The following is a 56,228-nucleotide window of genomic DNA, read 5'->3' on the forward strand; positions in this document are numbered from 1 at the left end:
TAGCTCAGTTGGTAGAGCACCTGATTTGTAATCAGGGGGCCGCGAGTTCGAATCTTGCAGCTCAGCACCACTTCCCGCTTCTATTTTTGCACCTTACGCGATCCTGCGCCCGATTGCATAGGCATTGTCAGGCCTGCGGGGAAGCATCCACCCTTGTGGCCCGTTTTCCAGTACCAATCTTCACTCGCCTCAAAACTCTCCTGCGATGCCCGCACGAACACTGGTGGAGTTACCGCCTGCGTAGGTTACCCCTGCGGTGATGGCGAAGTCACCTTCGAACCGGTGCATCAGTCCAGCGGAGAAACCAACTTCGCCGCGGTACGTCGCGACATTGCTGGCATAGCTGGTTTTACCCGCTGCACTTGGGAAGTGCGGAGAGGCTTGCGCAGCGATGGAAGCAATGCCCCGCTGTGCATCGCGGTCAATTGTGCTGGTGAGGTCGAACAAAGTGTTCACCCTTCCTGACAGCGCATCGAACTGAGCGGTTCCCACTTGTGAAACGGTGTTGAGGGCGCGGCGGACATTGTCGACTGAGGCGGCGGTTGCAACGCTCTGGCGGCCAAGCGTGCCATTCGCGTCGACGGTCACCGCATCCACGGGGCCAACCTGCGCAGCCGTGGAGGCGTCAATGTCGCCAATCCGCACCGAGGATCCATCTCCGCCCAGCGCAACCTGATTGTTCGCAGTGGACGCTGCCTGAAAGCCAACTGCGGTCGAATTGTTGTGCGTCACGCTCGCCTCGCGGCCAACAGCGGTACCAAATTGCGCGGTCACCTCGCTTGAGCTGCCCACCGCTGTACCCGCGCTGCCGCTGACATTGGCTTGAAAACCAACCGCAGCCGCTGAGTTGGCTGTCGCAGCGATGTTCACACCTGCGCCAATACCGGTTGAGAAAGCGCCTTCTACCAGAGCGGAGTTGCCAATAGCGGTCGCGTTCAAGGCCCGTGCCCGTGAACCCGTCCCAAAGGCCGACGTCCCGTTCGAAGTCGCGACCGAGCGCGCACCCACAGCCGTTGCCAAAGCGCCATTGGTCCGCGCCCTTGCGCCAAACACAGACGCCTCCTGACCAATCGCATTCGTACCAGACCCCACAGCACTCGCATCCTGACTGCTCGCAACAGAATCCACACCAAGCGCAATCGACGCAATACCCGTCGCCTGTGCGCCATTTTCATCAGCATCCCCACCATCACCGCCGATCGCAATCGCGCCGGTCATTGTGGCGCTTGAGAATGCGCCTAAGGCTGTGCTGCTAAATCCACTTGCACTAGCATCAACGCCCAAAGCCATGCTGCCATTGCTGCTTGCCCTTGCATCAGCGCCAATAGCTATTGCCAAAACACCTGTTGCCTGCGCACCCATGGTGCCGAAATCATTGCCATCACCGCCGATGGCAATTGTTCCCGTCTGCGTAGCGTTGCTGCTCCCACCAATCGCAATAGCGGATGAACCACCTGCAGCCGTATCCGCACCAATTGCGATCGAGGAATCCCCGCTCGAGTTAGCCCCCAAACTATCAGCATCGCCTGCGTCCGTACCAATCGCGATAGAGTTCGCTCCGCCAGCAGAGGAGCTGCGCCCGAGCGCGGTGGTGCCTATTCCCAGCGCCTGAGCGGATCGACCAATTGCCGTTGTATCGCCATTCCCAGCCAGGGACTGATACCCCAAAGCGGTCGCGCTGATATCGGTCGCGCCAGCATCGACGCCAATTGCGGTGCTGTTGTCACCCTCTGAGTTTGCATCGAATCCGGCAGCTAAAGTGTTCGCGCCGGTAGCAGCCGAGTTCCCGCCAATGGCCGTACTGCTGGCGCCAGAGGCATCTGATCCCACTCCGCAAGCCAGCTCATTATTGCCGTCATCAGAAATGGCGCCGCCCGTTGTATCAACGTTGGAGTCGGCATTGCCGTCTTCATTTGTGTCCAGCAGACACGCCTCTGCACGGACCTCCTGCGGAGCCAGGACCAATGCGACCGCGCAGCCAAGCGACAAAGCCGTCGATACCAAAAGCGTATTTTTCATGCGTATTTCCCTTCCAACACAGTGAAAGGGGCGGCTAAATGCGATCCGAGAATTAACGGCGGCCATTACAGGCAAGCTGAGCCCATTGAGCCAAGCCGTTGAAATTGGCAAACTTCACCCGCCCCAAAGTCTTCACCCGCCCCAAAGTATTCCCTGAATGAGTTTAGCTGGTTCCTAAAGACAATTATTGTACAAAGTCGACATGTCACGCGATGCGACAGATCGACTTTGCCTACCCGCGGCCACGATAGGGCTGAACACCTTGATCGGGTACCCATAGGCCCTCTGGCGCGGCGCCTGTCTGCCAAAACACATCAATCGGAATGCCGCCGCGCGGATACCAATAGCCGCCAATACGCAGCCATTTGGGCTTCATTTCCTCGGCCAGCCGCTGGCCAATGCCGACGGTCACATCCTCGTGAAAGCCGTTGTGATTGCGAAAACTGCCCAGAAACAGCTTGAGGCTTTTGGATTCCACAATCGTATCACCCGGCGCATAGTCGATCACCAAATGCGCAAAATCCGGTTGGTTGGTGACCGGGCATAGTGATGTGAATTCTGGCGCGGCAAAACGCACCAAAAACAGCGATCCCTTGCGCGGATTTGGTACGTAATCGAGCACAGCCTCTTCGGGCGAAGTCGGCAGCGGTGTGTCTTTGCCCAAGAATGCTGGGGCAGCGGCATCGTTAGGTGTGGTTTCCATGCCGCGCTGTTGCCGCGAAACGGCGCTCCATGCAAGCGACAAGCTGGACGGGGCGGCGTTAATATCTATGTCAGACATGCGGTGGCAGTGCTGCGCCGTTATGTTGTAATCGCGCTGCCCGGCCGCACCCGCAAAGTGCTATGACCGCTGAGTCCGTGCACACCGCTATTTTTGAAAAGACCCGCTACGCCAAAGATCATGCTTGCTGTTTCTTCTTTTCGGATATTGTCCGCGCCCAAAGCGGCGGTGATGTGCGTTCTCATTGCGCTGAGCATCGGTGCGACCGCGCCAACGGTGGCGCAGTCTTCACCGGGCGGTTTTACACTGCCGACCAGCACACCCACACCCCGGCCAGAGGTCGAAGGCCCTGCGGATGACACAGGGCCAGCGGCCTTGCCGCCGCGCGTTATTCCAACCGATAGGCCAGCGCCTGCGCCCACACAGGCAGACCCGAGCACGGTCCCCAGTTCTGATCCCACAGCCCCTGCAATTGACCTACCCAGACCTGCACCGACGATCACGCCGGTCCTGAGTCCGAGCGATACGGTATCTCCCGAGGCGACGGGAGCGGCAGGTTCCGCTTCAGGCTCGGTCACACCGGCCAATCGCCTTCCAACAGTGCAGCCAAGCACACCGAGCAATGCGGGCGGCGGCGCTTCCGGTGCATCATCTCCTGCAGTGACGGAAACTCCTACGGGAGCAGGAACACCCGGATTTGACACCAACGCTCCGTTGCCGAACCTCGCAGGCCCCGACACAGCGGTTCCAGACGCCGCAACAAGTGATGCTGCCAGTGCGATACCGCCATGGGCATGGATCGCTGGAGGATTGACCTTGCTCGCCCTGTTGATTGGCGGGGCCTTGTTCCTGCGGCGCGGAACAGCGACCGTCACCGTGCCTGAAATTGAACGTCCAAAGGTTGCTTCGCGCTCGCCGTCCGAACTTGAACCAGCCCCGAGCGGGCCCGCACCCGCAACGACAACCGCGACCAATACGATCAACACGCCAACCACACCCGCCATGGCCGAACCCAGCAAGCCAGCCGAGGATAACGCGCCAATTCCCAGTGCACCCGCGCGGATCGACATTGATATTGAGATCGTGCGCGCAACCCGCAGCGTGATGAACTTCACGCTCGATTACCGCCTGAACCTGGCCAATCGAACCGCCAATGCGGTGCGCGACGTGTCCGTTTCCGCAATCCTAACCAGCGCCCAGAGCGGAGCAATTCCGGGTAGCTCTGTCCTGGGCTTTGATCGTCCCGAACCGGTGATTATCCCACGCATCGGACCCAATAAAAGCCATGCCGAAAGCGGTCAGGTGCAATTGCCGACCAGCAAATTACAGGTGATGCGCCAGGGCAATGTCCCGCTGTTTGTGCCGCTGCTGCAGATCACCATAACGCAGGGCAATGGCGAGCCAGTGACGCGCCATTATGTCGTCGGCCAGCCAAGCACGGCAAGCGCCGCACGGCTTCAGCCGATCGCGCTCAACACGCCGCCCGGCGGCATTCCCGGACTGCGCGTGCGAGAGCTGGATATTCAACCAGCATAAGCGGGCACTTGGCGGCGGCGGCCCAGCGCGCTACCGCTTTGCCTCATGAACCAGATGACCGATAATCTCGTCAGCAGTGATTGGCTGGCCGAGGCATTGAATGATGAGGATTTGGTGGTGCTGGACGCCTCGCTCCACCTGCCTGCGGCAAACCGCGATGCGCGCGCTGAATTCGCGGCGGAACATATACCCGGTGCGCGTTTCCTAGACCTCGCTAGCCTCGTCGATGAAACCAGCGATGTGCCCTCTGCCCTGCCCCGGCCCGAACAATTGGGCGCGCGCATTGCAGAGCTTGGCATAGAGCTGGGCGAGCGTATCGTGATCTATGATGATAGCGCGCTAAACAGCGCCGCTCGCGCCTGGTACTTGCTTACATCCTCGTGGATCGCACCGGTCGCGGTGCTCGATGGCGGCCTTGCCAAATGGCGCGCAGAAGGGCGCTCGGTCGACAAAGGGGAGCCGGAATTCACAGCCAGCAGCATGCCTGAGCTAAGCCCGCCTGAGCTAAGCCCGCCTGAGCGATTGCGGATGAAGGCCGATGTGCTGGCCAATCTGGAAACGCGCGAGGAACAGGTTCTGGACGCACGCAGCGCCGACAGGTTTGAGGGCGCAGGCGCAGACCCCGTGCACGGCGTGGAAGGGGGCCGCATTCCCGGCTCCTACAACCTGCCCCACACTGAGCTTTATGCAGAAGACGGCACCTTCAAACCGGTGGACGAATTGCGCAGCGCGTTTGAGCGGGCCGGAATTGATCTGGACAAGCCCATCACCACAACCTGCGGCAGCGGCGTCACCGGCAGCGTCCTGTTGCTCGCGCTGGCGCAGCTCGGCAAGACCGACTGGGCACTGTACGATGGCAGCTGGTCTGATTGGGGCCGTGATCCTGCCACGCCCAAGTCCACAGGACCTAAGGACTAGGGGCATGGCGGACGACATATCAGGCAAGAAGCCCGGCACGAAATTGGTTGGCGCGGGGCGGCGCAAGGAATGGACCGGTCAGGTCGTCAACCCGCCGATCTGGCGCGCCAGCACACATCTTTACGCCAGCGAGGCGGACCGCAAGGCTGGCGGATCTCAGCCCAAGGATGGTAAGTTTTACTACGGCTTAGCAGGGCGCACCAACACAGTGGGCTCTGGCCGAGGCGCTGACCCAACTGGAGCCGGGCGCGGCGGGCACAATGCTCTATCCCAGCGGCGTTGCCGCCATTAACAGCGCGCTGCTGAGCGTGCTGAAACCCGGCGACGAGCTGCTGATCAGCGACAATTCCTATGAGCCTTCGCGGGTCATGGCGATGGGTTTTCTAAAACGCTGGGGCGTGGAGGCGCGGTTTTTCGACCCGCTCGATATCGCCGCCTATGAGTCGCTATTCTGCGAGCGAACCAAGGCCGTGTGGCTCGAAAGCCCCGGCAGCCTGACGATGGAAGTGTGCGATGTGCCCGAGCTGACCCGGATTGCGCGGGGGCGCGGCGCGGTGAGCCTGATCGACAACACTTGGGCCAGCGCGATTGGCTTTCCAGCGCTTGAACGCGGATGTGACATATCAGTGATGAGCCTGACCAAGCATGTCAGCGGGCATTCTGACCTGATGATGGGGGCGGCGAGCGCGGGTGAGCACTTCTATCGCCGCCTGCGCCAGACGAGCCAGCAAATGGGCAATGTCGTCTCACCCGATGATGCAGCGCTGGCTTTGCGCGGCCTGCGAACAATGGAAATCAGGCTGGAGCGCGGCGTGCAAAGTGCGCGCGCGATTGCCGCGTGGCTGCGCGATCGGCCAGAGGTTGCCAACGTGCATTGCCCGGTGCTGGAAGGCGATGCGGGTTACGAGCTGTGGCGCCGCGATTTCACTGGCGGATGCGGCCTGTTCAGCTTCACTTTGGCCGATGCGACAGCGGAAAGCCGCGCGGCCCTGGTCGACAATCTCAAGCTGTTCGGGATCGGCTATTCCTGGGGCGGGTATGAAAGCCTCGCTCTGCCTTATGACGCCGCGCCCATTCGCGATGCGATGCCTGTACCTGGAGCAGAGACAGGCGGCAACGATGGTGCTGGCCCAGATACTAGCGCTGCCATGAGCATTCGCCTATCAATCGGCCTAGAAGACCCAGATGATTTGATTGCAGATCTGCAAACCGGCTTTGCCGCGATGAAAGATTTATGACCGCCACAGCGCCCCCTACCCCGTCCGACGAAACCTCCGCTGCCACCAATGGCGCAGATGCGGGCACTCTGCCCGCGCCGGACGCGCCCGCAACCGGTCAGGCCTGGACCATGGCGGAAACCGCGCCGGATCAAGAAACCGAGATCATCGCCAGCGAGGGCATTCGCGACGGGATCGCCTCGCAAAGCAAGGCCGCCGGTTCCGTGGTCGACACGCTGGATGCCTGGGCGCTGAGCATTGGCGACATGCGTGTGTCGCTGTTCGATATCTTGCTAGTAATTGGCGTGATTGCGCTGGTCATCACCGGCGCGATGCTGGCAATCCGCCTGTGTAAGAACCTGCTGGGCCGAGTGACACGGTTCGATTCCACTCAGCGCTTGCTGGCGGAAAAGCTCAGCACCATGGCGGTGTGGGGATTGGCGTTCTTTATCGGGATTGACCTGCTCGGCATTGATCTCACCGCGCTGGCCTTCTTTGGCGGCGCATTTGGCCTGGCGATTGGTTTTGGCCTTCAGAAAACCTTTGGTAACTTGATCTCAGGCATCCTGCTGCTGATGGATAAGTCGATCAAGCCGGGCGATGTGATCTCCGTCACCGATCAGGCAGGCAATGAAAGCTTTGGCCAGATCCGCAAGATCGGCATTCGCGCCATATCCGTCATCACCCGCGATCAGACCGAATATCTGATCCCGAACGAAAACCTGATGATCAATCAGGTGGTCAATTGGTCTTATTCCTCGCGCGATGTGCGGGTAAAAGCACCCGTTGGCGTGTCTTATGGCAGCGACATGAAACTAGTTGAAAAGCTGCTTTATCAGGCGGTTGATGAGACCGATCGGATTTTGAGCGCACCCAGGCCGCGCGTGAACATCATGGGCTTTGGCGACAATTCAGTCGACTTTGAAATCCGCTTCTGGATCCAGGACCCGGAAGAAGGCCTCGCGAACATCCGCTCTGACGTTTACAAGCGAGTGTGGGAATTGTTCGATGAAAATGACGTCGAAATTCCATTCCCTCAACGCGATCTGCACCTTCGCTCCAGCAAGCAAATGGACCGCTTGATCGAAGTCATGTCGGCGAAGAACTCCATCTAAACCCCCGGCGATCTGCGGTTACGGCAGGCCTGCAATAGCTTTGCTAAAGGTGCGCAAATCCATTCTCACTGGCGCGATCGCGGCGGGCGGCCCATCTCGCCCTCATGGAAAAGACAGGCACAATCTATCTGGTTGGCGCAGGCCCGGGTGATCCCGATCTGCTGACCCTGCGCGCGGCGCGGCTGCTCGAGGCGGCTGAGCTGGTGGTGCATGACGGGCTGGTAAGCAGGGAAATACTCGCGATGGCCCCGGCCACAGCAGAGTTTATCTCGGTAGCGAAGCAGCGCGCACGGCACACTCTGCCTCAGGATGACATCAACGCTTTGCTGATCCGCGAGGCCATGAAAGGCCGCGATGTGATCCGCCTGAAGGGCGGCGACCCGCTGGTGTTCGGACGCGGCGGTGAAGAGGCCGAAGACGCCCGCGCTGCTGGCGTGCCAGTTATGATCGTACCCGGCATCAGCGCCGCCAATGGCGCGGCCGCTGCGGCGCAAATCGCCCTAACTCACCGCGACGCCTCCAGCATTGTCAGTTTTGTCGCTGGGCAATGCAAAGGCCTATCGGATCAGGATTGGTCCGGCCTCGCTGGCAAGGGCCGCACTTTGGTGATCTACATGGGCGTCAAAACTGCACCTCAGATCGCCGAGAAATTGATGGCAGACGGCCTTGCGCCTGATGTCCCCGTCGCCGTGATCGAAAACGCCGCGCGCCCGGAAATGCGGGTTGTGCGCGGATTGCTGGCGGGTCTGCCGCAGCTCGTCACGGCCAACAAGATCAAAAGCCCCGCGCTCATCGTGATTGGCAATGTGACCGCGCGGGATGACCATTCAATCACAAACACCGCCGCCAAGGCGCAGGAAACACAGGCCGTCACATGAATATCCTCACAGGAAATGACCTCAAGACCGGCGAAGTCGTCTGGTGGGACGGCCAGAACTGGTCGCTATCCGTGCATGACGCCGTCGATGTTGGCGACATGGGCAAGCAAATCCTCGCCGCTGAAGAAGCCGCGCGGCGGGTAAACGTGCCCTACGCGCTGGTCGCCAGCCGCACCGAAGAAGGCGTGCGGCCTGCTCATATTAAGGACCGGGTGCGCGCACTCGGCCCAACGGTCCGCCGCGATCTCGCGGTGCCGACTGCCTCCAAAACCGGCTGGGACTGGGTGATTTAAGATGTATCAGTATGACCAATACGACCAAGCGATGGTCGACGCCCGCGTTGAGGAATTCCGCGATCAGGCTCAGCGCCGCCTCGATGGCAAGCTGACCGAAGACCAGTTCAAGCCGCTGCGGCTGATGAACGGCCTGTACCTGCAACTCCACGCCTACATGCTGCGCGTCGCAATCCCCTATGGCACGCTCAACTCGCGGCAGATGATCGCGCTGGGCGATATCGCGGATAAATATGATCGCGGTTATGGCCACTTCACCACGCGGCAAAATCTGCAATACAATTGGATCAAGCTGGAAGATGCGGCGGACATTCTCGCCGACCTGTCCAAGGTTGAGATGCACGCGATCCAGACCAGCGGCAATTGCATTCGCAACATCAGCTCCGATCACTTTGCTGGCGCTGCCCATGACGAGCTGATCGATCCGCGTCCCTATGCCGAGCTGCTGCGCCAATGGTCGAGTTTCCACCCGGAGTTCACCTATCTGCCGCGCAAGTTCAAAATCGCCGTCATCGCGGCAGAGACTGACCGCGCGGCCATGCGGCTGCACGACATCGGTATTCAGATCGTGAAGAACGACGCGGGCGAGGTTGGCGCGAGCTTCTATGTCGGTGGCGGCATGGGACGGACCCCGATGATCGCCCCGCAGATCCGCGAATTTGTACCTCTGGATCAGCTGGTTACCTACGCGGAGGCGTGCCTGCGGGTCTACAATCGCTATGGCCGCCGCGACAATAAATACAAGGCGCGGATCAAGATCCTGGTCCATGAAATGGGCGCGGAGGAATACACACGTCAGGTCGAGGAAGAGTTCGCGCATCTGCTCGATCAGGGCGTCGAACCGCCTCTGGCTGAGCTGGAGCGGATCAAGCCGTTCTTTGCCGATCCTGCGTTCGAAGACGGCCCGAAGAGCATTGACCGCTCTGACCCCGACTTTGCGCTGTGGGTCGACCGCAACACCGTGCGTCACAAGCACGATAGCTATGTTAGCGCGGTCATCAGCCTGAAGCCGGTTGGCGGCATCCCAGGCGATGCAACGGGCGACCAGATGCGTCTGATGGCCAAGCTGGCCAAGCAATACAGCTTTGACGAGCTGCGCGTTATGCACACGCAGAACATCGTCCTGCCGCATGTACGGATTGCGGATTTGCACGCGCTCTGGACAGAGCTGGAAGCCGCAGACCTCGGCGCGCCGAACCTCGACACGATCGAGGATATCATCGCCTGCCCCGGCCTTGATTATTGCGCGCTCGCGAACGCCCGCTCGATCCCCTTGGCTCAGCGGATTTCAGAGAATTTTGCTAAGAAAGGCCGGACCGAAGAGCTCGGCCAGCTGAAGCTCAAGATCTCTGGCTGTATCAACGCCTGCGGGCATCACCATGCGGGCCACATCGGTATTCTCGGCGTCGATAAGAAGGGCACTGAAAACTACCAGCTCTCGCTCGGCGGCAGTGAAGCGGAAGACGTGAGCCTCGCCAAAATCACCGGCCCCGGCTTTGACGAGGACGGTGTGATCAAGGCGGTTGAAACCGTCACCGACGTCTATCTTGAGACCCGCGAGGATGGCGAACGCTTCCTCGACACCTACCGCCGCATCGGCATGACCCCGTTTAAGGAGGCGTTGTATGACAAATGAGAACCTGCATAGCCAAGATTTGGGAACCAGCCCGGACGACGTGCAATTCCGTTTCCGCGATGATGAAGTCGCAGACCATGGCACGGTGACCGTCGATGCCTGCTGCGATCAAACCAACGCCACCGCCGTTCGGATTGAACCGGGCGATGATGCGCGCGTGCTCTTGCCGTTCCTAGACCGGCTCGCGCTGGTCGAGGTGAACTTCCCCAGCTTCGGCGACGGGCGCGGCTATTCCGCTGCCCGGATCCTGCGCGAAGCCGGATATGACGGCGAACTCCGCGCGGTTGGTGATGTGCTGATCGATCAGCTTTCGCATATGCGCCGCTGCGGGTTTGACGCCTTTGCGCCGGACAAACCGCTCGACGAAGACGATGCCCGCCGCGCCTTTGAAGGTTTCGGCAATGTCTATCAAAGCGCCGCCGATGCCAGAGAGAGTGGACGCCGCACAATCGCAGAACTGCGCCATGAGTGAGACCCGCCAGATAGACCGGTTAGAGACCGGACCGCGCTTTACCGAGCACGACGCCGTGCGCCTCAACCGCATGTTTCGCGGCTCCAGCACGCTGGAAATGCTTGAAGGCGTGCTCAAGGGCAGCCTGGCTGGCGATGTTGCCACCGTCTCCAGCTTTGGCGCGGAAAGCGCGGTGCTGCTGCACTTAATCGCTCAGGTTGATCCCAATGTGCCAGTGCTGTTTCTAGACACCGGCAAGCATTTTGAAGAGACGATTGCCTATCGCGACGAGGTGGCGGCAAAGATCGGCCTCACCAATCTGATCGTGCTGACCCCGGATGAGGCGGAGCTCGCTAAGAAGGACGAGACTGGCCTGCGTTGGTCGTACGATCCCGATGGCTGCTGCGAAATCCGCAAGGTGATCCCGCTGGCCAAGGCTTCGGCAAATTACGATGCCAGCTTCACCGGGCGCAAGGCGTTCCAATCGAGCACGCGGGCCAATTTGCCGCGCTTTGAAGTCGATACGTCTGATGCGCAAGGCCGGCTGAAAATCAACCCGCTGATCGATTGGTCAGCGGACGATATCAAAGCCTATTTTGAAGAGCATGATCTGCCGCCCCACCCACTAGTGGCGGAGGGTTATCCCTCGATCGGCTGCGCACCCTGCACGCACAAAGTTGCCGAAGGCGAAGACGCGCGCTCTGGACGTTGGAAAGGCTGGGACAAGACCGAATGCGGCATCCACAAGCCGGGCGAGGAACCGTTCCTCTAAGGCACTTAGGCCGGCGTTAAAGCCAGCCTTTATCGCGGTACCATTTGGCCGTCTGAGCGAGGCCTTCCTCGCCAGTGATCTTGGGCTTCCAAATCCGGGCAGGCACCGCTTTCAGCGTGCGCGCAACCCAATTGGGATGGCACATATAGCCGACCCGGTCGGCGGTCAGCTTGGCTTTGTCACCGCGCAGCATCTTATCCGCGCGCGCCGCGGCGCTCAACACGCCAGCGGGCAGGTTTGGCGCAAGCACCTTGCGCCCCATCGCCGCGCCTATTGCATGGGCGAGCTCTTTATGGCTCCAACCACCCTCGCGGCCATCGTCCGGCTCAAACAGCACGCGGCTGGGCGCGACCGGCCCCGTCAACACAAGCAGCAATTCGGCCAAATCCTGCACATGGATAATCGAGGTTGCCCCGCGCGGCGGCAGAGGCACGAAGCCCCATTTCGCGCTGCGGAACAGCTCAAACATATCCGTATCGCGCGGGCCATAAACCGCAGGCGGCCGCACCGTCGTCCAATCAAGGCCGCTGGCCTCAACCAATGTCTCCGCCCGCGCCTTTGACGCACCATAGGCGGACAAATCTGGCTCTCGCGCGGACAGCGAGGAGACAAACACGAAGCGCTTCACGCCCACAGCCTTCGCGGCGGCGATCATATTCTGAGTGCCAAGCACGTTGGCAACTTCAAACTCTGTCGGATCGGGCGTGTTGGTGAGCCCGGCGATATGAACCACCGCATCCACGCCGCTGATCAACTTTGCCAGGGCCTCAACGTCGCTCAAAGTGCCCTGAACCCAGGTGACGCCTTTACGCGGCGGCTGTTCACGCCGGGTCAGCGCGCGGACCTCATGCTCGCTATCTGTTGTGGCAACGTCCAAGAACGCTTGACCCACAAATCCGGTGGACCCTGTGACGGCCAGCTTCACAGCAGCACCAAATGATCGCGGTGCACCACCGCCGCGCGCGGGGCGTAGCCGAGCACTTTGGCCTGATGATCGTGGCGCAGGCCCGCAATCCGGCGGCAACTGACCGCATCATATTCAGATAGGCCCTGAGCCAGAACGGTACCGTTCGCCGCACACACGGTGATCAAATCGCCGCGTTGAAATGACCCTTCGACCGCAGTGATCCCTACCGCGAGCACGCTCGCCCCGTCCTTGGTTAGAGCCTTTTTGCAGCCCGCATCGACCGTGACACTGCCCTCTGGCGCCAAGCGCCCGCCGAGCCATGTTTTGCGCGCATCTCCAACATCCTGGGCCGCAAACAAAGTGCCAATACCATGATCTTGCAGTCGCGCGATCGGCGCATCATGCGTGCCATTGACAATAGCGAGCGCAATTCCAGCGCGCTCAGCAATCTGTGCAGCCTGCAGTTTCGCTGTCATCCCGCCCGATCCCAGCCCAGATGAGGAGGCATCGCTGGCCATGGCGATCACATCCGGTGTCACGCGGTCGACCCTCTCAATCAGGCGCGCGCCATCTTCTCCGGGAGGTTTGTTGTACAGCCCGTCAACATCGGACAGCAGCAGTACCGCATCAGCATTCGCCGCCTGCGCCACGCGCGCGGCCAGCCGGTCATTATCGCCAAAGCGGATTTCTTCGGTCGCCACGCTGTCATTCTCGTTGACGACCGGTACCGCACCCGCTTCCAGCAATCGTTCAAGCGTCGCCGAGGCATTGAGATAGCGCCGCCGATCCTCCAGATCGCCAATCGTCACCAGCATTTGCGCCGCTGTAATGTCATGCGCGCCCAGAGCCTCTGCCCACAGCTGCGCCAGCGCCACTTGACCAACACTCGCCGCCGCCTGCGCATCGGCCAGGCTCGCCCGGCCGCCCTTCTGCAGGCCAAGCCGAGCCGCACCAAGCGCAATCGCGCCGGAGCTGACTAGGATCACTTGTTGACCGCCCGCGCGCAGCCGCGCGACATCGGCGATCAATGTTGCAAGCCATTCGCGGCGCGGCGCACCGTCCCGGACCAACAAGGCCGAGCCAATCTTGACCACTAGGCGCGGGCAAGAGGTGGGATCAACGAAAGCGCTTAAATCGGCGACCATTCGCCCGCATCCCCATCCTCGCTTTCGGGAAGCTCTTCGACCTCTGCGGCCTTCGTCTCGGTCGAGGTGCGATCCGGTAGAAAACCGAGCACCGCGTCGAGCAATGGCTCAATCCCTGCCCCGCTCGCGCCAGAGATCACAAACACCTCGTCCGCGCCAGCGGCTTTCAGCTCCTCGGTAAAGCCCTCCGCCAGCTCATCATCGGCCAGATCAACCTTGTTGAGCACGATCAGCTGCGGCTTGTCTTCTAGCGCGGCGCCGTAGGCTTCGAGTTCTTCGGCCACCACGCGCATCGCCTCGGCCGGGTCATCGCCGGAGATGTCGATCAAATGGATGAGTACGCGGCACCGCTCGATATGCCCCAGGAACCGGTCGCCAATCCCTGCGCCTTCTGCGGCACCCGCGATCAGGCCAGGAATATCCGCGATCACAAATTCACGCGCCTTGTGGCGCACCACGCCCAACTTAGGCACCAGTGTGGTGAAGGCGTAATGCCCGACCTTCGCCTGGGCATTGGACACGGCGTTGATGAAGGTCGATTTGCCCGCATTGGGCAGGCCAACCAAACCCACGTCGGCAAGCAGTTTCAACCGCAGCCACACCCATGCCTCTTCGCCCGGTTCACCCGGTTGATGCTGGCGCGGGGCGCGATTGGTAGAGCTTTTGTACGAAGCATTGCCGCGCCCGCCCTGCCCGCCTTCCATAAAGACGATGCGCTGGCCCACCTCGGTAAAATCGGCAAGCACGTCTTCCTTGTCCTCGGAGAGCACCTGAGTTCCGACCGGGACTTTAACGACCAAGTCCTTCGCGCCAGCGCCGGTGCGGTCGCGGCCCATGCCGTGCCCGCCGCGCGGCGCCTTGAAATGCTGCGAATAGCGAAAATCGATCAGCGTGTTGAGGCCGCCAACAGCCTCAAAGATAATATCGCCGCCCTTGCCACCTTTACCGCCGTCTGGACCGCCATATTGGATGTACTTTTCACGCCGAAAGCTAACCGCTCCCGGCCCGCCGCCGCCCGACTTTAGGTATATCTTGGCTTGATCAAGGAAATGCATGGAGTGCTCCTATGCATTTCCTTGACAGAAAGCGAGAGTTTAGAACCTTGCCTCGATACCAACGGTCACAGTGCGGCCCGGACTGACGAAACTGAACACCTGCTCATATTCCTCATCCAGCAAGTTTTCCGCACGCGCGAACAGACTGACGCCGTCTGTCAGATCGTAGCGCGCATTGACGTTCACAAGCGTAAAATCATCAAGGGTGGTGACAGGTGCGGGAAAAGTGCCAGTGCTAAAATCACTGTCGAGAGCTTCACCATTATGGCGAACGACCAAAGTGGCAGAAGCTTTGTCGTCAGCAGAAGCCCATGTCAGCGCGGCACTTGCTATGCTTTCGGGACGTCGCACTTCAACCGCTCCATTCTCCTCAGCATCAAGATAAGTGTAGGCAGCGTTGACGCTCCAATTCCGTCCAATTTGCGCCGATACAGCAAATTCGACCCCTTGTTGTTCGCTTTCCGTATCGCGATTGCCCGGTGTGGCAATGAAAGTCGGCGGAGGGAAAACCGTGAAGATTTCACCATCGAGCTCAGCGTTGAAATAGGTGACAGAAAGCATCCCGTTGCCATCAAGAAAGCGCTGATCCACGCCCACTTCCCAGCTGGTCGATTCCTCTGGTTCCAGGTCAGGATTGCCAACAAACACACCGTCGAAAAAGCCGAATAGTTCGAAAAAGGTCGGATTCTTGACCCCTGAACCAAAAGCCGCGCGAAGGCGCGTTGTGTCAGTGACGTTTAGGCCCGCTGCCACACGGAAAGTGGTCGTATCCTGAAACCGGTCGTTGAAGTCTTGCCGCAAGGCTGCCGAAAAATCGAAACGGTCTCCGTCGTAACGGTACTCACCGACTAAACCGACATTCTCCACCTCACGGCGTTCGTTGAAGGTGGACACATTGTTGAAGCCTTCCTGCTCATAATCAGCAGCAAAGGTGATATTGTGTTCGCTTTGTCCGAAATCAAAACTGCTGACATACGACGCCTTGAACCGGTCGCTTTCCATGTCACTCGTAATGGCTGAGCCGTCAAAAGTACTGCGGTTAATATTGGCAAATTGAACCGAAAGATCGTGTATCCAAGACTGATCAAGCGTCTCAAGCCGCGCGCCGACCAAGCCATATAGAGCGGTGCTTTCAAAACCGACGCCCGGGCTATCAATCACAAGGCCGAGCGTAGGGCTGCCAAAGGTGAAGTCCTGATTGTTTGTTTCGCCTGATGTGTCAACGAACCGGCCAATTGCACGTATATTCAGCGCGTTGGAAACTTCGCCAGAGATACGGCCAGACAAAGTATAGCTGTCTCGCCCGATATCCCGCTCACCACCCCGTGCATTTGGCTCCCCATCGGTGCTGACTACGGTAGCAGATAGCGATGTTTCTGCATCGCCGATGCGCGTTCCCCACCGGGCTGCCGCGTTGATTGTCTCGTTGGAACCGGCCTCCACCCGGCCTGTAAAACCATCAATGTGCGCCAGACGATAGGCTACCACGCCACCGATCGCGTCATTACCATAAAGCGCCGATTGCGGGCCGCGCAGCACTTCGACATAACTGCCGATCTCAGCCTGAAGCGTGCCTATGTCGAATTCGCCGCTGCCAGGATCGGAAACCTCGATGCCATCGACCAGCACTAGAACATGATTGGCCTCGCTTCCGCGCAGACGAATTTGGGTCTGACCTGCAATGCTGGAAACCGCGACGCCGGGCACATCGCGCAGCACATCGGCAATGTCGCGGACCTGACGTTGTTCGATCTGCCTTCGGGTTACGATCGTCGTAGAAGCTGTAGATTCTGACAATCGCGTCGTCAGCAGTCGACTGCTGGTAACGAGAATACCGTCTTCTGGAAGAATGCCAGTTGGCAAAATGACGTTCGGATCGATTTCTTCACTAGTATAGACGCCCTCATCCTGCGCAGCCGCATGGCTGCCACAACTGAGCGCAAACACAGCAGCAGCGCTGCTCAACATTAGATTTCTCAAGATAATTCCCTTCATCCAAAGCAACGGACTGCGCGGCGTTACCCCCTACGCAGTCCCATTAATCGTCGCTCGAGACGAAAATTCTTTCGCGCCGGATCAATCCCTGAACCAGGCCACAAGCGACACGCTCTGGTCGGTCTCCTGGCTCACGGATCATCGCTCTTGCCCCTCACCTTCCCAGGCGGCCATTCACGGCCTTCCCAGTGGCTGCGCGCTCGTATCCAAGCCCGCGCGAGGTCAATCACTCACCGCTTACAGTTGCAGGGACAGCCGCGGCTTTGGGGCCAATGGCCCCGCACCGCATTCCCGTTACCAATGCGTGTCGCTCGGTTAGTCAGCTTTTGTAGAGGGCGCAAGCCCGCGCTACTAAGACCCCGGATCCGCCGCGGCGGGATCGGCATCAGGGATCGGCTGCGTCACCGGCTGAGAGACCGTGCTCTCGTCCACCGGCACAATCGGCACCTGTGCATTCCCGCTGGTTCCCGGATCAGCCACAAAGCCAGAGGGCGGCGGGGTTGAGCCGAAATTGCCCGATTGGCGCGCGGCCTGAACCGCGACCCAGCCCGGCTGAGACGCGCCGTAACGCTCGCCATAGCGGGCATCCCAAGCGGCCGAATCTCGCTGGTACTGCTCATAATCGGCGAAGAAGTTGTGAAACGGTGCTTCCTTCAGCTCAAAATTGCTCATCGCAAAGGCGATTGGATCATCATCTGGTGCGGCGAGATAGCGGTTCGAGATATCAAGCGCATTGTTGCAGAAGCTTGCCCGAGCAGGTGGCAGCGCAAAAAAGTTATAGACGCTGGTCATCTTGCTTTCACGCGCCATAATCGCACTACGGCGAGAGCTCAGCTGGCTGCGATAGACCCGATCAATCCGATCGTTCACTTGTTTCAGCGCCCGCGAATGCTTCGAGATGTACGAACTGTATGCGGTAAGCACCGGCGCATGTTGCAGAGCGGTGCAATTGAGCGCGGCGACATTCCAGGCGGAACGGAAATGCCAGACCTTTTCATCATCGCTGATCCCACGATTGATCGTGATGCGCTGACCATCGGCACCGGTGGCCGGAATGTTCATCACATAGGATGCGCCGCCTGGCGGCAATGGCCGGGACGGGATCGCCTCAACAACGGGAGGCGGCGGCGGAGGCGGCGGAGGCGGTGGCGGAGTGGTGGTACAGGCGCCCAGCGCGGCTGCACCAGCAGCGACAGTTAGAATACGCAGCCCCAAGTTGGAGCCAGCGGACGTGCCATCGGAATTGGATGCGACCTCACGGGTCAATTGCGTTACCGGCGTCTGGGCCAGTTGTGCTGCGCTCATTAGGAAGTGCCTCTCTCAAAATCGTAACCCACCCCAGGCATTATGCCATGTGCATGCGCTAGACTGCATTGCCCCAAGCTGAAGCGCAATGGGTTACTGCGCTTGGGCATCAAAACAAATGCCCGGAGCGCTCTAAACGCCCCGGGCATCAAAAGTTTGCAATCATTTATCGGTTGGCGCGGCAAGGTTTGCGTCAAACCGCGCTGGCTGTGCGTTCAAATCAGTCGCGGTTGCCGAGGAACTGCAACAGGAACATGAACATGTTCACGAAGTCGAGATACAGATTGGTCGCGCCCATGATCACGGCTTTGCCGATGAAGGACGTTCCGCGGATCTGCTGATACTGGTTTTTCAGCATCTGCGTATCGTAAGCGGTCAGACCAGCAAAGATCAGCACGCCGAGCCCGCTGATGACAAATGCCATGGTTTCCGATCCCAGGAACATGTTGATCACCATGGCGATGATCAGGCCGATCACGCCCATGATCAGGAAACTGCCCCAGCCAGAAATGTCTTTCTTCGTGGTGTAGCCCCACAGCGACAGACCAGCGAAGGCCGCAGCCGTGGCAAAGAATGTCACAGCGATGGATTCACCGGTGTAGACAAGGAAAATCGTCGACATCGAAATGCCCATGACGGTCGCGAACGACCAGAACACGATTTGCAGGGTCGACTGGCTCATCTTGTGCAGGCCAAAGCTCATCGCGAGCACGAAGGCCAGCGGCGCAAGCTTCACCGCCCAGAACAACAGGCCGCCATTTACGGCGAGCCAATAGGCTGGCGATTCAACACCGCCCCAGGAAAACAGAATTGCGACAATACCTGTCAGCAATACGCCCGAGCTCATGTAATTGTAGATTGAGAGCATGTGCTTGCGCAGGCCCTCATCATACGTCTCACCGGCAAGGTTCCCGCTTAAGCACGGGGTACAGAAGAGCCAAAGGCTTGCTGTGATTGCTGAGTGTCTTTCCAATCAGACATGATCATCCCTACATTTAGAAGCGGGCGCGGACATACGCGCCTTCACCAAGTAATATCGTGATTTTTGCCGTGTATTTCAAGCAAAACCGTTTGGCGGTGCTTACGTTACGTTAAGGTTGCTATCACGCTGATTTATCGTCACTTTATGCCAATTCATCGCCTTTTTGCGCGGTTGCGGCCAAGGTCGCCCGCAAAAGCGCGCGCAACGCAGCCCCATCATCCAGCACATTTAGGCCTTCGCGCGTCATCCCGCCGGGGCTGGCCACTTGATCGGCCAGTTGCCCTGGAGAGCTTGTCGCATTGCCCGCCAGAGAGGCTGCGCCCTCCACCATGGTCAGTGCCAATCGATCGGCCGAAGCCCGATCAAGCCCGAGGTCCGTCGCCGCACCAGCAAGCGCATCAATAAAGCGGTAGACAAAGCCTGGGCCGGAGCCCGCCAGCGCAGTCATCAGGTTAAACTGCGCCTCATCTTCCAGCCAGACTGCACTGCCCAAACGATCGTACAGCGCAAAAACACTGTCACGCTCCGCTGCATCAAGGCCGCTTTGCGCCAGAATGACCGGCGATTTGCCGATACGAGCGGCGAGATTGGGCATCACGCGAACATGCGCGCGGGCATCAGGAAATGCCTCTGCAAGGCCCGCCAGAGTGATCCCCGCTAGCAAGGAATGCACCGCCACTTTCGGTCCCGCAGCGGGCTGAAGCAGCGGGCGCAAGTCCGATAATTGCTGAGGCTTTACGCCAAGCAGGATCGCATCATGATCGGAATCATGCAAAATCTCGCGGTACAGATCCACACCGCCGGGCGCGCGCTCCATGGAGCGGTCAACCACCACAAAGCGGCTCGGGTTCGCCCCATCCGCCAGCCACCCAGCCAGCATCGCACCCGCCATATTGCCGCAGCCAAAAATGAGAACCTTGGACATAATCGCCCCTACCAATCGCGTCTAACCAGCGAGAGAGTTACGCCTCGCCAGCGGCATCGACAAGCGCGCTGTCGAGCGCGGCACGCGGGGCCTTGTCACCCCACAGCACGAATTGGAATGCCGGATAGAACCGATCGCATTCATCAATCGCCGTTTCGACCAGCGATTGCGCTTGGGTCAGGCTGAGCATGCCATCATCGCCCAGCATCGCGCCGTGACGATAGAGCAACACATCGCCGTTTGACCAAATGTCGAAATGGCCGAGCCACATCTGCTCATTGACCAGGCAAAGCAATTCATAGGCCGCCGGGCGCTTCTCTGCACTCACGCGAATGTCGGGCAGCGCGATAAATTGCAGCACATTATCCTCTGCCCGCCAGATCGCGCGCAGTTGATACTTCGTCCAGCTGCCCTGCACTTCACCGGTCAGCTCGTCATTGGATACGATCTCGCACGGCCAGCCGCGCGCCTCGAACAAGGCCGCCAGCATATCGACCGGCGCGGCATCTTCCGAAGCGCTGAATTCGTTCTCGCGCGGTCTCATGGTTTGGCTATCTTTGTCATCGGCAATGACAGATGCATCGGCAAAGGGTCGCTTGGCAATGTGAATGCGGTGGGCGGCTGGGGAGAACCCCATTGCGCTGTTCAAAGCCTGTGTACAGAAACCTGTTCGTAACCTAAAATTCTATTTAAGTTCCTGAATTTCCTGACCTTCTGGACTGGTATAAGTAAAACTATCCAGACCTTGGGCGCGCAGGGCCGTGACCAGTTGACGGGCCTCTTGCGCAGTGCCGAGCGGCCCGGCGAGCAAGCGATTGGCCTCTCCCCAACGCACGACATGCGGATTGAGGCCGCTCAATTCATCCGGTGCAGTCCGGTTGAAACGCCGCCAATCGAACCGCAAAGCCGAGCGATCTTTGCCCGTTGCAACCTGCACCCATTGTCGGCGCGGATGCTCTGGTTCTTCCGGTTCCGCTTCGACCTCGCTCTCACGCGGGATTTCAATCGCAGCCAGGTCGACCGCTCCCTCACCGGCTCTTGTAACGCGCGGCACATCGGAGCCAAACTCGGCAAAGGCATCGGCAACACTTGCGCGTGGGGCGGGTTCGGTTTCGCGGGTATTGATCCGCGCGAGGTCAAACCCTGGGCGCGGCGATTCTCCTCCAGCCAGAGCAGTCGCGGCAGTTTCACCTGCGCGGGCCACACGAACAGTCTTTGCCGAAGCAGGTGTAGCAGGCTGCGTTTCGGGCGCCGCAGCAATCGCAGCGGGAGGCGTGGAAGCAGAAGGCTCGATCTGCTCAACGCCGGGGGTAAAGCTCTGCTCGGCGGTATCACCCGCATCGGCAACCCGGCCCAGCGGTTCTCCCGCAGGGGCAAGACGGGTGTCCGCTGCGCTCGCAATGGCTCTGCCCTGTGCTGCATATTCCGCAATGCGCGGATCATCGCGGCCCACTTGCGCGGCGGCGGGGAAGATACCGAGATTGGCGGCGGCCGCCTGCTGAGCCTTGGTCAGGCGCGGCATAAAGGCGAGATAGGGCGTCATACGCGCGGCCAAATCGCGCGGCATCACCGCATCGACAATCGCCGCTGCTTCGTCTTGCTCGCCCAATATCGCCAAGCCAAAGGCCTGCGTGCGGAAAGCGGCAAAATCGCGCGCCTCCAATTGCGGCCTCAGGCTCGCCTCAAATGCTTGCTTATTCCCGGCAATTGCGTGGCTCAGCGCGAGGCGCCGGACCACTTCACTGTCTTCGGTGAGCGCCAATGCATCGCGGTAGCTCGCCTGGGCGGCTTGATTGTTGCCAACCAGATCGAAGGCCAGACCGCGATCCCCCATAACGTCGCGGGAGGAAGCGCCAGCGGCCTCTGCCTCATTGAACAGCCTCAGCGCCTCGATGGGTCGGTCCGAGCGAAGGAAAACCGCTGCCATGCCCATCTTGACCCGAGAGTCCGTCGGTGAAATATCCTGGGCGCGGCCAAAGAAGCCAATCGCTGCATCCATATCGCCCAGCAGCATCGCCGCATTGCCCGCCTCTATCAGAGTGCTGAGATCGCGCGGACTGCGCGCCAAGCGCCGCAGCGCGCGGTTAAGACGCTGAACCTGAGCCGATGGCAACGGCTGCACCACTTCGCGCGATGTCGCCCCGCTGTCTTGCGCGTGGGCAGGCGCGGCGGCCATGCTCAAGCCAAGTCCGGCGCTGGCGGCAAGCATCGCAAGCGGCATACGCCGGGCAATACCGGACAGAAAAAGCGAACGGGGGGACCGCAGAATCATAGTTCCTCTAACTAGACCACTTTCGCTAGCGAAAGCGAACTGAAAGCGAGGTGAACACCGCGCATTGGAGAATTTCGCCCCGTTCATCATTGGAAGCGCTTGGCATTGAGCCGCAGAGCATCGAGGCGGCGGGTTAGAGCGGTGCGACCAAGCCTAACGCAAATCGGGCGAGCGCATCGCTGCACCCGCCCGATTAATGAAACGCATTTTGCGCGCGGTTACTGGTTGTTCTGGCGTCCGAGGAAGCGCGGAATGCTGAGTGCTGGTGCATCTTCGCCGCTTTTATCCTCTTCCTCTTCGTCCTCCGCATCGTCCGATCCGGAGCTGCGCGAGAGGTTGGCCATACGTTCAAACAGAGTGCTGCCACCGCCAGAGGCTGCGCCTGCCGCACCGCCGCCACCTGCGCTGGCGCCATCACCATGGCCGGAGCCAAGAATGCCGGACCGGCGCGAAGGCACGCCGGATTCAACCGTATTGTCTTCTTCAGCCAGACGGTCTGCGCTGGCGAGCAAATCATCGCCGTTATCCGCATCGTCTTCGGGTACTTCTGCGGTCAGATCGAGAGCGGCTTCGCCTTCGTCACTCTCATCCTCCGCGTCCGCGCCAAAGCCCGGCTCTGCGGCCGAACCAAACGCGTCATCATCTGCTGGTTCTGGCATGCCGCCATCGCCCAAACCGGCTTCTGCATCGCGCAAACCGGCCAGTGGGTCGACAATGCCATCAACATCATCATCGTCCGGCTCGCCCAGATCATCGCCTGCCTGCATGCCGGAAAGATCAAACGGCTCCACCGAAATCGGCTCTTCTTCTGCTTCTTCTTCGATCTCGTCCACTTCCGGTTCGGACAGGATCATTGGCTCGGGCTCTGACAGGGTCAACGGTTCAGCTTCAGCAGCCTCCGCGACCTCTTCTTCACCGGGCAACGGCAGAACTGGACGCTTCGGCGCGCGCGCGCTCGACAAAGCGACAGGCGCGCTGTCCCGTGTCGTGCCAACCGCGCCTTGCTCTATACCGGTTGCGACCACGCTGACGCGGATCTTGCCATCTAGATCGGGATTAAACGCGCTGCCCCAGATGATGTTCGCATCATCGTCCACCAGTTCACGAATGTGATTTGCCGCCTCGTCGACTTCGAGCAGCTTCATGTCTTCGCCGCCGATGATCGAGATGATCACGCCCTTGGCGCCCTGCATGCTGACACCATCGAGCAGCGGGTTGGCAATCGCCTGTTCCGCCGCATCGAGTGCGCGGTTTTCGCCCTCGCCCTCGCCTGTGCCCATCATGGCTTTGCCCATTTCGCTCATCACGGAGCGTACATCGGCAAAGTCGAGATTGATCAGGCCCGGCATCACCATCAGATCGGTGATCGAGCGAACGCCCTGCTGCAGCACTTCATCGGCCAGCTGGAACGCTTCTTTGAAGGTGGTTTCTGCCTGCGCGACCAGGAACAGGTTCTGGTTCGGGATAACGATCAGAGTGTCGACATGCTCTTGCAGCTCGTCAATGCCAGCCTCTGCCGCGCGCATCCGCCGCGTGCCTTCGAACAAGAATGGCTTGGTCACCACACCGACCGTCAACACGCCTTTGCGGCGAGCGGCCTCTGCGATCACTGGGGCTGCGCCAGTGCCGGTGCCGCCGCCCATGCCAGCGGCGATGAAGACCATGTTCACGCCTTCCAGCGCGGTTTCGATTTCAGAGACGGTTTCTTCCGCCGCCGCTTTGCCCACTTCTGGCCGAGCGCCTGCGCCCAAGCCACCAGTGATATCCGGCCCCAGCTGAATGCGAGTCGCCGCCGGGCTGCTGCTCAGCGCCTGAGCATCCGTGTTGGCAACAATGAATTCGACACCTTCGATGTCGGATTCAATCATATTCGCAATCGCATTGCCGCCAGCGCCGCCAATACCCACCACGGTAATGCGGGGCCGCATGTCATCGCTCGCTGCTGGTCCTATATTAATGCTCATCAATTATCCCTTTCAGGCGAGAGACGACCCATCCTTGTCCCGCCATACGTAATATTTTTCAATACTTGTGCCACATTCGCGTCTTCGCGGTTATAGCGCACCAACCCTTATCCACAGAGCCTCAATTGTCCTTCGGCCTCTTACCAAGGCTCTTTAGAAGTATTCCTTAAGCGCGCGGAATAATCGCGCAGCCATTTGTGTCCCTACAACGCCGCCGCCGTATTTGGCGGTCTGCTGGTATTGCGAGCCAATCGCGCGAATATCGACCGGATCATCTGCGGCATAGAGGCACAGTCCCGCCAATGTCGCAAAGCCCGGCGTAGAATGCGCCTCGGGTAGCCCGGTTAAAGTCGGCCCGCGGCCAATACGCACTGGCATCCCTAGCGCACCTTGCGCAAATTCGGCGAGACCAGCAAGCTCAGCTCCGCCGCCTGTCAGAACCACTTGGCCTGCACGCGAGCCGGAAAAGCCCATCGCCTTCAGCGCCCGGCCCACTTCATCGGTGAGCTGGGAGAGATTTTGCGTCACCACAGAGACCAATTCTGCCCGTGCAATGCGGTTCTTATCGTCCGCACCGCGTGCCAATGGCCCGGTTACTTCATCGCCCGGCCCGTTAACCGGGATCATCTCGCGGTGATCGCTTGGCGAGGCAATAGCAGATCCCGAGACACATTTCAGCCGTTCTGCCTGAAACCGCCGAATGCCAAAGGCGCTGGCGATCGCATCGGTGATATCGCCAGAACCATAGGGCAGTGCGCGCAGGCCAAGCAGCATGCCGCCAGCGTGGACGGAGACATTGGTCACATCATTGCCGATTTCGACCAAGGCAACGCCCAGCTCGCGTTCTTCCTGCGACAGCACTGCATAGCTGGTGGCGAGCGGAGCAGCGACTACGCCCTCCACCTCTAAATGCGCGCTTTGTACGACTTCGGTTAGGTTGCGCACAGGCGCGCCATCAGCCAGCATCACATGCACATCTACACCCAGGCGCTCTGCATGGAGACCACGCGGATTGGCGACGCCATGCGCGCCATCGAGCGTGTAATGCGCAGGCTGAGCGTGCAGGACCATCCGTCCGTCGGGCTGGATCGTGTCGCGCGCCGCAATCAGCAGGTGTTCAACATCTTCCTCTTCGATCCGGCGCCCGCCGATCTCAATCTCAACCTTGGAGACATTGCTAGCCAGGCCTGCGCCCGCGCAGGCCACCCACACGCTTTGCACGCTGGCACCGGCGTTTTTCTCCGCCCGCTCCACCGCGTCGCGAATTGCATAGGTTGCCGCTCTCATATCGATCACATAGCCGCGCTTGATCCCTTGACTTGCGCGGTGGCCAGAGCCCAGCACGATGAGATCGCCGTTCTCTGTCTCACCCATAATCATGGCCGAGATGCGGAACGAGCCGATATTAACCGCGCCAAAAATCTTCGAAAGGCGCGCTTTACCGGCGGAGCTGTGACCCTTGGAGCTTGCCATTACGGTGTTCCTCCGGTGCCAGACGCATTGGCGAGCAATTGGTCAGAACGTCCCGGCACGCGCATGTAGATGCGCGGCGGCGCACGCATGTCGAAGGTCGCGACTTGTCCGCCGATCAAGCGGTTTTGCCCGTCCATCCGCGCGAATTTGACCAGCGCCGTGGCCGCTTCGTCATCGCCCTCTGGCAGAGCTAGGATTTGCTCGGTCTTGAATGACAGGTTCCAGCGGCGATTGCCAACCCATTCTGCCGCTTCAATCTGCGGTTTCAGCGCAGGTGCAGTGGCCAGCAAGCGGTCTAGATCGGCCACTTGACGGCTGGCGCCCGGACCGGAAATCATCAACATTTCCTTGGCTTTGTCGCGCGCAACCGGCTCCAACTCAGTGCCCTCCGCATCGATCAAGACCAAACGATCGGGCTTCTCCAGAACCGCATGCGGCGTGCGCTCAACAATGTCGATCGCCAAAGTGTCCGGCAGTTGAGCGGAAACTCGCGCGTCCTTGACCCACGGCAATTCCAGCAATTCTTCGCGCAATGCCTCCAGCTCAACCTGAGGCATGGGCCGATCACGCTGAGCCAGCGCACGGCTGTAGACGTGCTGCTCGTCCATCCGGCTGGTGCCGGTCACGCGTACGCGGCGGACCTCAAACCCAGCGTCCGAGGCGAGATGCGCGACCTGCGCCTGGGCCATAGCCGGAACGCCTGCGAGGCTGGCGATGAACCATGCCAGCGCCACTGCACCGCCAATGATGATCGAAAGAAAAATGCGCTGCAATTGCTCGTCAGTGAACGGTAGCAGTCCGATCACACTGTCGAGCACGCCACTAGTGCGCGCCCGCGCTTGCCGTGCGGTTTTCGCCCGGCTCGATGCCTTCACTGCGCGCCTTACACCTTTTCCGCCGCGTTTAATCTGCGCCATCAGTGCCTCCTGTTTGCTTGGCAGGCGCCGCAGAACCGGCTTTCGCCGCCCCATGTATCCTGAGCGCCTCGTGCACGATCATTTCTGCAAGATCGGCATAATCAATTCCGGCATGTTTAGCCTGCTCTGGCACGAGGCTTAGCGGCGTCATGCCCGGCTGGGTGTTGGTCTCCAGCACAAACAAACCGGCCTCTCCTGCCTCGTCATCCCAGCGGTAGTCCGTGCGGCTCGCCCCGTGACAGCCGAGCAATTGGTGCGCGCGGATCGCATAGCTTTCGCACAGCGCCGCAATGTCTGCCGGGATATTCGCCGGGCAGACATGCTGCGTGCAGCCATCGGTGTATTTGTGCTCGTAATCGTAAAAGCCGCTTTCGATGATCAGCTCCGTCACGCCCAGCGCGCGCGGCCCATCTGGCCCGTCAATCACCGCAGTAGTGAGCTCTCGGCCCTTGATAAAAGGTTCGGCCAACAGCTCTTTAAATTCCTGCCAGGGCCCCTCTGCAGCGCGGGCAATCGGATTGCCGACATTGCTATCCTCAGTGATGATCGCGACGCCCACGGATGAGCCTTCGTTTACAGGCTTCAGCACATAAGGACGCGGCAGCGGGTCGCGCCTATGCAGCTCTTCAGAGGCGACGATATGCCCGCCCGGCATCGGGATACCATGCGGGACAAGCGCCTGCTTGGTCAGCTGTTTATCAATTGCGATCACAGAGGTCGCAACGCCGGAATGAGTGTAAGGTACACCCATCAGATCGAGCATGCCTTGCACCGTGCCGTCTTCACCGGGCACGCCGTGCAGCGCGTTGAACACCACATCTGGCGCCGCCTCAGCGATCCGCGCAGCAACATCGCGGCCCATATCAATCCGGGTGACGCGGTGGCCTTTGCTCTCGAGCGCATCGGCAATGCCATTGCCGGTCATCAAAGAGACCTCGCGCTCTGCGGCCCAGCCGCCCATCAGGACAGCGATATGAAGGGCTGCGGAATTGCTCATGCGGCCTCCTCATACAGAGCGGGCTGAGCATCGATTACTTCTTGGACAACATCTTTATCCCACGGATACAAAGCGGTGCTCGAGCTCGGCCAAACAATCTGGAATGCCGTCTGCATTGGTCCAAGACCAGCATGTTTAGAATACCAGATAGCGGAATTGAAATGGTCAGGGATGATGTGCTCTGGACGGACACTCCGCAATACACACTCAAATCCATTCAAGAGGCCAGAAACCGACAATCCGTCAGCCATAACTAATCCACCACGGCATTTGTCCATCAAATCGTTGATCATGGAATGCATTAGGCCGTTACCCAGACCAAATACGATCACTTCAGGTTGGCCTACAGTTTTTGGGTATCCAATCGAATAGCTCTTCGCTTGTTCAACACCATCAGGATCAAACACATGGTTCACCTGACAACCATGCTCTTTGATGTTGTCGAGTATTTTCAACTCAAAGGCACTGAGATCTTTGCTCACGGCCTGCCCACCCGCTTGATTTCCCACTCCAGTTGAATGCCGGAATGGGCATAGACTTTCTCGCGCACCATTTCGCCCAAACCTTCGATTTCGGTGCTGGTTGCATTGCCGGTGTTGATCAGGAAATTGCAGTGCTTTTCGCTCACCTGCGCAGCCCCGTTCCTCAGGCCGCGGCAGCCCGCCTCATCGATCAGTTTCCAGCTGCTGTGGCCAGGCGGGTTTTTGAACGTGGACCCGCCGGTCATGCTGCCGATTGGCTGCGAGTCTTTGCGCTCGCTGGAGATGCGGTTCATCTCAGCCTTGATCGTGTCCGGATCGCCCGGAAAGCCTTCAAACCGCGCGGCGACGACAATCGCACCATCGGGCAATGCGGAATGGCGATAGCTGTATTGCAGGTCTTTGTTGGTCAGAGTCACGAATTGCCCATCGGGCAAAATGACGTCGCAATCGACCAGCACATCACAGGTTTCGCGGCCATAACATCCGCCGTTCATGCGAGTAACGCCGCCAACCGATCCGGGAATGCCGGTGAAGAATGACAACCCGTCGATCCCAGCTTTCGCTGCACGCCGCGACACAATGCTGACCGGCGTAGCGGACCCCGCGGTGAGCGTTGTTTCGCCGGTGATCTCGACCTCAGAGAATTCCTTGCCCAGCTTGATCACCACGCCAGGCACGCCGCCATCGCGGATGATCATGTTGGAGCCGACGCCCAGCGCCATGACAGGAATCTCCCCGTCCAACTGCTCACAAAAGTTCTTCAGATCATCCAGATCTTCAGGCTCAAACAGCCAATCGGCATTGCCGCCGCTTTTGAACCAGACGAATTTTGCCAAAGACGCGTTTTGCGTCAGACGACCGCGAATGTTCTCGATCGGCACAGGCGCGTTCGCGCCGCCCTCAATCGCGCAGGTGGGGGCCATGCCGCTATCCTGATCGTTCCAGTCATCGGGTTGTACCATGTCGTTCATGCGTTCCGCTTCGATTCAATTGCACCAGCGAGGCCCGCCGCCCACTTGGTGATGTCACCCGCACCCAGGCACACGACGATGTCGCCCTTGCGAATGTCGCTTGCCAGCGCGCTCGCCAAAGACGCCTGATCCTCAATCGTTTGCGCAGAGCGATGCCCGCGTGATTTGAGGCCCGCGACGAGTGCGGCGGAACTGACGCCTTCAATCGGGTCTTCGCCCGCTTCGTAAACCGGGGTGACATAGACCTCGTCCGCCTCGTTGAAGCAGGTTTGGAAGTCCTCCATCAGATCATTGAGGCGAGAATAACGGTGCGGCTGGGCAACCGCGATCACGCGGCCTTCGCTCTCGCCAGCAGAAGCCGCCTCACGCGCAGCCTCCAGCACGGCACGGATTTCAACCGGGTGGTGAGCGTAGTCGTCGATAATGCTGACAGCGCCGCCATCGACCGGGACGGACCCAACCTTGGTGAAGCGGCGGCGAACCCCGCCAAACTGGCCAAAGCCCTCGCGGATAACATCGTCGGCGCAGCCCATCTCAATCGCGACCGCAATTGCGGCGAGAGCATTCTGCACATTGTGGCGGCCCGGCATGGGCAGATCGACGCCTTCGATCCGGCGATCTTCTTCGCCGCGCTGGCGGATGATCACATCGAAGCAATTGCCGCCTTCATGCGGGCGGATGTTCACGCCGCAAATGTCGGCCTGCAAAGAGAAACCATAGGTCACAACCTTGCGGTCGCGCACTTGGCCTATCACCGCCTGTACTTCGGGATGATCAACGCACAGGATCGCTGCCCCGTAAAACGGGACATTGTGAATGAACTCAACAAAGGCGCGTTTGACGCCGTCGAAATCGCCGTAATGGTCGAGATGCTCCGGATCGATATTTGTAACGACCGCGATCGTCCCATCCAGCCTTAAAAAACTGCCGTCGCTCTCATCTGCCTCGACCACCATCCAATCGCTATCGCCGAGGCGCGCGTTGGAACCGTATTGCTCAATGATCCCGCCATTGATTACCGTCGGGTCAACATCGCCCTTATCAAGCAGCGCGGCAATCATGCTGGTGGTGGTCGTTTTGCCATGCGTTCCAGCCACCGCGACGGTGGATTTGAGCCGCATCAGCTCGGCCAGCATTTCGGCGCGGCGCACCACTGGGATGCGGTTTTCCAGCGCGGCGGCAACCTCTGGATTGGTGCGGCGAACAGCGGTGGAGGTGACGACGACACTAACGCCGTCCACATTCTCGCGTTCGTGGCCGATATGCACGGTGATGCCGCGCGCGCGCAGGCGCTCCACACTCGGCCCTTCGGCCAGGTCACTGCCCTGCACGCCATAGCCAAGATTGTGCATCACCTCGGCAATGCCCGACATGCCGATCCCGCCGATCCCGACGAAATGGATCGTGCCAATGTCGGTTGCAACACCCTTCATCGGAGGTCTCCGATGAAGGGCGTCCGTTCATCCTGAGCTTGTCGAAGGACCTTCATTCGGCAGAATCCCGAACAGCGTCCTTGGTCGCGCCTTCAGCGGCGGTGTTGGTCGCGGGGGCTCGCTTTTCGCCCTCGCCGACACGGATCACATCCATCATGTCGGCCCCGCCAAAGCTTTCCATTAAGTCCGCGAGGTCCTTCGTCGCATCCGGGCGACCGCAATTCCATGCGCCATGCGCGGCGTTGGCGAGGCTCGCGCGGCTTTTGCGCCATAGCCTGAATCTGCTTGGCCAGTTCCTTGGGCACAAAGTTCGCTTGGCGCACCATGCGCGCGCCGCCAGCGGCCACAATCTCTCGGGTGTTGACGGCCTGATGATCGTCGGTCGCAATCGGCAGCGGAATCAGAATTCCGGGACGGCCAACCGCGGTCAGCTCGGCAATGGTCGATGCGCCTGCCCGGCCAATGAAGACGTGGCAATCGGCCAGGCGCTCTTCCATATCCTCAAAATAGGTGCCGAGCTCGGCCGGGATATCGTGGCTCAAATAACGTTCACGCACGGCATCGATATCTTCCTGGCGGCATTGCTGCGTCACTTGCAAGCGGCCGCGCAGAGCAGGCGGCAACATCGCTAGGCCATCGGGCACCACTTCCGAAAGGATGCTTGCGCCCTGACTGCCTCCAGTCACCAGCACCCGCAGCAGGCCTTCATCCGTGAACTCGGGAAAATCCTGCTTGCGCAGCTCGAGCACCTGTGCCCGAACCGGATTGCCGACCAGATAAACCTTAGTCTCGTATTTCTCTTTGAGGCGCTCAACCTCTGGATAGCTGGTGGCGATCGCGTCGACGCGGCCCGCGAGCAGTCGGTTGACCCGCCCAAGCACAGCGTTCTGTTCATGCACGACGCTGGGGATGCCAGCCTTGGTCGAGGCCAGCAGCGCAGGGAAAGCCGGATAGCCGCCAAAGCCGATCACCGCGCTCGGTTCAAACGCGTCAAACAGGCGCAGCGCCATATTGCGGCCATCGCGCACGGCGCGCGCACCGCCCAGCCAGCGCAGCGGGTTTTTGCCAAACCGGCCAGCGGGTAGGACATGCGCCGTCAAATAATCAGGCTTGCCCGGGATATTCGCGCCGCGCTCATCCGTGATCAGGGCCACGTGATGCCCGCGTGCATCCAGCTCCGCCGCCAGCGCAAAGGCCGGGATCAAATGGCCGCCGGTCCCGCCAGCGGCGAGAACGAAATGACGATTGGACTTGGGAGCATCGGTATTCATTCGCGCTCCTCCTTATTTTCTAGAAAGTCTCTCAGTCCCGGCGTCTCACGCTTTAGGAATGGATTGCGCCGCGTGATTGCGAGCAACAGACCGAATGTAAAGCACACCGCCAAGGTTGACGAGCCGCCATAGCTGATCAGCGGCAAGGTCATGCCTTTCGATGGGAACAGCTGAAGATTGACGAGGATATTGATGAAGGCCTGACCGCCGATTTGCGTGACCAATCCGGCACCCGCGAGCAAAACAAACAGGTTCTCTTCATCCACTAGTCGCACCAGAACACGCGCGACAATCGCCAGATAGAGCAGCACGATCAGCGCGCAGATCATCAGGCCATATTCCTCGCCAATGACGGAGAAGATATAGTCTGTATGCGCCTCTGGCAGGTTCATCTTGCGAATGCCGAGCCACAGCCCGCTGCCGGTCCAACCACCAGCCAGCAGAGTACGCTGAGCCAGATCAACCTGGTCAAACGCTGTGCCGCCGCCAAGAAACGCATCGATCCGGTGGCGCGCATTGTCATAAAGGAAATAGGTCGCAGTCAGGCCAACCACGCCCGCGCCGACCAGCGCGCTGATCCGCTGCACCGATACGCCCGACAGCAGCACCAGCACGAACCACACGCCTGCAAACAGGATGGTCGCGCCCAGGTTTGGCTGAAGCATCAGCAGACCCGCGACGAGGCCCATGATCATCGTCACGAAGGTGAGCACTGGCAAATTCGGATCGCGAAGCCGCCAGCTTAATATCCACGCGAGCGCAATGGCAAAGCCGGGCTTCAAGAACTCAGAGGGCTGGAGCGACATGCCCACCTCCAGCCAGCGGCGCGCACCGTTCTTCTCGACCCCGATAATCGGCACGAGGAACAGCAGCGCCAGCATTCCGGCGAACAGCAAGATGCCCATGCGGCGCGCATTATCGCGGCTGGCAAAGCTGGTGGCGATCATCACGCCAACGCCCATGATTTGCCATACGACGTGCGATTTCAGGAATAGGAATTCGTCGAGGCGCACTTCGGCGGTTGACAGCTGCTCTGCACTGGCGGGCGAGGCAGCGGCCACGGCAGCGGTGCCGATCAGCATCATGACGAGGACCAGGCCAAGCAGCCATTTATCAACCTCGCGCCACCAAATGCGCAGGTCACCCATCCACCCGCGCCGCACAGGGACAGGCGCGTGGAACGATCCGCCGCTGCGGCCGGGCGCGTAGGGGCCGTAAGCCGGTGAACCGACGGAATTCATGCGGCCTCTCCCAAGGCATGGACGAGATCGCGGAATTGCTGACCGCGGTCTTCAAAATCTCGGAATTGATCAAAGCTGGCAGCAGCAGGTGAGAACAGCACCACATCGCCCGCACGCGCATCACCATGCGCCTTGGCAAAGGCCTGTCCCAGCGTTTCACAATATTGCGCCGGTGCGACAGGCTGAATGGCCTGCGCGAACATCTCGCCATCGCGGCCAATCGTGTAGGCGCCCGCGACGTGATCCATCAGGCCAGCCAGCGAGCCGAGGCCGTCTTCCTTAGCCAAGCCGCCAACGATCCAGCGCACGCGGGGATCGGGGTCAGGCGGAAACGCGGCAATGGCCGGTGCGGTGGAATCCGCATTGGTCGCCTTGCTGTCATTGACGAAGGTTATGTCAGCGATCTCAGCAATGCGCTCCATACGATGCGGGAGGCCAGGGAAGGATCGGAGGCCATCGCGAATTTGATTTGCTGCCAACTCAAGGACAAAACCCGTAGCCATTGCAGCTTCGACGTTTTCAAGATTGTGTGGGCCTTGTAGAGCAGGCCAGCGACTTTGCTCATCGGGAGTTACCGCGTTGGGCACGTCTCTGCTCTGGAAGAAGATATCGTCGGAAACCTCGAGATACTTTCCGTTTGCGCGTAAGCCAGCTTTTTGCCCGAAGAACCAATCTTCAGCTCTCGCCACCGCACAGCTATCACCAGACTGCATCTCAAACAGACGGGCCTTGCTCGCAGCATATTTCTCAAAACTGCCATCGTACCGGTCCAGGTGATCCGGCGTGATGTTCAGCAGCACCGCGACATCGCAGTCCAAGCTAAACGTCAGATCAATCTGATAGCTCGACAGCTCCAGCACATAGACCCCGCCTTCTGGCAATGGATCCTGGCCCAAAATCGGCTCACCGATATTGCCGCCCATCACGCTGGGCACGCCAGCGGTCTGCAAAATGTGATGGACCAGCGCAGTTGTGGTCGACTTGCCATTGGTGCCGGTAATGCCAACCACTTCGTGCGGCGGCAGATCAGCGCGGGCCTGGGCGAAGAGTTCAATATCGCCGATCACAGGCACATCGAATTTCGCGGCATAGGGCGCGATTGGATGGGTGTTGAGCGGGACGCCGGGCGACACCACAACGCCTGCAAATCCGGTGAGGTCGATTTGCAAGGGATCAGCCAGATCACACCGGCCAACAAACGCCTCGCGCGCTTCCTCGCGTTCGTCCCACGCGGTTACTTCCGCGCCGCTCGCCAGCAAGGCCTCCACCGTGGCCGCGCCAGACCGCGCCAGGCCGAGCACGGCATAGCGTTTTCCAGCAAAGGCAGCGGAAGTGATCACTTTGGTGCAGCTCTCCTTAGCGCAGTTTCAGTGTGGCCAGCCCAGCGAGCGCCAGCACGATCGAAATGATCCAGAACCGGATCACGACCTTGCTCTCGCTCCAACCGAGCTGTTCAAAATGGTGATGGATCGGGGCCATGCGGAACACCCGCTTGCCCGTGCGTTTGAACCAGAAGACCTGAACGATGACCGAAACCGCCTCGAGCACGAACAGGCCGCCGACAATCGCCAGCACAATCTCGTGGTGCGCGGCGACCGCGATGGCGCCCAAGGCTCCGCCCAACGCTAGCGATCCCGTGTCGCCCATAAATACCGCCGCTGGCGGCGCGTTGAACCATAGAAACGCGAGACCCGCGCCGATTATCGCGGCGCAGAATATTGCTAGCTCGCCCGCGCCCTCAACATAAGGGATGCCGAGATATTCGCTAAAGTCGGTGCGTCCGACGAGATAGGCGATGATCGCGAAGGTGCCCGCGGCAATGATCACCGGCATGATCGCCAGCCCATCAAGGCCGTCGGTCAGGTTCACCGCGTTGCCCGCACCGACGATCACGAAGGCGGCAAAGAAGTAATAGAACGGCCCCAGCGGGATCGAGACGTCAGAGAAGAACGGGACGTAAAGATCGGTGCTGATCTGGCTGACGATGATGTAAGACGCGATGCCAGCGACCACGAACTCCATCGCAAGCCGCACCCGGCCGGGTACGCCCGCATGGCTGTTCTTGGAGACTTTGTCGTAATCATCGAGGAAGCCGATGATCCCGAAACCCGCCGTCACTGCGAGGCAGGCCCAGACCAGCGGACTGCGCAGATCCATCCACAGCATCAGCGACAGCGCCAATGATATAAGGATCATCAATCCGCCCATGGTCGGCGTGCCGCGCTTCGCAAAGTGGCTTTCCGGCCCGTCTTCACGGATCGGCTGCCCCTTACCTTGGCGCACGCGCAAAATGTTGATGAAGCGCGGACCGATCACCATGCCGATCAGCAACGCCGTCAGCAGCGTCGCTCCGGCACGGAACGTCTGGTAACGCACAAGGTTGAAGATCCCTTCAAACCCGAGCCATTCGGCGAGCAGATACAGCATTTAGTCGTCCTGTTGCCCCTCAACCGGGTGCGTTTGCGTAAAATGGGTAACCAGAGCGCCAAGGCCGACCGAGTTTGACCCTTTGACAAGGATTGCGTCCCCGCCATTGATGCCAAATTCGCTGAGCATGGAAATCGCCTGAGCCGGACCGTCGCAATGCGTAAAGCTGCCCGGGTTGCCAAGCGGAACGCCGCCTGATTTCCCCAATTCATAGGCGAGTTCACGCATCTCTTCGCCAACCAGAATAACGTGATCAACCCTCGCATCATTAAGCGGCTCGGCCAGTTGCCGGTGGAAGCGCGGGCTAAAATCGCCCAGCTCCATCATGCTGCCCAAAATCGCGACCCGCCGCAGCGCTGGCGTCTGGCCCAATTGCCGCAAGGTTGCCCGCATAGACGCTGGGTTCGCATTGTAGCTTTCGTCGACCAGCAAGGCCTTGCCATCGCCGGGCAGATCAATCTGGAAACGCGCACCGCGCCCTTTAAGGCCGCCCATTTCAGCCAGTGCCAAGCCTGCTGCGGCGAGATCGCCGCCCGCTGCGCGCACTGCCGCCATGACGCCGAGTGAATTGGCAATCCAATGTTCGCCCGGCTCCGCAATCGAATAGCACAGCCGCGCGTCGCCGAGGTCTGCTGTGATCAGCGAACCTCCGGTGCTGATCGGAATGGCATCGAGCAGTCGCACATCGGCGTCCGCATGGCGGCCGAAGGTCACAACCGTCGCACCCGCCGCACGGGCATGGCCGATAAGCCGTTCGGTATAGTCGGTATCAGCCGGAATGATCGCAGTGCCGCCCGGCGTCAGACCAGTGAAGATCGCTGCCTTCTCATCGGCGATTGCCTCCATCGAGCCAAGATTTTCGATATGTGCAGGCGCGAGCGTCGTGATAAGTGCCACGTCAGGGCGCACGTGATCGGCCAGCGGCGCGATCTCACCCGCATGGTTCATGCCCATTTCGAACACGCCAAACAGGCTGCGCGCGGGCATCCGAGCAAGACTGAGTGGTACGCCTACGTGATTGTTATAGCTACGAACGCTGCGATGCGCCGCGCCTCTGCTGGCCCGGTCTAGTGCGGCGAAGATCGCCTCTTTCACGCCGGTTTTACCGACCGATCCGGTGACGCCAATCCGCACCGCGGGGCTGCGATCGCGCGCAGCATGGGCCAGCGCGTGTAATGCGGCGCTGGTGTCTTTGACCAGCACATGCGGATAGTCCACAGCCCGGTCGGTGATGGCTGCAACCGCACCTGCGGCAAAGGCCTTGTCGAGGAAACGGTGGCCGTCCATCGCCTCTCCTTTGAGCGCGACAAACAAATCGCCGGGACGCACATCGCGGGAATCCATTTCAACGCCGGAGGCCTGGAAATGGTGGCTGGCCGTGCCGCCCGTTGCCGCCTCGACGTCGCGCGAACTCCACAGCGCTCCGCTGAGTTCATCGCGCGCCGTTACCGGCCAACCGCGCAGCGCGGCGTGGACTAGCGGCGCGTTCATGAGCCAGACCCCGAACCGCCAGCAGCGGCGCATTCGCGCGCAACCGTTACGTCATCGAACGGCAAAACCCGCATATTCTCTCCTGCACCGATGATCTGCCCTTGCTCGTGGCCTTTGCCCGCTACCAGCACAATGTCGTGTTCTCCGGCGAGCGAAATGGCCTCACCAATCGCCTCGCGCCGGTCACCAATCTCACGCGCGCTGGCCGCTGCCCCGCGCATGATATCCGCCCGAATGGCCGCCGGGCTTTCGCCGCGCGGATTGTCGTCTGTAACGATTACGATATCCGATTTGTCAGAGGCGGCGGCGCCCATCGCTTCGCGTTTACCGGGGTCGCGGTCTCCGCCAGCGCCAAACACGGTGATCAAACGCCCGCCCTGCCCGCGCGCCACATGAGGGCGCAGCGCAGCAATCGCCGCCGCCAAAGCATCGGGAGTATGAGCATAATCGACATAGACAGGCGCGCCCGCCGGGCTGATCACGGCCCGCTCAATTCGCCCTCGTACCGGCTGAAGCCGGGAAATCGCGTCCAGCGCCTGGGCGGCATCGCTGCCGGTTGCAATCGCCAGGGCCACCGCGACCATCGCGTTGGCGGCTTGATATTCACCGATCAGCGGGAGCTTGATCGAAAAAACGCGCCCCTCATGCTCGACGTCAATCGTCTGACCTAGCTGCGTTGCCTTGCGATCGACAAGGCGGAGGAACGCGTTGGAACCGCTCCCCACCTTGCCGACAATGAGCACGCGCAAATTTGAGGACATCGCGTGCTCGGCGGCACGGCGGGTCCACTCGCTGTTATCCCCGCCGTCCCAAATGATTGCCGCTGCGCCCGGCTTCAGAACTTCGCTGAACAAGCGCATTTTCGCCGAAAAATAGTCATCCATATCAGCGTGATAATCGAGGTGATCACGGCTGAAATTGGTGAAAGCTGCGGCGGATACGGAGATACCTTCGTTGCGATATTGCGAGAGGCCATGGCTAGAGGCCTCATAGGCCACATGGCTCACGCCTTCGCGCGCCAAACCGCTCATATTTGATAGGAAAGTGACAATGTCCGGCGTGGTGAGCCCGGTGGAAACGCTCTCATCCGGCGTGGTTACGCCCAATGTGCCAATGCTGGCTGCGCGTTCACCGCACATGCGCCAGATTTGCCGGGTCATCTCTACGGTTGAGGTTTTGCCATTGGTGCCGGTAACCGCCACGATATGCGGCGGGACAGGCGTGAAAAAACCGGCGGCAAGTCGGGCAAAGTCACGGCGCGGATTGTCGCTGGCGATATGAAATGCGCCCTCCACCGTAACGCCAGGACGCGTCACGATGGCGACAGCTCCACCGGCAATCGCCTCAGGAATGACGTCTTCTGCATTGAAGGTCAGGCCCTGAAACGCCCCAAAAACCGTACCGGGGGCAACCTTGCGATGATCGATGGCAAAGCCTGTCACGCTAAGGTCTGCGCCTTCTTCACAAGGCAACCCTGCCCTTTGCGCTAAATTTCCAAGTTTCATTTGCGCCCCTCCACCAAGAAGCGAAGATCACTAATATCGACGTCGCGCGTCGTATCTGGCCGCACACCCAGCATGGGGCCAATTCGCGGCACGAGCCGCCCGACGACCGGAGCTGCGTTAAACGCCGCTGTCCGCTGGAAAGAGCTTGCCACAGTGCCGCGTGGTTCATCAATCACTGCGACCACAACATAACGCGGGCGGTCCATCGGAAACGCCGCAGCGAAGGACGAAATCAGCTTAGTCTTGCTATATCCGCCTTTGACTGGCTTTTCAGCAGAGCCGGTCTTTCCGCCCACACGGTATCCCGGCGCATCGGCGCTGCGCCCGGTGCCGTAAATCGAAATCATCCGCAGCAGCTGGCGCATCCGCGAGGATGTGGAGGTCTTGAACACACGGCGGCCGCGTGGTGCCTGTCCTGCCTCCAGCTTATGCAAAGTTGCAGGCCGCCAGATCCCGCCATTGACCATCGCGGCATAGGCCGTCGCCAAGTGCAACGGTGTGACCGAAATACCGTGGCCATAGCCGACCGTCATATTCGTAAGCCGCGACCAATCGCCGCGCGGCCAGATCGGATGGCCTTTCGCGGGCAGCTCAATATAGGGCCGCTCGTTCATGCCAAGGTCGATCATAGTCTGGCGTAGCCGCTCTGGACCCAGTTGATCCGCGACCCGCATGGTGACGGTGTTGGAAGAATAGGCAAGCGCCTGAGGAATGTTGAGCGTTGCGCCTTTGTCAGAATAATCTGCACGCTCAATCGAGCCGATCTTGACCGGGCGCGCGTTCCAATTGGCGCTGAGATCCGTGATCACACCGGCATCAATCGCGGCGGCGACGGTTAGCGGCTTAAACGTAGAGCCGAGCTCGTACACCTGGTTCGTGGCGCGGTTCATCATGTTGGCCTGACCAGCGGCATCGATCCGGTTGGGATTGAACTCTGGCAGGGAAGCCAGCGCCATCACCTCGCCCGTGTCGACGTCGAGCACCAACCCTGCCGCGCCCAGCGCATTGGTGGCGAGCATCGTCTTGCTCAGCTCGTCTTCGAGCGCGCCTTGAACACGCATATCGATCGACAACGGCACCGACTGAGAACGCAAAGCCGGATCGCGCAATTGCTCGTCCAGGACCGCTTCCATACCGACGCGGCCGCGATCATCAGCAGCAACGTAGCCAAGAATGTGCGCACCCAAGGAACCTTGCGGATAGTGGCGATCGGTCTCACGCGGGATTTGCAGCGCGACCTCGCCCAGGCGCATGATCTTGTTCGCCTCTTCTGGCAGGATGCGGCGGCGCAAATAACCCGCCCGGCCAGAAGCCAGGCGCGAGGCGGTGTCATTCACATCCATCGCCGGGAAGATATTGGCCAGTTTCAAGGCAACATCTTGAGGCGAGGCTACCAGTGGCTCACCGCCATCGCCCATGGCGGTTGGCGCATACCACAGGGCATAGGCGGGAAAAGCACGCGCCAGCGGAACGCCGTTGCGATCGGTAATCTCACCGCGCGGCGGCAGCAATTGCTCCGCCAGGCTGGTGCGTGATGGAGCGTGGCCAGCAAAACCCAGATAGGCAATGCGCAAGATGGCAGCCGCAGCGACCAGCGCAAATACCAGCACAATCCAGAGCACACGCCAACGCGCCGTCAATAGCGAGCGATAGCGCAAATTGACGAGTTGGATGCGGCCTGCGGGGATGGCCGGGCGAGCCGCAAAGGCACTCATTCAGCCGTCTCTGCCGCTGCTTGGGTGACCGAAGAGCTGCTGCCCGCGCGCGCTTGCGCCGCCCGGATGGGCGAGGCCTCTACTAGGAAGTCACCGAAGGCCTCAGCGAACATTGTCGTTGCGCTCTCTTCAACCTGTGTCGCAGCCAAAGTCACAGGCGCACCCGTAATCGGCGAGACCATTTCACGTGACCGCAGCGGCGACGGCATTCCCTCTGCGGCTCCGCTCGGGCGACACGGATCGGGCTAGGCGCACCGGGAACTTGCGGTGAACCCAGGCTCGCCAATTGACGCTCACCCTCAAGATATTGGTCGGCGCGCGGCGCGAGATAACCGAATTCAACGATGTTCCAATTGGCCAATTGCCGCTGATTGGCGCGCGCCTGAAACTCGGTTTCCAGCACAAGCGTTTCGCGCTCCAACTCAACGATTTGCCGTTCAGCCAACAGAACTTCGCTTTTTACGGCATGCACGCGGAAGCTAAGCAGGAGAAACATCCCGACGCACAGCGCAAGCACCGCAACCCAGCCGATTTGACGCATACGAGAACCTGAAACGATCATGCCGCAAGCCTCCTTGCATCGGCGGTTGTTCGGATGGCGCTGCGCAGGGTGGAAGAGCGCGCGCGCGGATTGCGTTCGATCTCAGCCTCGGAAGGACGGATCGCTTTGGAAAGTTTCTCAAACACGGGCGGGTCGCCGGGAATTTCACCGGGCAGATGGCGCGACACGGCGCGGCCTGCGCCGGATGCTTCGCGCAGGAAGCGCTTGACCATGCGGTCTTCGAGGCTGTGAAAGCTGACCACGGCGAGCCTGCCGCCAGCGCGTAGCAAGCGCTCTGCCGCTGACAGGCCACTGCGCAATTCGCCCAGCTCGTCATTCACATGGATGCGCACGGCCTGAAACGACCGCGTTGCCGGGTCTTTCTTGTCATGCGGCTTATAGCCCAGCGCCTTGCGAACAATCCGCGCCAGATCACCGGTCGTCTCCAGCGGGCGCGCCGCGACAATAGCGCGGGCAACCCGGCGCGACTGGCGCTCCTCGCCGTATTCATAGAGCACATCGGCAATCGTATCGGCATCGGCAGAATTGAGAAAATCAGCTGCGCTTTCGCCCGCCTGACTCATCCGCATGTCCAACGGTCCATCGACCGAAAACGCAAAACCGCGCCCCGCCTGATCAAGCTGCATGGAGGAAACGCCAATATCCATTGCCACGCCGTCAACCTGGGCAACACCCACCTCTTCCATCGCGCTCACCATCTCGGAAAAACGCCGCGGATGAAGCACCAAGCGCGGAGGGGAACTACGCGCCTCGCTCCATCCGCGGCCTTGAGAGATCGCGTCAGGATCGCGATCAAAGGCATGGACGGTAGCGCCGCAATCAAGCAGCGCACGAGTATAGCCGCCGGCACCAAAAGTGGCGTCGACAATAACATCGCCAGGCTGGGGATTAAGCGCGGCGATCACTTCTTCGAGGAGAACGGGGACGTGGGGCGCGTTCTGGCCAAGGGCGGCGGAGGACGTCATTTCTTGCGCCCCTTCGCTTCGACTTCTGCAACCAGATTGGCGCAGGCGGCCTGCGCACTTTCCCATTGCTCACCCATTTGCGCGAGCTGATCTGGGTTCCAGATCGTGAAGAAGCGCCCACCGCCGTGGAAGTACAGACCATCGTCAACCTGCGCGAGGCTGCGCAGATGGTCAGGCATTACAAAGCGCCCGCTGTCATCAAACGGCACTTCGACAAAGCCAAACAGCTGCATCGCACGCAGATCACGGTCGAATTCTTTATCGAGACGGATGGCGCGGTCTTCCTCGCGCTCAATCTGCTCTTCAAGTTCGGTTTTCCGGGACAGGCCAAAGCCGGTGAGGCAATTCCAGCGCTCGTGCTTTGCCAGGCAGACAATCCGCCCTTCAGAACTTTCTTTAACAGCCTTGCGGAACAGTGGGGGCAGCACAAAGCGGCCCTTATCGTGCGACGGGCGAATAAGCTTGACCACTGAATCCTGCGAACGACACGCGCTCCAACTCCCCTTCTCACCCGCCCCTCACGGGCCTTCATTTTCCCCGCCTCCCTTTTCAGGAGACCCAAAACGCCATTTGCTTGGCCATTCCACATGCGAGCGGAACCGGCACGCCAACCATCATGGGCGGCGCAAACACAAACGGTCATGTTTGATGGAAGACGGTAATATCGTGGGTTTAACCGGGATGGAAGGGGTTTTTACGGGATTTCGCGGGATAAGCTGGTAAATAACTGATTTACCATATTAATATTGAACACCCATCCACTTCACTACCTCGCATGGAAGCCAAAGGACTCGCCTCAAAACACTGAATTTCCGCTCAAAACTGCGAGAATCACACAAGTCGAGTCGCTCATCCTCGGCCCGTCCCGCAAAATCCCCAATCGCGAATTTGGGGCGCTTTGGCGCTGCTTAGATGGATCGAACCGATATCGGTCAGGATCGGGATGCTAGCGACTCAATTGAAAGCTTGAGCCAGCAAGGCGATCAACCTTTCGCCATCTTCTCCGGCGAGCTCTTCATGTTCAAAGATGGCAGCATCGGCAAAAACCGTCACACGCCCCTGGCCAATATCACAGGCCGCGATTGCTCCGTCGCCCTGAAGTTCACACGAGGCGGCGGCGGGATCGAGAACGGTTAGGACAGCTAAGCCATATGAACCGGGATTTGTCCGCCCACCACCGCGGCAGACCGTAGCCCCTCACCCTGTTCTTCATCAAAACTAATCGCCAATCCCCATCGCTCAATCACCGGCGGGATCAGCGCGGCATCTACCGGCCTGCGCGGATCGCCAAAAGCGACCTCATATTCGCCAGTCAGCATTGGATCGAGCGCAATCAGCAGCTGTCCGCCGCCCCGCACCCAATCATCCAGCGCGACATTGTCCGATGGGCTTAGCCCGCGCGGTTGGACAATCGCCAGGCGTTCCAATCCCGCCAGTGGGCCAACGCCCTGATCATCCGGTGAGAGGCTATCGAGTAGCTTCAGATCATAGCGCGCTTCCAAAACGCCGCGCTGCCAAGGTGCCTCTTGCTCTGCGTCAATCAGGCCCGCCAGATCAGCGCCCAGAGGCCAATAGAGCGGCAGGCTGCTCATCAGGCCAAGCTCCACGTTCTCGGCTGAGCCATTGTTCGCGCTGGCGCGCAGGCCATGGCCCTCTGCGTTCGACTGGGCCAGCCACCACAGTGCGCCGGCAGACAGTGCCAGCACGCCAATCGCAGCGAGGGCAAATTTATGGAGTTTTGGACTCATTGATCAACGGATCATCGCGCACAACATCGCCGGGCAGCGGGTCACCAGCGGTCCCCTCGCCTTGCTCAGGCACGATCGCCGCCTCCTGCGTCGCGACCGAGCTTGGCTCTACCGGCAAATCAGGCACGACGCCCGCATCGACCAGCGGATCATTGATTGTGGCCTCTGCGCTCGGCTCAGTCGTCGGCGCGGCCTCTGGCACGGCGCTGTCTTCACTGACCTGCGCCCGGCCTTGTATCACGCTGGCCAGACCAACCAGCAGGACCATCGCAGCAAGGCCAGAAAGCCCGACCTGAAGGCGTTGCACCGCCTCTTCGCGGGTTCCGCCAAGGGGTGCACCTGCGCGTTCAATATCTGGGTTTTCTGCGACAGCCCGCGCCAATTCTTCGCGGGTTTCGAACAGTTTGCGATACGCCATAACGGCTGCCTATCACGCTTGCTCGAGCCAGTCGAACACTGGAAGCTCTTTCGCCTTCAGCCATTCGGCATTGTAGAGTGTCGAAAGGTAGCGAAAGCCAGTATCGCACAGGATTGTCGCGACTTGCGGGTTCTCTCGCCCTTCGGCGACTAGCTGCTTACCCAGCGCAATCGCACCAGCGACATTGATGCCAGAGGAGAGACCTAGGCACAGCCCCTCTTCACGCAGCAGCCGGGCGACCCATTGCAGGCCTTCCTCGTCAGAAATGCGAAACTGGGTATCGATCGGCGCGCCTTCGAGATTGGCGGTGATCCGGCCCTGACCGATGCCTTCGGCAACGGAAGAACCCTCGCCCTTCAGCTCCCCATTCGCGTAGTAATTGTAGAGCGCCGCACCATGCGGATCGGTCAGCGCAATGCGGACATCTTCGGATTTCTCCTTCAGGCCCATGCCGACCCCGGCAATCGTACCGCCCGTGCCAGCCGCGCAGGTAAAGCCGTCAATCTTGCCGTCTAACTGCTGCCACAGCTCCTTTGCGGTGCCTTCAATATGCGCGCGGCGATTGGCGACATTATCAAACTGGCCAGCCCAGATCGCGCCTTCGGTTTCCTCCGCCATGCGGCGCGAGGTGTGCTGAAAGTGCGCGGGATCTGCGTATTTGGTCGGGGGCACGAGCACGAGCTGCGCGCCCAGCGCCCGCAAAGTGTCCATCTTTTCCTTGGACTGATTGTCCGGCATCACGATCACCGTTTTGTAACCGAGCGCATTGGCGACCAGCGCAATGCCAATACCGGTGTTGCCAGCGGTGCCTTCAATCACAGTTCCGCCGGGTTTCAGCTCGCCGCGCGCCTCCGCATCGCGGATCATATAGAGCGCTGCGCGATCCTTCACCGAAGACCCCGGATTGGCAAATTCGCATTTGCCCCAAATATCGCAGCCCGCCGCCTCGCTCGGCCCGGCCAGGCGGACCAGCGGCGTGTTTCCGATCAAGGCGAGCGTGTCGCCGACAGGTTGAGTAATGTTCATGGACTGCGAGTTAGAAGCTTGCGAGCCAACTCGCAAACAACATCAATCTTCAGCTGCGATAGTTACCTTTAAGCCGTCCAGCTCTGCAGTGAGCGGAACCTGGCACGAGAGCCGCGAGGTTTCATTGCGATGCTCGCTCGATTCCAGCAGATCATCTTCGTCTTCGCTCATTTCAGGCAGCTTTGCCGTAAACTCAGGATCGATGTGGATGTGGCAGGTCGCGCAGGAACAGCATCCGCCGCACAGCGCCAGCAGCTCGTCAAAGCCATTGTCGCGAATAGCCTCCATCACCGTCAGGCCATCTTCGACCTCGATGTCACTCGTTTCGCCTTCACGATTGGTGACGATCAGTTTCGGCATTGCATTGTATCCTTTTCAGTGTCCGCTGGATTGGCCAGCGCTCTATCGAATAGTCGGCTGCGCTGCTAGAGGCAGATTTCGCATTGTATAGTTATGGGAATTATTAGTGGGATTGAGCGCAGCTGCAATCAAGGCCTCGCTTGATGCATTGGCCAAAAATGATGCCGATCTGGCGACTGAAATCGCGCGAATTGGCTATCCAGAACCACGCATTAGAGATCGCGGATATATGACGATGCTGCGCACGATTGTGGGCCAGCAGGTTTCGGTCGCTGCCGCCGCTTCGATGTGGAACAAATTGGAGGCGGAACTGGGCAAAGGCTTTTCGCCTGCCTGCCTGCTGGAGCGGGACTTTGACACTTTGCGCGCCTGCGGCCTGTCGCGCCAGAAACAAGGCTATGCCCGCAGCCTGTGCGAGCTGGTGCAAACAGGCGAGGTCAATTTTGATGACCTTCCCATTGATGACGAGGCAGCGATCGCAGAGCTGATCAAGGTCAAAGGGATCGGGCGCTGGTCAGCGGAGATCTATCTGCTGTTCGCGGAGGGGCGCGGCGATATGTGGCCCGCCGGTGATCTTGCCGTGCAGGAAGGCGTCAAAAGATTGCTACAGCTGAATGAGCGGCCCGATGAAAAAGGCCTAAGGCAGATCGGCGAGCGCTGGCGCCCGCATCGCGGGGCGATGGCGATCTGGGTCTGGCATTTCTACGCGAACCCTGCGCTTTAACAGCGCTTTGACCCAGGCATTTGTTCTGTTCCCCGCGACTTGCGGCTCGCTATCATGTGTGTATTATTTGAATAATACAGTTGTTTGCAATCGATCAGATAGCCCCCATGTCCCATCGCATAACAACTCGTTTTGTAAGTAACCGCGCGCCTGCCGAGCACCGTCTCGGCAGATAACCACGCCGCCAATACCGGAGCCACAATGACCAACACCGCCGACGCCTATGACTTGATCCCGCGCGATGCCCTGTTCGGCAATCCGACCAAAGCGCAGGGGCGCATTAGCCCTGATGGCAAATATCTCAGCTGGCTCGCGCCAAAGGATGGCGTTCTCAACATCTGGATGGCTCCGCGCAACAATCTGGATGCAGCCAAAGCGATGACGAACGCGGCGGACCGCCCGATCCGACAGCATTTCTGGTCACCCGATTCCAGCAGCCTGCTGTATATTCAGGACAAGGGCGGTGATGAGAACTTCCTGCTCTATTCGATCAATGTGACGAGCGGCGTGGAAACCAACCTTACCCCGTTTGAAAACACCCGCGTCGATATTGTCGGCGGGTCAGAAACGATCCGCGACAAGATCCTGATCGGTCTCAACAATCGTGATCCGCAATTCCACGATGTACACCTGCTCGATCTCAACACCGGAGAGCTGGAGCTGGTGTATGAGAACAACAGCTATGCCGGGTTTATGGCGGATGACACGCTGACCCTGCGCATGGCGATGCGCCAGAACGAGGCTGGCGGCACCGATTATTTCCGGGTCGAAGGCGGCGCGGTGGAAGAGGCCGCGTTTGAAACCACCGCCATGGAAGATTCGCTGACCACTTCGCCAGCGGGCTACACCACCGATGGCTCGACGCTTTATTGGCTCGACAGCCGAGGCCGCAACACCGCTGCTCTCTATGCTCAGGACACAGCGAGCGGCGAGAAGACGCTGGTCGCGGAGAATGACAAGGCCGATATTGGCGGCACCATTCGCAACAACAAAACCGGCGTGGTGGAAGCCTATTCGGCGAATTACCTCAAGACCGAATGGACCGCGATCGATCCTGGAATCAAGGCCTCGCTCGATTGGCTCGGCGGCCAGCTAGATGGTAAGTTTGGCGTCGCCAGTCGCACCGATGATGACATGACCTGGATCGTCTGGAACGACCCGCTGACTGCGCCAAGCAGCAGCTATATCTATGACCGCGCAGCCGAGACCCTCACCCCGTTCTACATTACCCGTCCAGAGCTGGAGGGCGCACCGCTCCAACCGATGCAGCCAGTGGAGATCACCAGCCGCGATGGCTTGACCCTGCCGTCCTATCTCACTCTGCCGCCCGGCAGCGACAGTGATGCAAGCGGCCGTCCAGACGCCGCCGTGCCAATGGTTCTGCTGGTCCATGGCGGCCCATGGGCGCGCGATGATTATGGCTTTTCCAGCGGCGTCCAATGGCTCGCCAATCGGGGCTATGCCGTGCTGCAAGTGAACTTCCGCGGCTCGACCGGGTTCGGCAAGAATTTCCTCAACGCAGGCAACAAAGAATGGGGCCTGTCGATGCATGACGACCTGATCGACGCAACCGATTGGGCGATTGAGCAAGGCATCACCACCGCTGATCAAGTGGCAATAATGGGTGGATCCTACGGCGGCTATGCGACGCTTGCGGGCCTCGCCTTTACGCCAGAGAAATTCGCCTGCGGCGTCGACATCGTTGGCCCGTCCAACCTTGAGACCTTGCTGGAGACCATTCCGCCCTATTGGGCTCCGATGGTGAAACTCTTCCATGAGCGTATGGGCGATCCGAACACTGAGGAAGGCCTTGCTTTGCTGAAGGCCGCCAGCCCGCTGTACAAAGCAGACCAGATCACAAAACCGCTGCTAATCCTGCAAGGCGCCAATGATCCGCGTGTCAAACAGTCAGAGAGCGACCAGATCGTCGGCGCCATGAAAGAGGCCGGGGTCCCCGTTACATACGTGCTCTATCCTGATGAAGGCCACGGCTTTGCAAAGCCGACCAACAACATCGCCTACACCGCAATCACTGAGAATTTCCTGGCAGAATGCCTTGGCGGACGCAGCGAAACGATTGGCGACACGGTAAGCAATTCCACTGCGCAAATCCTTGAAGGTGCGCAGCATGTTGTTGGCCTGGAACAGGCGTTGGCGAAATAGAACACGGCCTAACCCACAGCCTATCCATGCTGACACGCATGTCAGTAGCTGACAAACGGAGCGCGCGGGGTTAGACCACGCCGGTTCTTGTTTTTTGGGAGTAAGATTAGGTGACGCAGCGTCGGTCAATTTTTATCACTGGTGGTGCTTCGGGCATTGGCCGCGCAGTCGCAATCTACTTCGCTGAAAGAGGCTGGTTCGTCGGCGTGGCTGATGTGGACACAGCGGGCTTGGAAGACACGCTCGGCCTGCTTGAGGGCGGCTTCAAATACATGCACCAGCTCGACGTGCGTGACCGCGCCGCTTGGGACGAGGCGCTCGAAGCCTTTTCAACGGCAGCCGGAGGCCGCATCGATGTCGTATTCAACAATGCGGGGATCGGGCATGGCGGGCCGATTGTGGATCAGCCAAGCGAAGAAGTCGTGGCTCTGCTAGACGTCAATTTGAAGGGTGTGATTTACGGTGCGCAGGCAGCGCATAGCCATCTGAAGAAAACTGCGCCCGGCTCTGTTCTGGTCAACACCGCCAGCCTGGCCGGAATCATCGGCGCACCCAATCTGTCTGTCTATTGCGGCACAAAGTGGGCGGTGCGTGGTTTGACGCAAAGCCTGGATGCTGAATGGGCAAAAGATGGGATCAAAGTGTCCGCACTATGCCCTGGGTTTATCGACACGCCGATCATCGAACAAACCGCCGCAGATTCGAACCAATCTGTGAAAGAGGACCTGCTCGACGCAGGTGTCGAAGTATCACCCGTCAGCACAGTACCCAAAGTAGTGTGGGATGCGGTTCACGGTGACAAATTGGATTACACCGTTGGCAAGATGGCAAAACGCCTGCTGCTTCTCCAACGGTTCCTGCCCGGCCGCGTGCGCAAGGAAATGCGCAGCCAAGGCATTGGAACCGATATGGGCAACGCCTAGGCAAGCTCGGCAATCACCTTCGCCATTGCCGCATCGCGCGCGGACGGACTGATCGGGACGGTAGACTTATTACCTGCGCCCGTTTTCTACCCAAGGCACAAAACCCTCTTCTTACAGCAACCTACAACCGCGCATTCGCTCTCCGGCACTCTTCGGGCGAACCAGATACATCTCGCTGCTCATATACCCTGTGCAGCGACTGCAAACGCCGACCACCAGCTTTGATTGTTTCACTAGAAATTGCAAAGCGGCTTAGAATTTCACCATCACGGTGATAGAAGGTCACGGTTAGCAATGGCGCATCAGCGATCAGTGCGTCGACTTCTTGAGCCCGAAAAATGGCAAGGCCGTTGCGCTTGCCACTCCTCCGAACTTCCTTAGGCGCAAGCGATCCTCCAGCAACACTCAAATGTGCCCATAATTTCTTATAGGGCGGCCTACTATCAGGAGCGATGAAAATCAGATTTGAGCCTGATTTGGAAAAAGGGCCATTTTGCGAGAGATTATCGCGTGCTCGCTCATTCCAAAATGATGAGCTGAGAGTGAAACTTGCGCCACTTTCCGAAACAATACGCCACCGAGCCCAGTTCGCATTTACGGCCCACTGTTGATTGCCAGTGCTGGTGACAACTATGCATTTCGGTTGCCGACCTTCATCCTGCGCCGAAAGAGGGGCGGCCATAACCAGGGCGGCAAAAATCGCGACCAACCTCATGATAGCTCGGCAATAGCCTTTGCCATGGCTGCATCGCGCATGGACAAGCCTCCGCTTTCCCCGGCATCATGCGTGGTCAAGGTGATCTCTACCTTGTTGTAGACATTGAACCATTCAGGGTGGTGATCCTGGCTTTCTGCGATCAAGGCGACACGGTTCATAAAGCCCCAGGCCTGGGAGAAATCGGCAAATTCAAACTTGCGGAAAATCGCCTTGCCATCGCGCGCTTCACTCCATTCTGGAAAAGCCGCGAGCAGCTCGGCTCTTTCGGCATCGGTCAGTTCAGGCACACGGATCATATCGGTTCCGATCAGGCAATTGTTGGTTAGCGTGTTGTTTGCGAGGCAGCTTTTGCCTAACGCCATGCAATCATGCAAGCGCGCCTTACCGTATCTGACCTTGCCTGCCGCCGCGGCGATCGCGTGCTGTGCAAGGGGCTAAACCTGACTTTAGAGACCGGCAGCGCGTGCCATGTCACCGGCGCAAATGGCATTGGAAAGACAACGCTTCTACGCAATTGCGCAGGATTACTCACCCCGTTTGCAGGCTCGGTGGCAACCGAGGGTGCGGTCGGTCTGCTCGATGAACGTATGGGCCTTGATCCCGATCTCGCTCTGGGACGAGCTCTCGCGTTCTGGCAAAAGATTGATGGCTGCGCCGATGTGGACGCGGCGGCAGAGGCGATGGACCTTGGCAATCTGCTCGATATTCCAGTGCGCTATTTGTCGACCGGCCAGCGTAAGCGCGCGGGGCTAGCGCGGCTGATCGCACAAGCCGCAACGATCTGGCTGCTTGATGAGCCGCTAAGCGGGCTGGACGCCCGAGCGATTGAGCAAGTGACCGCACTGATTACGACGCATTGCGAGGACGGCGGGATTGCTTTGGTCGCCTCGCATCAAACGCTCGACATTGCGGGCCTAACAACCCTGGAATTGGCCGACTACGTGCCTCGCGCAGCAGCGGAGCCAGCCGCTTGATCACCGCGCTCCTCAAACGCGATCTGGCGCGGTTCTTCCCCTTCACAGGAAGCGGGGCGGCGCTGCCCGTGATCTTCTTCCTAGCGGTGGCGATGCTGTACCCATTTGCAGTCGGGCCGGATGCGCCTCTGCTAGCGCGCACCGGCGGCGGCGTCGTGTGGATTGCGGCATTGCTGGCTGCGATCCTGCCGCTCGACACCCTGGTGGCGCGCGACATTGAACTCGGCGTGTTTGATCAATTGAAGCTGCGCGGGGTCACCGAGGAAGTCAGCATGGCGGTTCGCCTGACGGCGCATTGGCTCAGCTTTGGCCCGCCGCTGATTTTGGCCGCTTTTCCTGCTGCCGCTTTGCTCAATCTGGATGGAGAGACCCTGCACATTCTGTTGCTCGGATTGCTTGCAGGCACGCCCGGCCTCGCCGCAATCGGCCTGATGATTGCATCGCTCACTGCCAGCCTGCGCGCGGGCGCAGCTTTGTCAGGACTGTTGCTGATCCCGCTGGCGCTACCGATCCTGATCTTTGGCGCAGGCGCACTGGCCCGCATGGATGTGGCGAGCCTTGGATTTGTTGCAGCGATCAGCCTTGTCTTGGTGGCCTTGGCCCCCTTTGCCGCAGGCGCGGCAATACGGGCCGCTCGGGAAAACTAACCTGCCAGGCCTACTTCGGGATTGCGCCCCAAACCGCCTCTAGCCGTTTGTCGCGCCCGCAACCGTTCCGGTAGTAGCCATAACGAACGGGGTTCTTGCTATAGTAATCCTGGTGGTCTTCCTCGGCCCGATAAAAGTCGGCGCGGTCCACAATGTCGGTTACGATTTCCTGTTGAAAGACGCTTTCCCAGCGATCTTTAGAAGCTTCTGCCAGTTCCGCTTCCTCATCATTCCCAGGGAAAATCGCCGCAAGATAGCTGGTGCCCTTGTCACAGAATTGCCCGCGCGGATCGAATGGGTCAACATTGCGCCAGAACACCGAAAGCAGGTCTTCGTATTTCAGCTTTGTCTTATCATAGGTGACAAGGATGGCCTCGTAATGGCCTGTCTCAGCATAGGTTACCTGTTTGTAGGTCGGGTTCTCTGTCCGACCTCCGGTGTATCCAGAGACCACGTCGACGACGCCATCAACCTTTTCAAAATCGGCCTCTGCGCACCAGAAACATCCCATGGCGAACACAGCTGTGGCCTGATTTTCCGGCAGATTGTCGGAGGAGATCAGAGTGCTCCCCGCGGCGCTATCACTTTGACGGTTCACTTGCGGAGAAGAACAAGCAGCCAGCCCCATCAGGTCGAGCTGCTGCGGCGAGTGTCATGGCGACTTTTGGCAATTTGATCATAACGAAATTCTGGCCCCTAGATTATGGACGATAAAATACGATGCAAAGCGTATCGCCTGCATCACCACGTCAGCACGATATTCGCGCGGCGCACCAAATAAGTTACGGGATCGCTCAACAAGCAAGCTGACGCAAGCAATCGCAAATCAATACGGCGGTTTGTCTTTACCTGTTGGGCTGAGCGTAAATATCTCAGTGCCCTCTTCAGTCACAGCGAGCGAATGCTCGAACTGTGCGGATAGGCTCTTGTCGCGGGTCACCGCAGTCCAGCCGTCACCCAGCACTTTTGCCCATGGCTTGCCTAGGTTGATCATCGGTTCAATGGTGAAGAACATGCCCGGTTTCAGCTCCGGCCCCGTGCCAGCTTTCGCCGCGTGCACAACCTCCGGCGCATCGTGGAACAGACGGCCCAAACCGTGTCCGCAAAACTCACGCACCACGCCGTAACGGAACTGCTTGGCATGCGCCTCAATCGCGGCGCCAATATCACCCAGACGCGCGCCCGGTCTGCCCGCCGCTTCGATCCCCAGCATCAGGCATTCATGTGTCACATCGACCAACCGTTTGGCCTTCAGCGATGGCTCGCCAGCAAAGAACATGCGCGACGTGTCGCCGTGCCAGCCATCAAGCAACGGGGTAACATCGACGTTGACGATATCACCTTCTTTGAAGACTTTTTCCGACGGAATCCCGTGGCAGATCACATGGTTGATCGAGATACAGCAGCTGTGCGTATATCCCCGATAGCCCAATGTCGCGGGCACTGATCCAGCATCCAGCATCATCTCGCGCACAGCGGTATCAACACTCTCGGTCGTCACGCCGGGTTGCACCAGATTGGCGACCTCATCGAGGATCCGAGCGGCCAGCTGCCCGGCCTTGCGCATCCCGTCAAAGCCATCTGGCCCGTGCAGTTTAATGGTGCCGTCGCGGTAGACGGTCTGATCGCCTTCGATAAGCTGATATTCGGTCATTGGTGCTATGTAGCGACAATGCGCGTGATTTGCGAGAGGCGGCCTACTTGACCGAAAAGCTCGCGCGATATTCAGACTTTACTGCGTCTAAAACCGCCTGTGTGACTGGCACAGTCACCTCGTAAGCGCCCTCAACATATGGCCCGGCGACATAAGGCGCGGCGAGCAGTCCCAAACGGTCAAAGCTCTTGCCATTAGACGACCCTACCAGCAGAGTAAGATCATCCACCTTAGGGCAATCGCCAAAGATTCCGGCGTCGACATCGCCGCCCCTACGCTCGGTCTGCTCGATTTTGAGTCCGCTGCAATAGCTATCGCGCACCGCTTCATTGAGCGCTGTGGTCGAAGTGAACATCGCGCGCGGGTCAAGCACGGCCTTGGCTTCACGGTCCCATACGAGACTGTCGAACCAGTAATTGCCGTGTGCACCGCCCGTGTAGGCATATTGATTGGCCGATAGAGAGAGGAAACGGGGCAAATCTGCCACGACCTTCCAGGTGCGGCCATAAGAATTGGTCTTGCACGAAGCGCCGCAGCTTTCAGGCGCGTCAGCCAGCATTTCGGCCCAATCCTGTTTCTGCTCTTCCAACGCAGTTGCGCGTTCGCTTTGCAGGTGCTGGGTCAGCTCCGGGATCGCACTGACCTGGTAGAGCCAGCTATACTCGAAGTCGCGGCTGCCGCCGCCAGAATTTTCATCTTCGGTGAAGTTGACCGCCTTGAAACCGGCGGCGGTGCGGCGCTCCAGATCGTCTTGCGCGTTACCATTATCGCCCACTTTGGACGGGGTCGGAGGGGTCGGTGTGTTTTGAGCAACGCCGACATCCTCGGCGACCTCCTCGGGGAAGAGCACGCCGTTAGCGCGCCCACGGTCAGAACCGCCATATAAACCGTCATTGCCCTGCCCATGATCATCCACCCTTTCGCTTGCACAATTCGCGCGTGACAAGTCGTCACTCAAAGCTAATGACGTAAGTATGAATGATACCAAAGAATTGATCCAGCCTGACCGCGGGCAAGACGCCATCTCCATCCATCTGGTGACCCAGGATGGATATGAGGAGTGGGTGAAATCTCTGAGTACTGGACAGCGCTCCTCACTCTCCGCGCAGAAATTCACCGGCGCCATGCGGCAAACCGGCATTGTGCCAGATGGCGACGCCTGGTTTGCGGTTGGCGGCGTGGTCAATACAGACGCGCTTTCAAGCTATTGCCTGGCTGGATTGGCCGGAAAATTGCCAGAGGGCACATACCGATTGGAAAACGCCGAAGCGGGCGCGGCGATGTTTGGCTGGCTAACCGCGCATTACCGCTTCACCCGCTACCGCGATGATGAAAACGCGGCTGGTCCGCGCGTGCTCCTGACCAAGCAGGCCGCAGCGATTGAGCCATTGCTGGCGGAAGCAGAGGCGGAAATGCTGGTCCGCGATCTTATCAACACACCGGCAGAGGACATGGGGCCAGCCGCCCTAGAGGCAGAGTTTGAAAAGCTCGCCAAGACCTATGGCGGCACTCTGAAGGTGACCAAGGGCGACGGGTTAGAGCAAGGTTATCCCATGGTGCACGCCGTTGGCCGCGCCGCCGCGCGCCATCACGCACCGCGCATGCTGCACCTCAATTGGCAGGCGAAGGACGGCAGCGATAAGGATCCCGTATTGGCGATTGTCGGCAAAGGCGTCTGCTTCGATTCGGGTGGACTCGATATTAAACCTGCCGCCGGGATGCGCCTGATGAAGAAAGACATGGGCGGCGCAGCCCATGCGATCGCGCTTGCTGGCCTCGTCATGCGGGGCGGGCTGAAGGTGCAACTACATCTGTTCGTGCCAGCGGTTGAAAATGCCATCTCTGGCCCCGCGTTTCGCCCCGGCGATGTCCTGGACAGTCGCAAGGGGCACAAGGTTGAGATCCACAACACTGATGCGGAAGGCCGCCTGATCTTGGGCGATGCTCTGACCCGCGCGAGCGAAGAAGAGCCCGAGTTGATCATTGATTTTGCCACGCTGACCGGCGCGGCCCGAATTGCTCTGGGCCCCGATTTCCCGGCATTGATGACGCGCCGTGACGAGACCGCCGCTGAGTTGATTGCGGCGGGTAAAGCCAATGATGATGAACCATGGCGTTTGCCGCTGCCGGAGGGATATTTCGACTATCTCAAATCTGACATTGCCGATTTCACCAATGCGCAGAGCAACCCCTATGCGGGCGCGAGCGTCGCGGGATTATTCCTCGACAAGTTCGTAGGCGAAGGCATTGAATGGGCGCATTTCGACACCTTCGGCTGGCGCCCCTTCCCTAAGCCTGGGCGTAGCAAAGGCGGCGCGGCATACGGTCTACGCGCGAGCTGGCATACACTGAAAGCGCGCTATGGCGGCGAGTGAACGCCGGGTGACCTGGTGATCGCTTTCCACCACTAGTCAGCGGCTAACTTGCTCGAAAGGCTTTGGCCGTATAAGCGCGCCGGACCCCAGCGATACGCGCGGGGTCGTGACAGGGGACCAGGCTCAGATGAGCAAGGCTGGAAAATACGAAGTGCCATCAGGCGTGCTCGGTTTGAGCGGCCCGATCGCGCGTCCTCAGCCCGGCACCCTACCGCTGCGCGGTGACCTTGCCCATATCGCGCTTGCGGGCACGCATCTGGCGGCGCATTACGTTATTCCTGAAATCCGCGAAGTCGCCGCGAAGGGCGCGGCCATGCTGTTCCAACCGCAAGATGATGCAGAGCTCGTCACGGCGCTGGATTCAGGCAGCGCGATCGAATTGCTCGATATAGCTCGGCGACTGGGCCTGGGCCACGATCGGACCGGATGGGCCAAGCGGATATGTCAAAGCCGATAGTTTAAGCAGCGTTGCCTAGCGCGCGTCAGCGGCTAAACAGCGCAGCATGACAACACGCATTTTCATTGATGGGGCCGCCGGGACTACCGGCTTGGAAATCCGCGAGCGTCTGGCCGCGCGCAGCGAATTTGAGCTGCTGGTGCTGGACAATGACCGCCGCAAGGACGAGGCCGCGCGCAAAGAGGCTTTACACGAAGCCGATGTCGCGATCCTGTGTCTGCCCGACGATGCGGCGCGCGATGCCGTGGCCCTGGCCAACGGGTCAAACACGCGGATCATCGATGCCTCCAGCGCGCACCGGGTCGCCGATGGTTGGACCTATGGCTTTCCAGAGATCATCGGGCATGACAAAATTGTCGAGGCGCAATTTGTCTCCAATCCAGGGTGCTATCCGACCGGCTTTCTTGCTCTGATCGCGCCGCTGGTTCGTGCGGGGCTGCTGCCAACCGATTGGCCCTACACCGTCAACGCGGTGAGCGGATATT

At 59.8% G+C, this 56,228-nt stretch carries 53 protein-coding genes, 1 tRNA gene, 4 pseudogenes and 1 riboswitch (1 of these 59 running past the window's edge); of the genes and pseudogenes, 19 read left to right on the forward strand and 39 right to left on the reverse strand.

Annotated features, from left to right (window positions below; genetic code table 11):
• Position 1: 1 nt before the first annotated feature.
• Positions 2-70, forward strand: a tRNA-Thr gene (locus AC0V6Z_RS00005).
• A 119-nt stretch (positions 71-189) separates the two neighbouring features.
• On the opposite strand, the gene AC0V6Z_RS00010 is transcribed toward AC0V6Z_RS00005, so the two are convergent.
• From AC0V6Z_RS00010 to AC0V6Z_RS00020, 3 genes are all read right to left on the reverse strand, one after another.
• Complete coding sequence (locus AC0V6Z_RS00010) at positions 190-2,019, reverse strand: YadA family autotransporter adhesin (RefSeq protein ID WP_472639415.1); 1,830 nt, start codon at positions 2,017-2,019, stop codon at positions 190-192.
• A 232-nt stretch (positions 2,020-2,251) separates the two neighbouring features.
• Positions 2,252-2,722 (reverse strand): preQ(1) synthase, encoded by a 471-nt coding sequence (gene queF, locus AC0V6Z_RS00015; RefSeq protein WP_472639416.1) that lies wholly within the window; start codon positions 2,720-2,722, stop codon positions 2,252-2,254.
• 98 nt (positions 2,723-2,820) lie between these two features.
• Positions 2,821-3,744, reverse strand: a complete 924-nt coding sequence (locus AC0V6Z_RS00020; RefSeq protein WP_472639417.1) for a hypothetical protein — start codon at positions 3,742-3,744, stop codon at positions 2,821-2,823.
• Between AC0V6Z_RS00020 and AC0V6Z_RS00025 the strand changes: the two genes are divergently transcribed.
• The 9 genes and pseudogenes from AC0V6Z_RS00025 to AC0V6Z_RS00065 all read left to right on the forward strand — a co-directional run bounded on the left by AC0V6Z_RS00025 (position 3,743) and on the right by AC0V6Z_RS00065 (position 11,556).
• Positions 3,743-4,276 carry a hypothetical protein gene (locus AC0V6Z_RS00025; RefSeq protein WP_472639418.1) on the forward strand — a complete coding sequence of 178 codons (534 nt, stop codon included), beginning with the start codon at positions 3,743-3,745 and terminating at the stop codon, positions 4,274-4,276. The genes AC0V6Z_RS00020 and AC0V6Z_RS00025 overlap by 2 nt on opposite strands.
• A gap of 54 nt (positions 4,277-4,330) precedes the next feature.
• Positions 4,331-5,194, forward strand: coding sequence for a sulfurtransferase (locus AC0V6Z_RS00030; protein WP_486176420.1), 864 nt, complete (start codon positions 4,331-4,333; stop codon positions 5,192-5,194).
• Positions 5,195-5,198: 4 nt separating this feature from the next.
• Positions 5,199-6,432 (forward strand): annotated as a pseudogene (gene metC, locus AC0V6Z_RS00035) (cystathionine beta-lyase).
• Positions 6,429-7,526, forward strand: coding sequence for a mechanosensitive ion channel family protein (locus tag AC0V6Z_RS00040; RefSeq protein WP_472639420.1), 1,098 nt, complete (start codon positions 6,429-6,431; stop codon positions 7,524-7,526). Before metC ends, AC0V6Z_RS00040 begins: the two are co-directional and overlap by 4 nt.
• A gap of 104 nt (positions 7,527-7,630) precedes the next feature.
• On the forward strand, positions 7,631-8,404 hold the full coding sequence (gene cobA, locus AC0V6Z_RS00045) for a uroporphyrinogen-III C-methyltransferase (protein WP_472639421.1): 774 nt from the start codon (positions 7,631-7,633) through the stop codon (positions 8,402-8,404).
• Entirely contained in the window at positions 8,401-8,697 is a 297-nt protein-coding gene (locus tag AC0V6Z_RS00050) for a DUF2849 domain-containing protein (RefSeq protein WP_472639422.1), read from the forward strand. Before cobA ends, AC0V6Z_RS00050 begins: the two co-directional genes overlap by 4 nt.
• 1 nt (position 8,698) lies before the next feature.
• On the forward strand, positions 8,699-10,333 hold the full coding sequence (locus AC0V6Z_RS00055; protein WP_472639423.1) for a nitrite/sulfite reductase: 1,635 nt from the start codon (positions 8,699-8,701) through the stop codon (positions 10,331-10,333).
• Positions 10,323-10,805, forward strand: a complete 483-nt coding sequence (locus AC0V6Z_RS00060) for a DUF934 domain-containing protein (protein WP_472639424.1) — start codon at positions 10,323-10,325, stop codon at positions 10,803-10,805. The genes AC0V6Z_RS00055 and AC0V6Z_RS00060 overlap by 11 nt, the downstream gene beginning before the upstream one ends.
• On the forward strand, positions 10,798-11,556 hold the full coding sequence (locus AC0V6Z_RS00065; RefSeq protein ID WP_472639425.1) for a phosphoadenylyl-sulfate reductase: 759 nt from the start codon (positions 10,798-10,800) through the stop codon (positions 11,554-11,556). The genes AC0V6Z_RS00060 and AC0V6Z_RS00065 overlap by 8 nt, the downstream gene beginning before the upstream one ends.
• 16 nt (positions 11,557-11,572) lie before the next feature.
• On the opposite strand, the gene AC0V6Z_RS00070 is transcribed toward AC0V6Z_RS00065, so the two are convergent.
• The 27 genes and pseudogenes from AC0V6Z_RS00070 to AC0V6Z_RS00200 form a co-directional block, all read right to left on the reverse strand.
• Positions 11,573-12,481 carry an NAD-dependent epimerase/dehydratase family protein gene (locus AC0V6Z_RS00070; RefSeq protein WP_472639426.1) on the reverse strand — a complete coding sequence of 303 codons (909 nt, stop codon included), beginning with the start codon at positions 12,479-12,481 and terminating at the stop codon, positions 11,573-11,575.
• Positions 12,478-13,608 carry a glutamate 5-kinase gene (gene proB, locus AC0V6Z_RS00075; RefSeq protein WP_472639427.1) on the reverse strand — a complete coding sequence of 377 codons (1,131 nt, stop codon included), beginning with the start codon at positions 13,606-13,608 and terminating at the stop codon, positions 12,478-12,480. Before proB ends, AC0V6Z_RS00070 begins: the two co-directional genes overlap by 4 nt.
• The gene (gene cgtA, locus AC0V6Z_RS00080; RefSeq protein ID WP_472639428.1) at positions 13,593-14,663 is read right to left on the reverse strand and encodes an Obg family GTPase CgtA; all 1,071 of its coding nucleotides are present in this window, start codon (positions 14,661-14,663) and stop codon (positions 13,593-13,595) included. Before cgtA ends, proB begins: the two co-directional genes overlap by 16 nt.
• A gap of 39 nt (positions 14,664-14,702) precedes the next feature.
• The gene (locus tag AC0V6Z_RS00085) at positions 14,703-16,631 is read right to left on the reverse strand and encodes a TonB-dependent receptor plug domain-containing protein (protein WP_472639429.1); all 1,929 of its coding nucleotides are present in this window, start codon (positions 16,629-16,631) and stop codon (positions 14,703-14,705) included.
• Positions 16,632-16,757: 126 nt separating this feature from the next.
• A riboswitch (cobalamin riboswitch) is annotated at positions 16,758-16,975 on the reverse strand.
• 34 nt (positions 16,976-17,009) lie between these two features.
• Positions 17,010-17,963, reverse strand: a complete 954-nt coding sequence (locus tag AC0V6Z_RS00090; protein WP_472639430.1) for a hypothetical protein — start codon at positions 17,961-17,963, stop codon at positions 17,010-17,012.
• A gap of 220 nt (positions 17,964-18,183) precedes the next feature.
• Positions 18,184-18,944, reverse strand: a pseudogene (locus AC0V6Z_RS00095) (Bax inhibitor-1/YccA family protein).
• A gap of 143 nt (positions 18,945-19,087) precedes the next feature.
• Positions 19,088-19,870 (reverse strand): pyrroline-5-carboxylate reductase family protein, encoded by a 783-nt coding sequence (locus AC0V6Z_RS00100; protein ID WP_472639431.1) that lies wholly within the window; start codon positions 19,868-19,870, stop codon positions 19,088-19,090.
• A gap of 37 nt (positions 19,871-19,907) precedes the next feature.
• Complete coding sequence (locus AC0V6Z_RS00105; RefSeq protein WP_472640802.1) at positions 19,908-20,414, reverse strand: type III secretion system chaperone family protein; 507 nt, start codon at positions 20,412-20,414, stop codon at positions 19,908-19,910.
• Between the two features lie 141 nt (positions 20,415-20,555).
• Positions 20,556-22,142: a tetratricopeptide repeat protein gene (locus AC0V6Z_RS00110; protein ID WP_472639432.1), complete on the reverse strand. Its 1,587-nt coding sequence runs from the start codon at positions 22,140-22,142 to the stop codon at positions 20,556-20,558.
• Positions 22,143-22,360: 218 nt separating this feature from the next.
• A complete protein-coding gene (ftsZ, locus tag AC0V6Z_RS00115) occupies positions 22,361-24,106 on the reverse strand; it encodes a cell division protein FtsZ (RefSeq protein ID WP_472639433.1) in 1,746 nt (581 codons plus the stop codon).
• A 153-nt stretch (positions 24,107-24,259) separates the two neighbouring features.
• On the reverse strand, positions 24,260-25,579 hold the full coding sequence (gene ftsA / locus AC0V6Z_RS00120; RefSeq protein ID WP_472639434.1) for a cell division protein FtsA: 1,320 nt from the start codon (positions 25,577-25,579) through the stop codon (positions 24,260-24,262).
• Complete coding sequence (locus AC0V6Z_RS00125; protein ID WP_472639435.1) at positions 25,579-26,496, reverse strand: cell division protein FtsQ/DivIB; 918 nt, start codon at positions 26,494-26,496, stop codon at positions 25,579-25,581. The genes ftsA and AC0V6Z_RS00125 overlap by 1 nt, the downstream gene beginning before the upstream one ends.
• Complete coding sequence (locus AC0V6Z_RS00130; protein ID WP_472639436.1) at positions 26,483-27,493, reverse strand: D-alanine--D-alanine ligase; 1,011 nt, start codon at positions 27,491-27,493, stop codon at positions 26,483-26,485. Before AC0V6Z_RS00130 ends, AC0V6Z_RS00125 begins: the two co-directional genes overlap by 14 nt.
• Positions 27,490-27,975 (reverse strand): DUF4262 domain-containing protein, encoded by a 486-nt coding sequence (locus AC0V6Z_RS00135; protein ID WP_472639437.1) that lies wholly within the window; start codon positions 27,973-27,975, stop codon positions 27,490-27,492. Before AC0V6Z_RS00135 ends, AC0V6Z_RS00130 begins: the two co-directional genes overlap by 4 nt.
• Positions 27,972-28,937, reverse strand: a complete 966-nt coding sequence (murB, locus tag AC0V6Z_RS00140) for a UDP-N-acetylmuramate dehydrogenase (RefSeq protein WP_472640803.1) — start codon at positions 28,935-28,937, stop codon at positions 27,972-27,974. The genes AC0V6Z_RS00135 and murB overlap by 4 nt, the downstream gene beginning before the upstream one ends.
• A 5-nt stretch (positions 28,938-28,942) precedes the next feature.
• Positions 28,943-30,379, reverse strand: a complete 1,437-nt coding sequence (gene murC / locus AC0V6Z_RS00145; RefSeq protein WP_472639438.1) for a UDP-N-acetylmuramate--L-alanine ligase — start codon at positions 30,377-30,379, stop codon at positions 28,943-28,945.
• Between the two features lie 52 nt (positions 30,380-30,431).
• Positions 30,432-31,650: pseudogene (gene murG, locus AC0V6Z_RS00150) on the reverse strand (undecaprenyldiphospho-muramoylpentapeptide beta-N-acetylglucosaminyltransferase).
• A complete protein-coding gene (locus AC0V6Z_RS00155) occupies positions 31,647-32,891 on the reverse strand; it encodes an FtsW/RodA/SpoVE family cell cycle protein (protein ID WP_472639439.1) in 1,245 nt (414 codons plus the stop codon). Before AC0V6Z_RS00155 ends, murG begins: the two are co-directional and overlap by 4 nt.
• On the reverse strand, positions 32,888-34,231 hold the full coding sequence (murD, locus tag AC0V6Z_RS00160) for a UDP-N-acetylmuramoyl-L-alanine--D-glutamate ligase (RefSeq protein WP_472639440.1): 1,344 nt from the start codon (positions 34,229-34,231) through the stop codon (positions 32,888-32,890). Before murD ends, AC0V6Z_RS00155 begins: the two co-directional genes overlap by 4 nt.
• Positions 34,232-34,247: 16 nt before the next feature.
• Positions 34,248-35,318 carry a phospho-N-acetylmuramoyl-pentapeptide-transferase gene (mraY, locus tag AC0V6Z_RS00165; RefSeq protein ID WP_472639441.1) on the reverse strand — a complete coding sequence of 357 codons (1,071 nt, stop codon included), beginning with the start codon at positions 35,316-35,318 and terminating at the stop codon, positions 34,248-34,250.
• Positions 35,319-36,809, reverse strand: a complete 1,491-nt coding sequence (locus AC0V6Z_RS00170) for a UDP-N-acetylmuramoyl-tripeptide--D-alanyl-D-alanine ligase (RefSeq protein WP_472639442.1) — start codon at positions 36,807-36,809, stop codon at positions 35,319-35,321.
• Entirely contained in the window at positions 36,806-38,314 is a 1,509-nt protein-coding gene (locus AC0V6Z_RS00175) for a UDP-N-acetylmuramoyl-L-alanyl-D-glutamate--2,6-diaminopimelate ligase (RefSeq protein WP_472639443.1), read from the reverse strand. The genes AC0V6Z_RS00170 and AC0V6Z_RS00175 overlap by 4 nt, the downstream gene beginning before the upstream one ends.
• Positions 38,311-40,029 (reverse strand): peptidoglycan D,D-transpeptidase FtsI family protein, encoded by a 1,719-nt coding sequence (locus tag AC0V6Z_RS00180; RefSeq protein WP_472639444.1) that lies wholly within the window; start codon positions 40,027-40,029, stop codon positions 38,311-38,313. The genes AC0V6Z_RS00175 and AC0V6Z_RS00180 overlap by 4 nt, the downstream gene beginning before the upstream one ends.
• Positions 40,026-40,184, reverse strand: coding sequence for a hypothetical protein (locus AC0V6Z_RS00185; protein ID WP_472639445.1), 159 nt, complete (start codon positions 40,182-40,184; stop codon positions 40,026-40,028). Before AC0V6Z_RS00185 ends, AC0V6Z_RS00180 begins: the two co-directional genes overlap by 4 nt.
• Positions 40,181-40,591: a hypothetical protein gene (locus tag AC0V6Z_RS00190; protein WP_472639446.1), complete on the reverse strand. Its 411-nt coding sequence runs from the start codon at positions 40,589-40,591 to the stop codon at positions 40,181-40,183. Before AC0V6Z_RS00190 ends, AC0V6Z_RS00185 begins: the two co-directional genes overlap by 4 nt.
• On the reverse strand, positions 40,588-41,556 hold the full coding sequence (gene rsmH, locus AC0V6Z_RS00195; RefSeq protein ID WP_472639447.1) for a 16S rRNA (cytosine(1402)-N(4))-methyltransferase RsmH: 969 nt from the start codon (positions 41,554-41,556) through the stop codon (positions 40,588-40,590). The genes AC0V6Z_RS00190 and rsmH overlap by 4 nt, the downstream gene beginning before the upstream one ends.
• Positions 41,553-42,026: a division/cell wall cluster transcriptional repressor MraZ gene (locus AC0V6Z_RS00200; protein ID WP_472639448.1), complete on the reverse strand. Its 474-nt coding sequence runs from the start codon at positions 42,024-42,026 to the stop codon at positions 41,553-41,555. The genes rsmH and AC0V6Z_RS00200 overlap by 4 nt, the downstream gene beginning before the upstream one ends.
• A gap of 442 nt (positions 42,027-42,468) precedes the next feature.
• Here AC0V6Z_RS00200 and AC0V6Z_RS00205 point away from each other — a divergent pair, with 442 nt between their 5' ends.
• On the forward strand, positions 42,469-42,693 hold the full coding sequence (locus AC0V6Z_RS00205; protein ID WP_472639449.1) for a hypothetical protein: 225 nt from the start codon (positions 42,469-42,471) through the stop codon (positions 42,691-42,693).
• Between the two features lie 5 nt (positions 42,694-42,698).
• On the opposite strand, the gene AC0V6Z_RS00210 is transcribed toward AC0V6Z_RS00205, so the two are convergent.
• Genes AC0V6Z_RS00210 through AC0V6Z_RS00225 form a run of 4 tightly spaced genes read right to left on the reverse strand, consistent with a single transcriptional unit; the run spans position 42,699 to position 45,108 of the window.
• Complete coding sequence (locus AC0V6Z_RS00210) at positions 42,699-43,304, reverse strand: motility-associated ABC transporter substrate-binding family protein (RefSeq protein WP_472639450.1); 606 nt, start codon at positions 43,302-43,304, stop codon at positions 42,699-42,701.
• On the reverse strand, positions 43,285-43,722 hold the full coding sequence (locus tag AC0V6Z_RS00215) for a hypothetical protein (protein WP_472639451.1): 438 nt from the start codon (positions 43,720-43,722) through the stop codon (positions 43,285-43,287). The genes AC0V6Z_RS00210 and AC0V6Z_RS00215 overlap by 20 nt, the downstream gene beginning before the upstream one ends.
• A gap of 12 nt (positions 43,723-43,734) precedes the next feature.
• Complete coding sequence (locus tag AC0V6Z_RS00220; protein WP_472639452.1) at positions 43,735-44,748, reverse strand: cysteine synthase A; 1,014 nt, start codon at positions 44,746-44,748, stop codon at positions 43,735-43,737.
• 42 nt (positions 44,749-44,790) lie between these two features.
• On the reverse strand, positions 44,791-45,108 hold the full coding sequence (locus tag AC0V6Z_RS00225; RefSeq protein WP_472639453.1) for a 2Fe-2S iron-sulfur cluster-binding protein: 318 nt from the start codon (positions 45,106-45,108) through the stop codon (positions 44,791-44,793).
• A gap of 106 nt (positions 45,109-45,214) precedes the next feature.
• Here AC0V6Z_RS00225 and AC0V6Z_RS00230 point away from each other — a divergent pair, with 106 nt between their 5' ends.
• The 3 genes from AC0V6Z_RS00230 (at position 45,215) to AC0V6Z_RS00240 (ending at position 48,918) form a co-directional block, all read left to right on the forward strand.
• Positions 45,215-45,832: a DNA-3-methyladenine glycosylase family protein gene (locus AC0V6Z_RS00230; protein ID WP_472639454.1), complete on the forward strand. Its 618-nt coding sequence runs from the start codon at positions 45,215-45,217 to the stop codon at positions 45,830-45,832.
• 201 nt (positions 45,833-46,033) lie between these two features.
• Positions 46,034-47,995, forward strand: a complete 1,962-nt coding sequence (locus AC0V6Z_RS00235) for a S9 family peptidase (RefSeq protein ID WP_472639455.1) — start codon at positions 46,034-46,036, stop codon at positions 47,993-47,995.
• 110 nt (positions 47,996-48,105) lie between these two features.
• Positions 48,106-48,918 (forward strand): SDR family oxidoreductase, encoded by an 813-nt coding sequence (locus AC0V6Z_RS00240; RefSeq protein WP_472639456.1) that lies wholly within the window; start codon positions 48,106-48,108, stop codon positions 48,916-48,918.
• A gap of 121 nt (positions 48,919-49,039) precedes the next feature.
• Here AC0V6Z_RS00240 and AC0V6Z_RS00245 read toward each other — a convergent pair whose 3' ends face one another.
• Positions 49,040-49,633: a hypothetical protein gene (locus tag AC0V6Z_RS00245; protein WP_472639457.1), complete on the reverse strand. Its 594-nt coding sequence runs from the start codon at positions 49,631-49,633 to the stop codon at positions 49,040-49,042.
• Positions 49,630-49,929, reverse strand: a complete 300-nt coding sequence (locus AC0V6Z_RS00250) for a 4a-hydroxytetrahydrobiopterin dehydratase (RefSeq protein WP_472640804.1) — start codon at positions 49,927-49,929, stop codon at positions 49,630-49,632. The genes AC0V6Z_RS00245 and AC0V6Z_RS00250 overlap by 4 nt, the downstream gene beginning before the upstream one ends.
• Before the next feature lie 75 nt (positions 49,930-50,004).
• Between AC0V6Z_RS00250 and ccmA the strand changes: the two genes are divergently transcribed.
• Both ccmA and AC0V6Z_RS00260 read left to right on the forward strand, forming a co-directional pair.
• Positions 50,005-50,610: a heme ABC exporter ATP-binding protein CcmA gene (gene ccmA / locus AC0V6Z_RS00255; protein WP_472639458.1), complete on the forward strand. Its 606-nt coding sequence runs from the start codon at positions 50,005-50,007 to the stop codon at positions 50,608-50,610.
• On the forward strand, positions 50,607-51,257 hold the full coding sequence (locus AC0V6Z_RS00260) for a heme exporter protein CcmB (protein WP_472639459.1): 651 nt from the start codon (positions 50,607-50,609) through the stop codon (positions 51,255-51,257). The genes ccmA and AC0V6Z_RS00260 overlap by 4 nt, the downstream gene beginning before the upstream one ends.
• Positions 51,258-51,267: 10 nt before the next feature.
• Here AC0V6Z_RS00260 and msrA read toward each other — a convergent pair whose 3' ends face one another.
• From msrA to AC0V6Z_RS00275, 3 genes are all read right to left on the reverse strand, one after another.
• The gene (msrA, locus tag AC0V6Z_RS00265; protein ID WP_472639460.1) at positions 51,268-51,885 is read right to left on the reverse strand and encodes a peptide-methionine (S)-S-oxide reductase MsrA; all 618 of its coding nucleotides are present in this window, start codon (positions 51,883-51,885) and stop codon (positions 51,268-51,270) included.
• 198 nt (positions 51,886-52,083) lie between these two features.
• Complete coding sequence (gene map, locus AC0V6Z_RS00270) at positions 52,084-52,911, reverse strand: type I methionyl aminopeptidase (protein WP_472639461.1); 828 nt, start codon at positions 52,909-52,911, stop codon at positions 52,084-52,086.
• Between the two features lie 43 nt (positions 52,912-52,954).
• Positions 52,955-53,827: a PdaC/SigV domain-containing protein gene (locus AC0V6Z_RS00275; protein ID WP_472639462.1), complete on the reverse strand. Its 873-nt coding sequence runs from the start codon at positions 53,825-53,827 to the stop codon at positions 52,955-52,957.
• A 58-nt stretch (positions 53,828-53,885) separates the two neighbouring features.
• Between AC0V6Z_RS00275 and AC0V6Z_RS00280 the strand changes: the two genes are divergently transcribed.
• The 3 genes and pseudogenes from AC0V6Z_RS00280 to argC all read left to right on the forward strand — a co-directional run.
• On the forward strand, positions 53,886-55,286 hold the full coding sequence (locus tag AC0V6Z_RS00280) for a leucyl aminopeptidase family protein (RefSeq protein WP_472639463.1): 1,401 nt from the start codon (positions 53,886-53,888) through the stop codon (positions 55,284-55,286).
• A 127-nt stretch (positions 55,287-55,413) separates the two neighbouring features.
• Positions 55,414-55,743 carry a hypothetical protein gene (locus AC0V6Z_RS00285; RefSeq protein ID WP_472639464.1) on the forward strand — a complete coding sequence of 110 codons (330 nt, stop codon included), beginning with the start codon at positions 55,414-55,416 and terminating at the stop codon, positions 55,741-55,743.
• A gap of 46 nt (positions 55,744-55,789) precedes the next feature.
• Positions 55,790-56,228: pseudogene (gene argC, locus AC0V6Z_RS00290) on the forward strand (N-acetyl-gamma-glutamyl-phosphate reductase); it runs 495 nt beyond the window's last position.

It is taken from the genome of Erythrobacter sp. SN6-5, assembly GCF_057364945.1.

Excerpts from the sequence above, each read along its gene's own strand:
- AC0V6Z_RS00055 (WP_472639423.1), top strand. The coding sequence starts at position 8,699 with ATGTATCAGTATGACCAATACGACCAAGCGATGGTCGACGCCCGCGTT.
- cobA (WP_472639421.1), top strand. The coding sequence starts at position 7,631 with ATGGAAAAGACAGGCACAATCTATCTGGTTGGCGCAGGCCCGGGTGAT.
- AC0V6Z_RS00245 (WP_472639457.1), bottom strand. The coding sequence starts at position 49,633 with ATGAGGTTGGTCGCGATTTTTGCCGCCCTGGTTATGGCCGCCCCTCTT.
- AC0V6Z_RS00220 (WP_472639452.1), bottom strand. The coding sequence starts at position 44,748 with ATGAACATTACTCAACCTGTCGGCGACACGCTCGCCTTGATCGGAAAC.
- AC0V6Z_RS00065 (WP_472639425.1), top strand. The coding sequence starts at position 10,798 with ATGAGTGAGACCCGCCAGATAGACCGGTTAGAGACCGGACCGCGCTTT.
- AC0V6Z_RS00130 (WP_472639436.1), bottom strand. The coding sequence starts at position 27,493 with ATGAGCAATTCCGCAGCCCTTCATATCGCTGTCCTGATGGGCGGCTGG.
- AC0V6Z_RS00025 (WP_472639418.1), top strand. The coding sequence starts at position 3,743 with ATGGCCGAACCCAGCAAGCCAGCCGAGGATAACGCGCCAATTCCCAGT.
- AC0V6Z_RS00155 (WP_472639439.1), bottom strand. The coding sequence starts at position 32,891 with ATGAATTCCGTCGGTTCACCGGCTTACGGCCCCTACGCGCCCGGCCGC.
- AC0V6Z_RS00170 (WP_472639442.1), bottom strand. The coding sequence starts at position 36,809 with ATGAACGCGCCGCTAGTCCACGCCGCGCTGCGCGGTTGGCCGGTAACG.
- AC0V6Z_RS00180 (WP_472639444.1), bottom strand. The coding sequence starts at position 40,029 with ATGAGTGCCTTTGCGGCTCGCCCGGCCATCCCCGCAGGCCGCATCCAA.
- murC (WP_472639438.1), bottom strand. The coding sequence starts at position 30,379 with ATGAAGGGTGTTGCAACCGACATTGGCACGATCCATTTCGTCGGGATC.
- cgtA (WP_472639428.1), bottom strand. The coding sequence starts at position 14,663 with ATGCATTTCCTTGATCAAGCCAAGATATACCTAAAGTCGGGCGGCGGC.
- AC0V6Z_RS00060 (WP_472639424.1), top strand. The coding sequence starts at position 10,323 with ATGACAAATGAGAACCTGCATAGCCAAGATTTGGGAACCAGCCCGGAC.
- ftsZ (WP_472639433.1), bottom strand. The coding sequence starts at position 24,106 with ATGAGCATTAATATAGGACCAGCAGCGAGCGATGACATGCGGCCCCGC.
- AC0V6Z_RS00110 (WP_472639432.1), bottom strand. The coding sequence starts at position 22,142 with ATGATTCTGCGGTCCCCCCGTTCGCTTTTTCTGTCCGGTATTGCCCGG.
- AC0V6Z_RS00280 (WP_472639463.1), top strand. The coding sequence starts at position 53,886 with ATGAATGATACCAAAGAATTGATCCAGCCTGACCGCGGGCAAGACGCC.
- AC0V6Z_RS00125 (WP_472639435.1), bottom strand. The coding sequence starts at position 26,496 with ATGGCGCAGATTAAACGCGGCGGAAAAGGTGTAAGGCGCGCAGTGAAG.
- AC0V6Z_RS00010 (WP_472639415.1), bottom strand. The coding sequence starts at position 2,019 with ATGAAAAATACGCTTTTGGTATCGACGGCTTTGTCGCTTGGCTGCGCG.
- proB (WP_472639427.1), bottom strand. The coding sequence starts at position 13,608 with ATGGTCGCCGATTTAAGCGCTTTCGTTGATCCCACCTCTTGCCCGCGC.
- AC0V6Z_RS00205 (WP_472639449.1), top strand. The coding sequence starts at position 42,469 with ATGGATCGAACCGATATCGGTCAGGATCGGGATGCTAGCGACTCAATT.
- ftsA (WP_472639434.1), bottom strand. The coding sequence starts at position 25,579 with ATGGCAAGCTCCAAGGGTCACAGCTCCGCCGGTAAAGCGCGCCTTTCG.
- msrA (WP_472639460.1), bottom strand. The coding sequence starts at position 51,885 with ATGGGGCTGGCTGCTTGTTCTTCTCCGCAAGTGAACCGTCAAAGTGAT.
- AC0V6Z_RS00235 (WP_472639455.1), top strand. The coding sequence starts at position 46,034 with ATGACCAACACCGCCGACGCCTATGACTTGATCCCGCGCGATGCCCTG.
- AC0V6Z_RS00225 (WP_472639453.1), bottom strand. The coding sequence starts at position 45,108 with ATGCCGAAACTGATCGTCACCAATCGTGAAGGCGAAACGAGTGACATC.
- AC0V6Z_RS00210 (WP_472639450.1), bottom strand. The coding sequence starts at position 43,304 with ATGAGTCCAAAACTCCATAAATTTGCCCTCGCTGCGATTGGCGTGCTG.
- AC0V6Z_RS00030 (WP_486176420.1), top strand. The coding sequence starts at position 4,331 with ATGACCGATAATCTCGTCAGCAGTGATTGGCTGGCCGAGGCATTGAAT.
- AC0V6Z_RS00100 (WP_472639431.1), bottom strand. The coding sequence starts at position 19,870 with ATGTCCAAGGTTCTCATTTTTGGCTGCGGCAATATGGCGGGTGCGATG.
- murB (WP_472640803.1), bottom strand. The coding sequence starts at position 28,937 with ATGGTACAACCCGATGACTGGAACGATCAGGATAGCGGCATGGCCCCC.
- AC0V6Z_RS00090 (WP_472639430.1), bottom strand. The coding sequence starts at position 17,963 with ATGAGCGCAGCACAACTGGCCCAGACGCCGGTAACGCAATTGACCCGT.
- mraY (WP_472639441.1), bottom strand. The coding sequence starts at position 35,318 with ATGCTGTATCTGCTCGCCGAATGGCTCGGGTTTGAAGGGATCTTCAAC.
- AC0V6Z_RS00285 (WP_472639464.1), top strand. The coding sequence starts at position 55,414 with ATGAGCAAGGCTGGAAAATACGAAGTGCCATCAGGCGTGCTCGGTTTG.
- AC0V6Z_RS00175 (WP_472639443.1), bottom strand. The coding sequence starts at position 38,314 with ATGAAACTTGGAAATTTAGCGCAAAGGGCAGGGTTGCCTTGTGAAGAA.
- ccmA (WP_472639458.1), top strand. The coding sequence starts at position 50,005 with ATGCAAGCGCGCCTTACCGTATCTGACCTTGCCTGCCGCCGCGGCGAT.
- AC0V6Z_RS00085 (WP_472639429.1), bottom strand. The coding sequence starts at position 16,631 with ATGTTGAGCAGCGCTGCTGCTGTGTTTGCGCTCAGTTGTGGCAGCCAT.
- AC0V6Z_RS00105 (WP_472640802.1), bottom strand. The coding sequence starts at position 20,414 with ATGAGACCGCGCGAGAACGAATTCAGCGCTTCGGAAGATGCCGCGCCG.
- AC0V6Z_RS00020 (WP_472639417.1), bottom strand. The coding sequence starts at position 3,744 with ATGGCGGGTGTGGTTGGCGTGTTGATCGTATTGGTCGCGGTTGTCGTT.
- AC0V6Z_RS00215 (WP_472639451.1), bottom strand. The coding sequence starts at position 43,722 with ATGGCGTATCGCAAACTGTTCGAAACCCGCGAAGAATTGGCGCGGGCT.
- rsmH (WP_472639447.1), bottom strand. The coding sequence starts at position 41,556 with ATGACGTCCTCCGCCGCCCTTGGCCAGAACGCGCCCCACGTCCCCGTT.
- AC0V6Z_RS00050 (WP_472639422.1), top strand. The coding sequence starts at position 8,401 with ATGAATATCCTCACAGGAAATGACCTCAAGACCGGCGAAGTCGTCTGG.
- AC0V6Z_RS00190 (WP_472639446.1), bottom strand. The coding sequence starts at position 40,591 with ATGATCGTTTCAGGTTCTCGTATGCGTCAAATCGGCTGGGTTGCGGTG.
- queF (WP_472639416.1), bottom strand. The coding sequence starts at position 2,722 with ATGGAAACCACACCTAACGATGCCGCTGCCCCAGCATTCTTGGGCAAA.
- map (WP_472639461.1), bottom strand. The coding sequence starts at position 52,911 with ATGACCGAATATCAGCTTATCGAAGGCGATCAGACCGTCTACCGCGAC.
- AC0V6Z_RS00040 (WP_472639420.1), top strand. The coding sequence starts at position 6,429 with ATGACCGCCACAGCGCCCCCTACCCCGTCCGACGAAACCTCCGCTGCC.